The 57,042-nt window shown below is 55.3% G+C and carries 58 protein-coding genes, 1 tRNA gene, 1 pseudogene and 1 other annotated feature (1 of these 61 only partly in view); of the genes and pseudogenes, 37 read left to right on the top strand and 23 right to left on the bottom strand.

The features are described from left to right. From A6013_RS11975 to A6013_RS11965, 3 genes are all read right to left on the bottom strand, one after another. Positions 1-427: the 5' portion of a TetR family transcriptional regulator gene (locus A6013_RS11975; protein ID WP_028015420.1), read on the bottom strand. Its footprint begins 215 nt before the window's first position; 427 of the gene's 642 nt are visible here — the first part of the coding sequence; the start codon lies at positions 425-427; its stop codon lies off the left edge, out of view. 67 nt (positions 428-494) lie between these two features. Beyond that, positions 495-968: a threonine/serine exporter gene (locus A6013_RS11970; RefSeq protein WP_041911301.1), complete on the bottom strand. Its 474-nt coding sequence runs from the start codon at positions 966-968 to the stop codon at positions 495-497. Further along, positions 959-1,735, bottom strand: coding sequence for a threonine/serine exporter ThrE family protein (locus tag A6013_RS11965; protein ID WP_028015422.1), 777 nt, complete (start codon positions 1,733-1,735; stop codon positions 959-961). Before A6013_RS11965 ends, A6013_RS11970 begins: the two co-directional genes overlap by 10 nt. A 408-nt stretch (positions 1,736-2,143) precedes the next feature. Between A6013_RS11965 and A6013_RS11960 the strand changes: the two genes are divergently transcribed. Both A6013_RS11960 and bglJ read left to right on the top strand, forming a co-directional pair. Continuing rightward, positions 2,144-2,881 (top strand): LuxR C-terminal-related transcriptional regulator, encoded by a 738-nt coding sequence (locus A6013_RS11960; RefSeq protein WP_069733120.1) that lies wholly within the window; start codon positions 2,144-2,146, stop codon positions 2,879-2,881. Beyond that, entirely contained in the window at positions 2,878-3,513 is a 636-nt protein-coding gene (gene bglJ / locus A6013_RS11955) for a DNA-binding transcriptional activator BglJ (protein ID WP_041911299.1), read from the top strand. Before A6013_RS11960 ends, bglJ begins: the two co-directional genes overlap by 4 nt. A gap of 40 nt (positions 3,514-3,553) precedes the next feature. On the opposite strand, the gene A6013_RS11950 is transcribed toward bglJ, so the two are convergent. Continuing rightward, the gene (locus A6013_RS11950; RefSeq protein WP_023331967.1) at positions 3,554-4,012 is read right to left on the bottom strand and encodes a YbaK/EbsC family protein; all 459 of its coding nucleotides are present in this window, start codon (positions 4,010-4,012) and stop codon (positions 3,554-3,556) included. Between the two features lie 328 nt (positions 4,013-4,340). Between A6013_RS11950 and A6013_RS11945 the strand changes: the two genes are divergently transcribed. Beyond that, positions 4,341-5,687: a PTS sugar transporter subunit IIC gene (locus A6013_RS11945; protein WP_028015425.1), complete on the top strand. Its 1,347-nt coding sequence runs from the start codon at positions 4,341-4,343 to the stop codon at positions 5,685-5,687. A gap of 96 nt (positions 5,688-5,783) precedes the next feature. Here the strand turns inward: A6013_RS11945 and fhuF are convergent, their stop codons facing one another. Continuing rightward, complete coding sequence (gene fhuF, locus A6013_RS11940; protein WP_028015426.1) at positions 5,784-6,572, bottom strand: siderophore-iron reductase FhuF; 789 nt, start codon at positions 6,570-6,572, stop codon at positions 5,784-5,786. 94 nt (positions 6,573-6,666) lie between these two features. Next, the gene (locus A6013_RS11935) at positions 6,667-7,731 is read right to left on the bottom strand and encodes a GGDEF domain-containing protein (protein ID WP_048999318.1); all 1,065 of its coding nucleotides are present in this window, start codon (positions 7,729-7,731) and stop codon (positions 6,667-6,669) included. 215 nt (positions 7,732-7,946) lie between these two features. On the opposite strand from A6013_RS11935, the gene A6013_RS11930 reads away from it, so the two are divergent. After that, on the top strand, positions 7,947-8,216 hold the full coding sequence (locus tag A6013_RS11930; protein WP_032644970.1) for a DUF1435 domain-containing protein: 270 nt from the start codon (positions 7,947-7,949) through the stop codon (positions 8,214-8,216). A gap of 41 nt (positions 8,217-8,257) precedes the next feature. Here the strand turns inward: A6013_RS11930 and A6013_RS11925 are convergent. Together A6013_RS11925 and rsmC are read right to left on the bottom strand one after the other, a co-directional pair. Then, a tRNA-Leu gene (locus tag A6013_RS11925) sits at positions 8,258-8,344 on the bottom strand. 174 nt (positions 8,345-8,518) lie between these two features. Further along, the gene (gene rsmC, locus A6013_RS11920) at positions 8,519-9,547 is read right to left on the bottom strand and encodes a 16S rRNA (guanine(1207)-N(2))-methyltransferase RsmC (protein ID WP_069733119.1); all 1,029 of its coding nucleotides are present in this window, start codon (positions 9,545-9,547) and stop codon (positions 8,519-8,521) included. Positions 9,548-9,649: 102 nt separating this feature from the next. On the opposite strand from rsmC, the gene A6013_RS11915 reads away from it, so the two are divergent. From A6013_RS11915 to A6013_RS11880, 8 genes are all read left to right on the top strand, one after another. Continuing rightward, entirely contained in the window at positions 9,650-10,063 is a 414-nt protein-coding gene (locus A6013_RS11915; RefSeq protein WP_041911296.1) for a DNA polymerase III subunit psi, read from the top strand. Then, on the top strand, positions 10,032-10,475 hold the full coding sequence (gene rimI / locus A6013_RS11910) for a ribosomal protein S18-alanine N-acetyltransferase (protein WP_028015431.1): 444 nt from the start codon (positions 10,032-10,034) through the stop codon (positions 10,473-10,475). The genes A6013_RS11915 and rimI overlap by 32 nt, the downstream gene beginning before the upstream one ends. Positions 10,476-10,494: 19 nt before the next feature. Further along, complete coding sequence (gene yjjG / locus A6013_RS11905; protein WP_041911295.1) at positions 10,495-11,172, top strand: pyrimidine 5'-nucleotidase; 678 nt, start codon at positions 10,495-10,497, stop codon at positions 11,170-11,172. Between the two features lie 91 nt (positions 11,173-11,263). Then, positions 11,264-12,853 carry a peptide chain release factor 3 gene (gene prfC, locus A6013_RS11900; protein WP_028015433.1) on the top strand — a complete coding sequence of 530 codons (1,590 nt, stop codon included), beginning with the start codon at positions 11,264-11,266 and terminating at the stop codon, positions 12,851-12,853. 300 nt (positions 12,854-13,153) lie between these two features. Next, positions 13,154-13,771 carry a molecular chaperone OsmY gene (gene osmY / locus A6013_RS11895; RefSeq protein WP_069733118.1) on the top strand — a complete coding sequence of 206 codons (618 nt, stop codon included), beginning with the start codon at positions 13,154-13,156 and terminating at the stop codon, positions 13,769-13,771. 127 nt (positions 13,772-13,898) lie between these two features. Next, positions 13,899-14,060: a DUF1328 domain-containing protein gene (locus A6013_RS11890; protein WP_003856556.1), complete on the top strand. Its 162-nt coding sequence runs from the start codon at positions 13,899-13,901 to the stop codon at positions 14,058-14,060. 120 nt (positions 14,061-14,180) lie between these two features. Beyond that, on the top strand, positions 14,181-15,233 hold the full coding sequence (locus A6013_RS11885) for a patatin family protein (RefSeq protein WP_069733117.1): 1,053 nt from the start codon (positions 14,181-14,183) through the stop codon (positions 15,231-15,233). Next, a complete protein-coding gene (locus A6013_RS11880) occupies positions 15,230-16,012 on the top strand; it encodes a TatD family hydrolase (protein ID WP_049137689.1) in 783 nt (260 codons plus the stop codon). Before A6013_RS11885 ends, A6013_RS11880 begins: the two co-directional genes overlap by 4 nt. Here A6013_RS11880 and A6013_RS11875 read toward each other — a convergent pair. After that, the gene (locus tag A6013_RS11875; protein WP_045631117.1) at positions 16,007-16,867 is read right to left on the bottom strand and encodes a YjjW family glycine radical enzyme activase; all 861 of its coding nucleotides are present in this window, start codon (positions 16,865-16,867) and stop codon (positions 16,007-16,009) included. The genes A6013_RS11880 and A6013_RS11875 overlap by 6 nt on opposite strands. Then, positions 16,842-18,377 (bottom strand): YjjI family glycine radical enzyme, encoded by a 1,536-nt coding sequence (locus A6013_RS11870; RefSeq protein ID WP_069733116.1) that lies wholly within the window; start codon positions 18,375-18,377, stop codon positions 16,842-16,844. Before A6013_RS11870 ends, A6013_RS11875 begins: the two co-directional genes overlap by 26 nt. A 262-nt stretch (positions 18,378-18,639) precedes the next feature. On the opposite strand from A6013_RS11870, the gene deoC reads away from it, so the two are divergent. The 4 genes from deoC (at position 18,640) to deoD (ending at position 22,967) form a co-directional block, all read left to right on the top strand. Next, positions 18,640-19,419 carry a deoxyribose-phosphate aldolase gene (gene deoC / locus A6013_RS11865; protein ID WP_032644972.1) on the top strand — a complete coding sequence of 260 codons (780 nt, stop codon included), beginning with the start codon at positions 18,640-18,642 and terminating at the stop codon, positions 19,417-19,419. 103 nt (positions 19,420-19,522) lie between these two features. Further along, positions 19,523-20,845, top strand: coding sequence for a thymidine phosphorylase (deoA, locus tag A6013_RS11860; RefSeq protein ID WP_069733212.1), 1,323 nt, complete (start codon positions 19,523-19,525; stop codon positions 20,843-20,845). Between the two features lie 53 nt (positions 20,846-20,898). Next, entirely contained in the window at positions 20,899-22,122 is a 1,224-nt protein-coding gene (deoB, locus tag A6013_RS11855) for a phosphopentomutase (protein ID WP_025912138.1), read from the top strand. 125 nt (positions 22,123-22,247) lie between these two features. Continuing rightward, positions 22,248-22,967 (top strand): purine-nucleoside phosphorylase, encoded by a 720-nt coding sequence (gene deoD / locus A6013_RS11850; protein WP_003856538.1) that lies wholly within the window; start codon positions 22,248-22,250, stop codon positions 22,965-22,967. Between the two features lie 84 nt (positions 22,968-23,051). Here the strand turns inward: deoD and lplA are convergent, their stop codons facing one another. Next, positions 23,052-24,068 carry a lipoate--protein ligase LplA gene (gene lplA, locus A6013_RS11845; protein WP_028015442.1) on the bottom strand — a complete coding sequence of 339 codons (1,017 nt, stop codon included), beginning with the start codon at positions 24,066-24,068 and terminating at the stop codon, positions 23,052-23,054. Positions 24,069-24,107: 39 nt separating this feature from the next. Next, positions 24,108-24,752, bottom strand: coding sequence for a YtjB family periplasmic protein (locus tag A6013_RS11840; RefSeq protein WP_028015443.1), 645 nt, complete (start codon positions 24,750-24,752; stop codon positions 24,108-24,110). Between the two features lie 117 nt (positions 24,753-24,869). Between A6013_RS11840 and serB the strand changes: the two genes are divergently transcribed. Genes serB through nadR form a run of 3 tightly spaced genes read left to right on the top strand, consistent with a single transcriptional unit; the run spans position 24,870 to position 28,503 of the window. Continuing rightward, the gene (serB, locus tag A6013_RS11835) at positions 24,870-25,838 is read left to right on the top strand and encodes a phosphoserine phosphatase (protein ID WP_028015444.1); all 969 of its coding nucleotides are present in this window, start codon (positions 24,870-24,872) and stop codon (positions 25,836-25,838) included. A gap of 11 nt (positions 25,839-25,849) precedes the next feature. After that, entirely contained in the window at positions 25,850-27,235 is a 1,386-nt protein-coding gene (radA, locus tag A6013_RS11830) for a DNA repair protein RadA (protein WP_003856523.1), read from the top strand. 35 nt (positions 27,236-27,270) lie between these two features. Further along, a complete protein-coding gene (gene nadR / locus A6013_RS11825) occupies positions 27,271-28,503 on the top strand; it encodes a multifunctional transcriptional regulator/nicotinamide-nucleotide adenylyltransferase/ribosylnicotinamide kinase NadR (protein ID WP_015572616.1) in 1,233 nt (410 codons plus the stop codon). 40 nt (positions 28,504-28,543) lie between these two features. Here the strand turns inward: nadR and A6013_RS11820 are convergent, their stop codons facing one another. Next, entirely contained in the window at positions 28,544-29,545 is a 1,002-nt protein-coding gene (locus A6013_RS11820) for a zinc-binding alcohol dehydrogenase family protein (protein WP_049137695.1), read from the bottom strand. Between the two features lie 108 nt (positions 29,546-29,653). On the opposite strand from A6013_RS11820, the gene A6013_RS11815 reads away from it, so the two are divergent. Next, positions 29,654-30,553 (top strand): LysR family transcriptional regulator, encoded by a 900-nt coding sequence (locus A6013_RS11815; RefSeq protein WP_047367295.1) that lies wholly within the window; start codon positions 29,654-29,656, stop codon positions 30,551-30,553. Positions 30,554-30,616: 63 nt separating this feature from the next. Here A6013_RS11815 and ettA read toward each other — a convergent pair whose 3' ends face one another. Continuing rightward, on the bottom strand, positions 30,617-32,284 hold the full coding sequence (gene ettA, locus A6013_RS11810) for an energy-dependent translational throttle protein EttA (protein ID WP_003856515.1): 1,668 nt from the start codon (positions 32,282-32,284) through the stop codon (positions 30,617-30,619). A gap of 227 nt (positions 32,285-32,511) precedes the next feature. Here ettA and sltY point away from each other — a divergent pair, with 227 nt between their 5' ends. Then, positions 32,512-34,449, top strand: a complete 1,938-nt coding sequence (sltY, locus tag A6013_RS11805; protein ID WP_069733115.1) for a murein transglycosylase — start codon at positions 32,512-32,514, stop codon at positions 34,447-34,449. Positions 34,450-34,504: 55 nt separating this feature from the next. Continuing rightward, the gene (trpR, locus tag A6013_RS11800; RefSeq protein ID WP_024907404.1) at positions 34,505-34,834 is read left to right on the top strand and encodes a trp operon repressor; all 330 of its coding nucleotides are present in this window, start codon (positions 34,505-34,507) and stop codon (positions 34,832-34,834) included. Here trpR and yjjX read toward each other — a convergent pair. Beyond that, the gene (yjjX, locus tag A6013_RS11795; RefSeq protein ID WP_041911281.1) at positions 34,825-35,340 is read right to left on the bottom strand and encodes an inosine/xanthosine triphosphatase; all 516 of its coding nucleotides are present in this window, start codon (positions 35,338-35,340) and stop codon (positions 34,825-34,827) included. The genes trpR and yjjX overlap by 10 nt on opposite strands. 50 nt (positions 35,341-35,390) lie before the next feature. Here yjjX and gpmB point away from each other — a divergent pair, with 50 nt between their 5' ends. Continuing rightward, positions 35,391-36,038, top strand: a complete 648-nt coding sequence (gpmB, locus tag A6013_RS11790) for a 2,3-diphosphoglycerate-dependent phosphoglycerate mutase GpmB (RefSeq protein ID WP_008502057.1) — start codon at positions 35,391-35,393, stop codon at positions 36,036-36,038. Here gpmB and robA read toward each other — a convergent pair. Beyond that, a complete protein-coding gene (robA, locus tag A6013_RS11785; RefSeq protein WP_028015450.1) occupies positions 36,035-36,904 on the bottom strand; it encodes an MDR efflux pump AcrAB transcriptional activator RobA in 870 nt (289 codons plus the stop codon). The two genes, gpmB and robA, sit on opposite strands and share 4 nt — an antisense overlap. A 211-nt stretch (positions 36,905-37,115) precedes the next feature. Here robA and creA point away from each other — a divergent pair, with 211 nt between their 5' ends. From creA to creD, 4 genes are read left to right on the top strand one after another with little or no spacing between them, the layout of a single operon-like run. Next, positions 37,116-37,586, top strand: a complete 471-nt coding sequence (creA, locus tag A6013_RS11780; RefSeq protein ID WP_069733114.1) for a protein CreA — start codon at positions 37,116-37,118, stop codon at positions 37,584-37,586. A 14-nt stretch (positions 37,587-37,600) separates the two neighbouring features. After that, complete coding sequence (creB, locus tag A6013_RS11775) at positions 37,601-38,290, top strand: two-component system response regulator CreB (protein WP_069733113.1); 690 nt, start codon at positions 37,601-37,603, stop codon at positions 38,288-38,290. Beyond that, positions 38,290-39,714 (top strand): two-component system sensor histidine kinase CreC, encoded by a 1,425-nt coding sequence (gene creC / locus A6013_RS11770; protein ID WP_069733112.1) that lies wholly within the window; start codon positions 38,290-38,292, stop codon positions 39,712-39,714. Before creB ends, creC begins: the two co-directional genes overlap by 1 nt. Before the next feature lie 56 nt (positions 39,715-39,770). Further along, on the top strand, positions 39,771-41,123 hold the full coding sequence (gene creD / locus A6013_RS11765) for a cell envelope integrity protein CreD (protein ID WP_069733111.1): 1,353 nt from the start codon (positions 39,771-39,773) through the stop codon (positions 41,121-41,123). A 45-nt stretch (positions 41,124-41,168) separates the two neighbouring features. Here creD and arcA read toward each other — a convergent pair whose 3' ends face one another. After that, complete coding sequence (gene arcA / locus A6013_RS11760) at positions 41,169-41,885, bottom strand: two-component system response regulator ArcA (protein ID WP_003856501.1); 717 nt, start codon at positions 41,883-41,885, stop codon at positions 41,169-41,171. A gap of 95 nt (positions 41,886-41,980) precedes the next feature. Between arcA and yjjY the strand changes: the two genes are divergently transcribed. The 7 genes from yjjY to A6013_RS11735 all read left to right on the top strand — a co-directional run bounded on the left by yjjY (position 41,981) and on the right by A6013_RS11735 (position 48,793). Continuing rightward, complete coding sequence (gene yjjY / locus A6013_RS26805; protein WP_085928893.1) at positions 41,981-42,121, top strand: protein YjjY; 141 nt, start codon at positions 41,981-41,983, stop codon at positions 42,119-42,121. Between the two features lie 399 nt (positions 42,122-42,520). Then, entirely contained in the window at positions 42,521-43,207 is a 687-nt protein-coding gene (locus tag A6013_RS11755; RefSeq protein ID WP_069733110.1) for a tRNA/rRNA methyltransferase, read from the top strand. Positions 43,208-43,418: 211 nt separating this feature from the next. Next, on the top strand, positions 43,419-43,487 hold the full coding sequence (thrL, locus tag A6013_RS25220) for a thr operon leader peptide (protein WP_015572623.1): 69 nt from the start codon (positions 43,419-43,421) through the stop codon (positions 43,485-43,487). Then, positions 43,426-43,543, top strand: a sequence feature (Thr leader region). Its footprint overlaps the gene before it by 62 nt. 24 nt (positions 43,544-43,567) lie before the next feature. Continuing rightward, positions 43,568-46,030, top strand: coding sequence for a bifunctional aspartate kinase/homoserine dehydrogenase I (gene thrA / locus A6013_RS11750; protein WP_069733109.1), 2,463 nt, complete (start codon positions 43,568-43,570; stop codon positions 46,028-46,030). A gap of 1 nt (position 46,031) precedes the next feature. Then, positions 46,032-46,961, top strand: a complete 930-nt coding sequence (gene thrB, locus A6013_RS11745) for a homoserine kinase (RefSeq protein WP_041911275.1) — start codon at positions 46,032-46,034, stop codon at positions 46,959-46,961. 3 nt (positions 46,962-46,964) lie between these two features. Beyond that, the gene (thrC, locus tag A6013_RS11740; RefSeq protein ID WP_069733108.1) at positions 46,965-48,251 is read left to right on the top strand and encodes a threonine synthase; all 1,287 of its coding nucleotides are present in this window, start codon (positions 46,965-46,967) and stop codon (positions 48,249-48,251) included. Between the two features lie 248 nt (positions 48,252-48,499). Continuing rightward, positions 48,500-48,793 (top strand): DUF2502 domain-containing protein, encoded by a 294-nt coding sequence (locus A6013_RS11735; RefSeq protein ID WP_028015459.1) that lies wholly within the window; start codon positions 48,500-48,502, stop codon positions 48,791-48,793. Positions 48,794-48,825: 32 nt separating this feature from the next. Here A6013_RS11735 and yaaA read toward each other — a convergent pair whose 3' ends face one another. Together yaaA and A6013_RS11725 are read right to left on the bottom strand one after the other, a co-directional pair. Continuing rightward, positions 48,826-49,599, bottom strand: coding sequence for a peroxide stress protein YaaA (gene yaaA / locus A6013_RS11730; protein ID WP_028015460.1), 774 nt, complete (start codon positions 49,597-49,599; stop codon positions 48,826-48,828). Positions 49,600-49,665: 66 nt separating this feature from the next. Next, a complete protein-coding gene (locus A6013_RS11725; protein WP_047363408.1) occupies positions 49,666-51,096 on the bottom strand; it encodes a sodium:alanine symporter family protein in 1,431 nt (476 codons plus the stop codon). Positions 51,097-51,358: 262 nt separating this feature from the next. On the opposite strand from A6013_RS11725, the gene tal reads away from it, so the two are divergent. The 3 genes from tal (at position 51,359) to A6013_RS11710 (ending at position 54,455) form a co-directional block, all read left to right on the top strand. Then, the gene (tal, locus tag A6013_RS11720) at positions 51,359-52,312 is read left to right on the top strand and encodes a transaldolase (RefSeq protein WP_003856481.1); all 954 of its coding nucleotides are present in this window, start codon (positions 51,359-51,361) and stop codon (positions 52,310-52,312) included. Between the two features lie 110 nt (positions 52,313-52,422). Continuing rightward, a complete protein-coding gene (mog, locus tag A6013_RS11715) occupies positions 52,423-53,010 on the top strand; it encodes a molybdopterin adenylyltransferase (protein WP_069733107.1) in 588 nt (195 codons plus the stop codon). 122 nt (positions 53,011-53,132) lie between these two features. Then, a complete protein-coding gene (locus A6013_RS11710; RefSeq protein ID WP_069733106.1) occupies positions 53,133-54,455 on the top strand; it encodes an MFS transporter in 1,323 nt (440 codons plus the stop codon). Here A6013_RS11710 and satP read toward each other — a convergent pair. From satP to A6013_RS11695, 4 genes and pseudogenes are all read right to left on the bottom strand, one after another. After that, positions 54,432-54,998 (bottom strand): acetate uptake transporter, encoded by a 567-nt coding sequence (gene satP, locus A6013_RS11705; protein WP_041911269.1) that lies wholly within the window; start codon positions 54,996-54,998, stop codon positions 54,432-54,434. The genes A6013_RS11710 and satP overlap by 24 nt on opposite strands. Before the next feature lie 383 nt (positions 54,999-55,381). Beyond that, positions 55,382-55,728, bottom strand: a pseudogene (locus tag A6013_RS11700) (DUF4087 domain-containing protein). Between the two features lie 13 nt (positions 55,729-55,741). After that, positions 55,742-56,386, bottom strand: a complete 645-nt coding sequence (locus A6013_RS26800) for a hypothetical protein (RefSeq protein WP_139128227.1) — start codon at positions 56,384-56,386, stop codon at positions 55,742-55,744. Then, positions 56,361-57,042: glycoside hydrolase family 73 protein (locus A6013_RS11695; protein WP_175437386.1), on the bottom strand; the 682-nt coding region annotated here is incomplete at its 5' end. The genes A6013_RS26800 and A6013_RS11695, both read right to left, overlap by 26 nt.

Below are 57,042 nucleotides of genomic sequence, written 5' to 3'. Positions count from 1 at the left end.
CCAGCAGGTCGAGCGCGCTGCGGTTGACCTGCCGCAGATAGTTTGACTGCTGCATAAAACGGCCGCGCTGCATGTTTTCCATGCAGATAATGCGGATGTAATCCGGGTGGTCGGCATGATAGTCAAAGGTGGCTTCAACCAGATGGACCAGCGCTTCGACGGGAGGCATATCCGCCAGGCTAAGCGCCTTTTCACTGGCGCGAATTTGGGTGTAAACGTACTCCAGGACGAGCAGGTAGAGATTTTCTTTGTTTTTAAAATGGTAAACGACCATGCGTTTGGTGGTACCTGCTTTCTCCGCGATCTGCTCCATGCGGGCGCCATTCAGTCCAAATTCGGCAAACAGCGCGATAGCGCTCTGAAAAATTTTCTCTTTCAGGCTCGATTCTTCACTGTGATCGGGGTGTTCGCTGCCAGAGTTAGCCACATCCTTTCCTTATTTTTACCAAACGGACCAGAAAGATTATCTCCACGGCAGCGAAATAACACAAATATCAAACGCGCGGGCGTTTGCGGTAGAGCCATAGCCCGGGTATCGACAGCCCGATAGAGAGCGCACCGACGATGGAGGACGCCTTAAGAAAGTTGCTAAGGAGAAGAATCATCTGCGGCTCGGTGTAGCCAAAATGGCTGATTTTCACCGCGGAAATCATCGCCGTATAGGCAGATATGCCGGGGAACATCGGGATAACGGCGGCGACGGTGAACACTTTCGGATGCGCCAGATACCAGCGCGACCACTGAATACCGATGCTGCCGACCAGCATAGAGGCGATAAACGTCGACCATTCGATGTTAAAGCCCGCCGTCATCATCACCATTCGCGAGCCGTGGCCAATTGCGCCCAGCAGCGCACACCACGGCAGAGCGCGTTGCGGAACGTTAAATACCATCGCAAAGCCGACGGCAGGAATGGCCGCCAGGGCCATGTCCTGTGCCAGCGCCAGCAGAAAATCTATCACGCCCATCCTCGTAACCCCCATAGCGTCATCGCCATCACCACGCCGATGCAGGTCGCCAGCGTCAGCAGGCTGGCGATAGCCCAGCGTGCCAGCCCGGTATTGATGTGCCCTTTAAACATGTCGGCAACGGCGTTAATCAGCGGGAAGCCCGGCACCAGCAGAAGCACGCTGGCGGCCATCGCAATCGTCGGGGTAGCGGCAAACTGCGGCAGGCGCAGCAGCAGGCCAGACACCGTAGTGGCAACAAACGCGGTAATGCAGAAGTTAATTTGCGGGTGCAGCTGCCGGTGCGTCAGCAGCTGGCGCACGTACATGGCGATGCTGCTGGCGAAAAAGGTGACGATCGCGCCGTCCCAGCCACCTTTATTGAGCTTACAAAAACAGGCGCATGACAGCCCCACCATGAGCACGACCAGCCAGCGTGGATAACGTAATGGCTTGATTTGGTTAAAACGTTTTTCAATCTCCTTGAGATCGAGAAGCTTATGCTCAGCCAGGATGACGATGTGCTGGACCTCGGTTACAACGTGCATATTAATGCCGCGGTCGTGATTTTTACGGGTGGACGTAAGACACTGCCCGTCTTTAATGGTGGTCAGCACAATGGCGTTGGACGAGATAGCGCTCTCAACGCTGTCCATCCCCAGCGCCAGCCCCAGCCGGGTTGAGAGCTCCTCGACCAGCGCGCTTTCCGCGCCGTGCTGGAGCAGAAAAAGACCGCACTGAATACAGAGCCGCGTGATAGCACGCTGCGTTGACCGATCTGCCTGCATGTATTATCCCGAAGATAAGGTGAATAGTTGCCGGTTGGCCCGTAATGCCTACTTTTAGCACAAAGTGCAGTGGCTCTTGCTGTGGGTCAGATCAAGGTTTATGCAAACAGTTACCCCCCTCGTCACGACGACTTACAGGATTAATTTATTAATACGATGAATTAGTAATTTGAAATAATAAAATATTTGTATTTAGAAATTCTAATTTTATTTTGTAGTTATTTTAATGTCTGCACAATTAAATTGATTTGCGCTTTGTGAGATATTAGCGCTGTTTTAGGCATTTCCTAAACTAAGAACATATCTCATCTTCTGCTTGTATTAATCTTTTTATACTCAGGGAAGAAAATATTTATACCTTGGTGTGTTTTACATGACGCACCGAAGGAAAATGGACACGGAGGGTCTATGTTGTCGTTGCCTGGTAAGCATGGCGTTGTCATTAGCCGGATACCCGTCATGCAGAATGGGTTAGGGGACGTGATGGCACGTCATTTCCCCGATTTTGAATTGACCTACTGCCGCTCACTGCAGGAGTTAACCCTGCTTCAGTTGCGCCGCGCAGATGTGATTATCGCCGACGTTTCAGGCGAATACAGGAACCCACGGGGTACGCTCGAAGAGTATTACCGCTTACTGAACCAGTACCGGGAAATCCACTGGATCTTTTTGGTCTCCCGGCCGTTTTACCCTATTGCCGTTGAGCTGCTTATGCGGCCGGAAAGCACGCTTCTTTCTGATATGGAACCTATCGAAGGTGTCGTTAACGCTATCCGGGCAGGGAGTGAACGCGCAGAACGGATAAGCCAGACGTTATTAATCCCAGAACCTGAGGAAAGTGAGGATGACGAAGAACACTTTATTGCGCTCACGCACTCAGAACGTAAGGTGCTTCGCCTGTTAGGCAAAGGGTGGGGGATTAACCAAATCGCTACGTTGCTTAAAAAGAGCAATAAAACGATCAGTGCGCAGAAAAACAGTGCGATGCGAAGGCTCTCATTGCGGAGTAATGCCGATATGTACGCCTGGATCAACAGTACACAGGGAATGAGAGAGCTGAGTTTAATGTCAGCCTATGGAGAGTTCGAGGAATGGAAAAAACCGATTCAACAAGACATATCGCCATCATCGAAAATTGCTCGATGAGTGCGGTCGGGCTGCAGCATCTTTTTACGCAGCCTGAACTCAGCCAATATCAACTGCACCTGTTTAATGATTTTGATGGCTTTAAGAAAGCACTGCAACACGTGAATTTTTTCTCGCTGATCTATTCGCTTTCCGATGCGCGAGAAGAACGACGTAACTGCCTGGCGCATCTGCGGGATCTCGCGTTTACGCATAGCCATATTCAGCGCATTATCCTGGTCTCGGATGAGATGGAGGCGAGGTTGATTAGCCATCTTTCGCCTTCACGTCTTCACGGTGTGGTCAGTAAATCGGTGACCCTTGAACACCTGCTGAAGGAGTTAGTGGTATTGTTGAGCGAAACGCTGCGCATAAATGACAATATGCTTAACCACTGGTACTGCAGTCAGAACCGGATGTTAAGCCCAACGGAAAGAGCAATTTTACGTTATATGTCATGCGGATATTCCATTCCCGAAATCGCGGCGCAGCTTGAACGCAATATCAAGACTATTCGCGCGCATAAGTTTAATGCGATGGTGAAGCTAGGGGTGAATTCTGACGTAGGATTGCTTGATGCAGCGGATATTCTTACCCATCTTCCGGTTAGAGAACCGAGAACTGTGGGGCTAAGCAAACCGACATTTTTGTAACCTGTGCCTTTTGCGCGCCAGATATGCCCTGGCGCGTCATTCAGATGCACACATCAACCCACTTTGCTGAAGTCAGCTCTGCCATTCTGTCTGGAGAAATACGTACGGCGCTATGGATAGCGCCAGCGGCGGGAAGCACTTCAGCGTATTGTTTTAAAGAGATATCGCAGTAAACCGCAAGTGGGTTTTCAAGCCCAAACGGGCAGACGCCACCAACGGGATGACCCGTCACGGTAACCACTTCATCACTGCTGAGCATGCGTGCTTTCGCGCCAAACGTGTCTTTCAGTTTTTTGTTATCCAGACGCGCATCACCCTTCGCCACCACCAGAATCACCTCATTTTTAACCTTCAACGATAGGGTTTTGGCGATTTGTCCCGGCTCTACACGGTGGGCGGCAGCAGCCAGCGCAACGGTAGCCGTACTCTGGCTAAGTTCTATTACCTCTATTTCCGGCGCGTTGTCGGCAAAAAACTGCTGTACGGACTGCAAACTCATTGTTTCCTCCTGACAAATATCCTGCGTAATCTGTCATAAGAATTTATGCTCTGTAAATATCTCTTAAGTAACAAATATCCAGGATGGCTGATTTCTGGATCCTCTTCACAATCACAGAAACCGGTTACAGTAACCGGTTGCAGAGCGTGATGCGTAGATTAATACTGAGTATGTAACGTCCCCTGTATCCAATAATAAGAGCCAATTATGAAACCATTTCGTCTGAGCAGTACCGCTGGTACGCAAGCCAGCAAGGTTGTGAAGCTGATTTATGGAACAACGTGCGGCGCGAGCGCGCCTGTAATAAACGTCTGACAGGAGATCAACCATGTCTGCCAACCATGCTGCGTTTAATCTGATATTCCGTTTCGTTGAAAATTACGTGAGCCCGATTGCCGGGCGGATCTCGTCCCAGCGTCATGTCATGGCTATCCGTGATGGGTTCATCTCTGCGATGCCGTTCATGATTGTGGGTTCATTTTTATTAGTGTTTGCTTACCCGCCGTTTTCGCCTGATACCACCTGGGGTTTCGCGCGCGCCTGGCTGGATATGGCGAAGCAGTTTGAAGGCCAGATACTGACGCCGTTTGATATGACGATGGGCATTATGTCCATTTATATCTGCGCGGCCATCGCCTATAACCTTGGCAAACATTATGTCAAAACGCACCAGCTGGATCCGTTCATGTGCGCCATGCTGTCGCTGATGGCGTTTCTGCTGGTTGCCGCCCCGAAAACCAAAGGCACGCTTCCCGTCGACAGCCTGGGTGGAACGGGTATTTTTACCGCCATTCTGGTGGCGATTTACTGCGTTGAAATGATGCGTTTCCTGAAGGCGCATAACATCGGTATTCGCCTGCCGGACCAGGTGCCGCCGATGATCAAAAACTCCTTTGACCTGCTGATCCCGGTGCTGGTGGTGGTGTTAACGCTTTATCCGCTGAGCCTGGTGATTCAGTCTCAGTTTGACATGCTGATCCCGCAGGCAATTATGTCCATCTTCAAGCCCCTTGTTTCCGCGGCGGATTCACTGCCCGCGATCCTGCTGGCGGTGTTGATTGGTCATTTGCTGTGGTTCGCCGGGATCCACGGGGCGGCTATTGTCTCCGGGATGCTGCAGATGTTCTGGCTGACTAACCTCGGAGCGAACCAGACCGCGCTGGCTGCCGGCCATCCTCTGCCACATATTTTTATGGAAGCCTTCTGGACGTTCTTCATCGTGATTGGCGGGTCGGGCGCGACGATGGGTCTGGTGATTTGCTATCTGCGCAGCCGTTCAGCGCATTTACGCTCTATTGGCCGATTGAGCGTGGTGCCCAGCTTCTTCAACATCAATGAACCCGTTATCTTCGGTACGCCGATTGTAATGAACCCGGTGTTCTTTATTCCGTTCCTGCTAGCCCCGATGGTTAACGCCGTGCTGGCCTGGGCGGCGATGACGTTTGATCTGATTGGTCGTGTTATTTCAGTTGTTCCCTGGACGGCACCGGCACCGATAGGCGCAGCATGGGCCCTGGGCTGGGATTTCCGCGCGGCTATCCTGGTTGTGGTTCTGGCCTGCGTGTCGGCAATCATCTACTACCCGTTCTTCAAGGTGTACGAGAAGCAGCTGCTGGAGCAGGAAGCGGAAGAAGCACAGCGTAATGGGGAAGAGGACAATCAGCAGGTGGCTTAAAGACGTTGTGCCGGGTGGTGGCTGCGCCTTACCCGGCCTACGAGTCGAGGTTTTTGTAGGCCCGGTAAGCGAAGCGTCACCGGGCAATTCACTGCACTACTTTAGCGTGCAATCCCCGCACTGCTTAACGTCCGGCAGGCGATAGCGCTGGCAGCAGGTACGGCGTACCAGAAGTCCGTCACGGAGCACAACGGTACGGAATAACGGATTATCGCGACCATCGGAAAGCTGTTTGGCAAAGAAGCAGGACTGGCGCAGGGCCTCCACTTTCTCATCGCCAAGCAGCGGCTTCATTTCTGTTAAATACCAGTGAATTAAATACCCGGTATTACTCCAGATAAGCTTCCCGTTGATCTCGCCCGTTGCTTCAAGTGCCTCAACCACTGGGATCAGGGCCTGGATGACAAGCTGTTCCAGACGTTCCTGAGCAGAGAACTGCTCTGCGCCGCGATCTTCGTGCAGATCAATCCAGAAGCAGGCTGCTCGGCCGGTTTCGTGGAACTCGACATGAAAATGATCCGGGGAGAGCGCCAGCATGCTCTTTTGGGTTAATACCGCCAGCATGAGCGGGGGAACCATCAGCCCGATATACCACTGTGCCCACAGGGAAAGCAGAGGTTTATTTTCCCGCGTTAGGGTCGGCTGATTGCGATAGATATGGTCGGAATAGGTTGCAAGCAGCGACTGCAGCGTAGAGGGCTGCTGCCACTCAGCGAGCGTCATGGCGTGATGCGGGGGCGCTTCATCAAGCCTGATAAAGTCCAGCAGGTGGGCGCGCGTCTTAGCAATCTTGTCCCGTATGGCATCCGCAAGCGACGCATTCCCGCTGGTGAGGGGCGCTCGCCAGAGGAGTGGTTCAACGATGTGTGCGGTATGCGTAGCCATAGTTGAGATAGAAATCTAAATGATAATGATTGCCAATCCTAACTATTGCTCATACCAATGGCAAGACTTTTGTCCTGATTAACCGAAGACGCGCTTAAGCGGTTTGTAGCTCTTCACTCAGCAGAATGTTATTGCGACCTAAATGCTTTGCTTCATAGAGGGCTCTGTCCGCTCTCTCCAGAGCGCTTTCCACGTCCTCGTTTTCGAAAATGGCAATACCGATGCTGATGGTGACATTGGTGGCGACGCTTTCGTTGAACAGATGGGGGATTTTCAAATCATAGACTTTCTGACGGATCCGCTCTGCCGTATGGCGGGCGTGTTCAAGTGAAATATTCGTCAGCAGCACCATGAACTCTTCCCCACCGAAACGCGCCACAATATCGCGCGAACGGACGGCATCACGAATTGCCGCAGAGACGCGTTTCAGCGCCTGGTCACCCATCATATGGCCATAATGGTCGTTATAGGCTTTGAAGTGATCGATATCCATCAAAAGAACAAAATGTTCGCCGTTTTCAACCGCCGGCAGGTTCTCCAGACGGCTCTGCAGGCCGCGACGATTATAGAGCCCGGTTAGCGGGTCCATCATACTGAGATCGGTCAGAGTTTCCCGTTCTTCCAGCAGGCGAGAGAGCAGCTCTTGGGCGAAGCGATCGTTGCGCCGTTGCAAAATGTTATGAATAGCAATAGCCACCACAGGAAGTGCGAAAGAATAGGACATTCTTAGCCATATATCCTGGTCACTTAACCACAGGCAGACAATAAAGGCGGGGAGCGAGTGCAGCGTAAATGCTTTGATATTACTGGCGAAGGCCAGTGTTCCGATAAAAAGCACCGTGAGTAAAGCTATTATCAAATACATCGCCTGGTCATGGGTAATTAGCGAAAATTTCGAATCTATTTGCCAGGCCCACAAAATACCAAAGATTGCTGAAACGGCAGGAATATTTATCTTCCGCGCGCGCTTTTTCCAGTGCCAGATGAACAGGCCAGTACTGATCGCGAAAATAGCAATCAGAGGGGCAGAAAACACGCGTACAGAATAGAGCGGGTTTGTTACCGAGAACACGGCTGACGTTGCGTTCAGAAATAAAAATAAACGTAACGATAATTGATATTTTCTTTGAACCAAAGACCGCCAGGATTGTGATGTCATAGTCGTGCGTTTTTATTAAAACTTAATTAAAACAGATGAATAGGTGTGGTTTCGCACTTAATTATGCAAAAAACTCAAAGCGTAATTATAAGAAAAAGTTTATGTGTAGTTAACAGGTGAGCAATTTATCACCTTAGGAAATTTCTGTCATTCTACATAAGGAGAAAGGGCGATTTTTTTTGCTTCCTGCGCTGACAAATGATAATTTTTATCATATGATATTGTTTATCATTATCGTTATGAAAGGGCGATGTATGTTGAACAGGGCGCTGGGAAGTGCATGGGGAGTATTGCTGCCGGGCGTAATCCTTGGCGGTTTGATGTTTGCCGATCTCTCCATCGAAAGCTGGAAGGCCATCATTGTGTCAGGGCTGCTGATGACGTCAGGCATGATCTGGCATAAGCACCTTCGGCATTATGTGTTACTGCCATCATGCGTCGCATTAGTCAGCGCAATTCTGGTGATAATGATGAGTTTGAAATAACAGGGAAAATAAGAGGTATTACAGAAGGGAGATAAGATAATTGGTGCGAGGGGGGGGACTCGAACCCCCACATCCGTAAGGACACTAACACCTGAAGCTAGCGCGTCTACCAATTCCGCCACCTTCGCATACCATCGATACTGTAAAAGTATCGTAACCACGGAGGCGCATTCTAGATGTTTTCAGCTTTACGTCAACAGAAAAGTGCGCGCCTTTTATTGATTGCTGCAAAAATGGACGGAATTGCGACGCCTGCTTGCCGGATGGCGCTGGCGCTTATCCGGCCTGCATTGTATGGCGAATTATTTCTTTGCCTGACGCGTCATCACGGTGCGGTAGACCTTAAAGCGGCCCGTCTGGGCGATCACTTCGTGGAAGCCGAAGGTTTCGTCCAGCACTTTCGGGTACGCCAGGAAGGCGTTCGCCACGATGCGCAGCTCGCCGCCGCTGTTGAGGTGACGAGTCGCGCCACGGATCAGGGTTTGCGCAGCTTCGAGGCTGGTTTCCATCCCGTCGTGGAACGGCGGGTTAGAGATGATCATGTCAAAGCGGCCGGTGACGTCAGAGAAGACGTTGCTGGCAATCACGTCGCCTTCAATGCCGTTGGCCGCAAGCGTTGCACGGCTGGCTTCTACCGCCGGGGCGCTCACGTCACACAGGGTTAAACGCACTTTTGGTGAATGGCTGGCAAGCACCGTTGAAAGCACGCCCGCGCCGCAGCCCACGTCCAGCACTTTGCCTTTGGTGTGCGGCGTCAGGGTGGAGAGCAGCAGCTTGCTGCCCGTATCCAGCGCGTCACGGCTGAAGACACCCGGCAGGGTTTTGATGGTCAGACCGTCAAGCTGGTACTCGTCCCAGTATGCCTGCGCATCAAACGTTGTCTGTTTTTCCAGACGGCCATGATACAGACCGCAGCGACGTGCGCTGTCAACTTTGGTCAGCGGCGCGTAGGCTTCCAGCATCTGCTCGGCGCTACGGACACCGCTGCGGTTTTCACCGACCACGAAAATATCGCAGCCAACCGGCAGCAGGGAGAGCAGGTTCATCAGCTGGAACTGGGCTTCCGGCTTGTTCTTCGGCCAGTAGTAGATCAGCGTATCGCAGTCGGCAATATTGCTCTGCTCCGCCACCAGGCTGAAGCGTGCGCGCTCGCCCATCTGGCGGCTCAGCACCTGCCAGTGGTGGTAGTATTGGGTGTGGGCACGGCTTTCAGCACAGTCGAAACGCGCGGGCAGGTCATCCTGCATATCTCCGGCAAACAGAATACGGCTTTCTTCGAAATCATCACTGTGACGCAGCAAGACTTCACTTGCCGGGGTAAATGCAGACATGAATTGTTCCTCAATAAACTCAGGCGGGGATTATAGTAGGTAGATGGCGCACTTTCGACACATTTGCTATATTTGCGCGCCTGAGAGACAGGAGTTATCCCTATGACATCCCGACGAGACTGGCAGTTGCAGCAGCTGGGCATCACCCAGTGGGCTTTGCGTCGCCCGACGGCGTTGCAGGGCGAAATCGCCATCTCCATCCCCGCGCACGTTCGGCTGGTGATGGTGGCGGAAGAACTGCCTGCCCTGAATGAGCCCCTGATCGGTGATGTCCTTCGCAGCTTGAAGCTGACGCCCGACCAGGTCTTACAGCTGACGCCGGAACGGGTTGCCATGCTTCCTCCTGATAGCCGCTGTAACAGCTGGCGCATCGGAGAGACAAACGACATCTCTCTTCAGGGGAGCCAAATCAGCTCACCAGCGCTGGACGAGCTGAAAGCCAATCCAAAGGCGCGCAGCGCGCTATGGCAACAAATCTGCGAATATGAACACGATTTCTTCCCTCACGACGCCTGACCTGACCGCAGCGTTCGCGATTGAAACACGCGCCCACGCCTTTCCGTGGAGCGAAAAAACGTTTGCCAGCAATCAGGGCGAGCGCTATCTGAACTACCGTCTGGACGTTGACGGCACCCTGGCCGCGTTTGCCATCACGCAGGTGGTTCTTGACGAGGCGACGCTGTTTAACATCGCCGTCGACCCGGCGTTTCAGCGCCGTGGGCTGGGCAGAGAACTGCTTGAGCATCTCATTCGTGAGCTCGAAACCCGCGACGTTTTCACCCTGTGGCTGGAGGTGCGCGCGTCGAATGTCGCCGCCATCGCGCTCTATGAAAGCTTAGGCTTTAACGAGGCGACAGTCCGACGTAACTACTACCCCACCGCAGAGGGACGTGAAGACGCCATTATCATGGCTCTGCCAATTGGATAACGAATATAAGGTTGTAACGATGAAATGGGACTGGATTTTCTTTGATGCTGACGAAACGCTGTTTACGTTTGACTCGTTCGGCGGCCTACAGCGGATGTTTCTCGACTATAGCGTGACCTTCACCGCCGAAGATTTTCAGGACTATCAGGCGGTGAACAAGCCGCTGTGGGTGGATTACCAGAACGGTGCCATCACTGCGTTACAACTTCAGCACCAGCGATTTGACGTCTGGGCGGAGCGCTTAAAGGTCAGTCCGGGGACGCTGAACGAGGCTTTCCTTAACGCCATGGCCGATATCTGTGCGCCCCTGCCGGGCGCGGTTTCCCTGCTGAATGCGTTGAAAGGCAAGGTGAAACTGGGGATCATCACCAACGGTTTTACCGCCCTGCAGCAGATCCGCCTTGAGCGCACCGGCCTGCGCGATCATTTCGATGCGCTGGTGATCTCCGAAGAGGTTGGGGTGCCGAAACCGGATCCGCGAATTTTCGATTATGCGCTGGCGCAGGCCGGTAATCCCGACCGCGATCGCGTGCTGATGGTGGGTGATACCGCAGAGTCTGATATTCTTGGCGGTATGAAGTCAGGTTTGTCGACCGTCTGGCTGAATGCGCATGGCCGCGTGAAGCCTGAAGGCATCGAGCCAACCTGGACCGTCACGTCATTGACCGAACTGGAGCAACTCCTGTGTAAACAATGATTGCCTGCCCCCCGTTGATGGGTAAAATAGCCGCAATTTTGTATTCCATGATGCGTGGCGTGCTGCCGCGCTTATAAAAGAAGATTTAATTATGACGTTGTCTCCTTATCTGCAAGAGGTGGCCAAGCGCCGTACTTTTGCCATTATCTCGCACCCGGATGCCGGTAAAACGACCATCACCGAGAAGGTGTTGCTGTTCGGACAGGCGATCCAGACTGCGGGTACCGTTAAAGGCCGTGGCTCCAGCCAGCATGCAAAATCTGACTGGATGGAAATGGAAAAGCAGCGTGGTATTTCGATTACCACCTCTGTGATGCAGTTCCCGTATCACGACTGCCTGGTGAACCTGCTGGACACCCCGGGGCACGAAGACTTCTCCGAAGATACTTACCGTACCCTGACGGCGGTGGACTGCTGTCTGATGGTGATCGACGCCGCGAAGGGTGTAGAAGATCGTACCCGCAAGCTGATGGAAGTTACCCGTCTGCGCGATACGCCGATCCTCACCTTTATGAACAAACTCGACCGTGACATCCGTGACCCGATGGAGCTGATGGATGAAGTGGAAAACGAGCTGAAGATCGCCTGTGCGCCAATCACCTGGCCAATTGGCTGCGGTAAGCTGTTCAAAGGGGTTTATCACCTCTATAAAGACGAAACTTACCTGTATCAGACCGGTAAAGGCCACACCATTCAGGAAGTGCGCATTGTGAAAGGTCTGGACAACCCGGATCTCGATGCCGCCGTTGGCGAAGAGCTGGCCGCGCAGCTGCGCGACGAGCTGGAGCTGGTGAAGGGTGCGTCTCACGAGTTCGACAAAGAGCTGTTCCTGAGCGGCGAAATTACCCCGGTCTTCTTCGGTACCGCGCTGGGTAACTTCGGCGTTGACCACATGCTGGACGGTCTGGTGGAGTGGGCACCTCAGCCGATGCCGCGTAAAACCGACACCCGCGAAGTGGAAGCGAAAGAAGAGAAGTTCACCGGCTTCGTCTTTAAAATTCAGGCCAACATGGACCCGAAACACCGCGACCGCGTGGCCTTCATGCGCGTGGTGTCCGGTAAGTATGAGAAGGGCATGAAGCTGCGCCAGGTGCGCATCGGTAAAGATGTCGTGATTTCCGACGCGCTGACCTTTATGGCGGGCGACCGTTCGCACGTTGAAGAGGCGTATCCGGGCGACATCATCGGTCTGCACAACCACGGTACGATCCAGATCGGCGATACCTTCACCCAGGGCGAGATGATGAAGTTCACGGGTATTCCGAACTTCGCACCGGAGCTGTTCCGTCGCATTCGTCTGCGCGATCCGCTGAAGCAGAAACAGCTGCTGAAAGGCCTTGTTCAGCTCTCTGAAGAGGGCGCCGTGCAGGTGTTCCGTCCAATCGCCAACAACGATCTGATTGTTGGCGCGGTCGGCGTGCTGCAGTTCGACGTGGTGGTTGCGCGCCTGAAGAGCGAGTACAACGTGGAAGCGATTTACGAATCGGTCAACGTGGCGACCGCGCGCTGGGTTGAGTGTTCTGACGTGAAGAAATTCGAAGAATTTAAGCGTAAGAACGAAATTCAGCTGGCGCTCGATGGCGGCGACAACCTGACCTATATCGCGCCAACGATGGTCAACCTGAACCTGACGCAGGAACGTTATCCAGACGTTCAGTTCCGCAAAACGCGCGAACACTAATCCCCTCCCGGAGCACGGCAATCGCCGTGCTCTTCTTTTATTCCTGTCTTATTAGTCCCTTGCGGAATGTTCTTAATTCACCGCAAATTCACGCTATTCGCGCGTTTTTTACGCAATTCTGAAAGCGGCATTGTGAGAGTGATCTATATTTAACTCAGTGTTTAGCACCGGGCATGGATGAATTAACTGTTCAATGCATGTCGATTGGTTCTCCATTTCACCCGTGTGTTTATTCGCGATATATAAAACTACTAAGGAAGTATTTAGCCCGAATAACGGGTAAAACACAGGAATACATCGATGAATATGACAAGACTGAAGATTTCTAAAACTCTGCTGGCTGTAACACTGGGTAGCGTTCTGGTTAGCGGTTCCGCCCTGGCGGAAAGCAGCACCATGGATAAAGCACAGTCCACGGCCGATACCGCAGGGCAAAAAATCGATAGCTCTATGAATAAAGTCGGTAATTTCATGGACGACAGCTCTATCACAGCAAAAGTGAAAGCCGCACTGGTGGATGATGAAGCCATCAAGAGCACCGATATTTCCGTTAAGACCGACAAAAAGGTCGTTACCCTGAGTGGCTTTGTTGAAAGCCAGGCCCAGGCCGAACAGGCTGTGAAGGTGGCGAAGGGTGTCGAAGGTGTTGCATCCGTGAGCGATAAACTGCACATTCGCGACGGTAAAAACGCCTCGGTGAAAGGTTATGCCGGTGATGCCGCTACTACCAGCGAAATCAAAGCTAAACTGTTAGCAGATGACATCGTGCCGTCTCGTAAGGTGAAAGTGGAAACCACCGATGGCGTGGTTCAGCTTTCCGGTACGGTTGATTCACAGGCGCAAAGTGAACGCGCCGAGTCAATTGCGAAAGCCATTGATGGTGTTAAAAGCGTTAAAAACGATTTGAAAACGAAGTAATTCTGGACCATTCGCCCGTAAGGTTTAACCCTGCGGGCGAAATAAGAACGACTCTGGAAAAACGCCGGTGAGTGACCTGAGCGCTCACGTTTAGCGGCCGACATTAACTATGGTAAAGGAGAAGCTTATGTTTCGTTGGGGCATTATATTTCTGGTTATCGCGTTAATTGCCGCCGCATTGGGCTTTGGTGGTCTGGCAGGTACAGCGGCATGGGCAGCTAAAATTGTCTTCGTCGTCGGTATTATTCTGTTCCTGGTCAGCCTGTTTACGGGTCGTAGACGTCCGTAGCAAACGCAATATTCCTTCAACAAAATAAAGCCAGTCACTGCGACTGGCTTTTTCTTATTTGCGTTACAGGTCGGGTGCGTTACTGTGGAGTGATAAAATAATCAAAACAGGAAAGCAGAGGTGGGGCAACGAATTCCCGTTACGCTCGGCAATATTGCGCCGCTGACGTTAAAACCGTTTAGGGCGGGTCAACTCGCACTGGTCTGCGAGGGGGGAGGACAGCGCGGCATTTTCACCGCCGGCGTGCTGGATGAATTTATGCGCGCGCAGTTCAACCCGTTTGACCTCTACTTCGGCACGTCCGCTGGGGCGCAGAATCTCTCTGCGTATGTCTGTAACCAGCCCGGCTACGCGCGAAAAGTGATCATGCGCTTCACCACGGCGAAAGAATTTTTTAACCCGGTGCGCTTCGTGCGCGGCGGCAACCTGATCGATCTCGACTGGCTGCTGGAGTCGACCTCCAGTCAGATGCCGCTGGCCATGGATACCGCCGCGCGCCTGTTTGATAGCGGCAAAGAATTCTGGATGTGCGCCAGCCGGGGGGATGACTATTCGCCGGGCTATTTCTCACCGCAGAAGGAGAACTGGCTCGACATCATCCGCGCCTCCAGCGCCATTCCCGGTTTTTATCGTACCGGCGCGCTGCTGGATGGCATCAGCTATCTGGACGGCGGCATCAGCGACGCGGTACCGGTGCAGGAAGCCGCGCGACGCGGGGCGAAAACCATCGTGGTGATCCGTACCGTTCCGTCGCAAATGTATTACACCCCTCAGTGGTTTAAGCGGATGGAGCGCTGGCTGGGCGACAGCAGCCTGCAGCCGCTGGTGAACATCGCGAAGCAGCATGAAACCACCTACGGCGCGATGCAGCGCTTTATTGAAAAACCCCCGGGCAAGCTGCGCATCTTTGAAATTTATCCGCCTAAGCCGCTGCTGAGCATGGCGTTGGGCAGCCGGTTGCCTGCGTTGCGTATGGATTACAAAACGGGGCGGCTGTGTGGGCGTTACTTCCTGGCGACCGTCGGAAAAATGCTGGCCGCGCAACCGCCTCTGCATCGCCATAAACGCATTATTACGCCACCTGCAATTGTCGCCAATGACGCCCTGACCATGCCGCTGGTGGACATTCCGCAGGCGAATGACGCTTTATTAGATAACGAGGATCTGGCGTGACGCACCGCTTTGTTGATACCCATTGCCACTTTGATTTCCCGCCGTTTACGGGGAATGAAGCGCAAAGCATTGCGAAAGCTGCCGAAGCCGGCGTGCAGGCCATCATTGTGCCGTCGGTTGAAGCCGCCTATTTTACCCGCGTGCTGGAGCTTTCCGCGCGATACTCCGCGCTTTATGCCGCGCTCGGCCTGCATCCGATTGTGATTGAGCGCCATCGTGATGAGCATCTTGAAGAGCTGGATCGGGTGCTGCAACGTGCAGGAGAGAAACTTGTCGCCATTGGCGAGATCGGCCTCGATCTCTATCGCGAAGATCCGCAGTTTGAACGCCAGCAGACGATCCTCGACGCGCAGCTTCGGCTGGCAAAACGTCACGATCTGCCGGTGATCCTCCACTCCCGACGCACTCATGACAAACTGGCGATGCACCTGAAGCGCATCGACCTGCCGCGACGAGGCGTAGTGCATGGTTTTTCCGGCAGCCTGCAGCAGGCGCAGCGTTTTATTGAACTGGGCTATAAAATTGGCGTCGGTGGCACCATTACCTATCCGCGCGCCAGTAAAACCCGTGACGTAATGGCGCAGCTGCCTCTCTCTGCGCTGTTACTGGAAACGGATGCCCCCGATATGCCGCTGAATGGTTTTCAGGGGCAGCCGAATCGCCCGGAACAGGCGGCGCGGGTATTTGACGTGCTGTGCGAATTGCGTCAGGAACCTGAAGAGGTCATTGCCAGCGCGCTGCTCGAAAATACCCGTTCGGTTTTTGGCATCACGCTATAGATAAAGCGCCGGACGAATCACCGTTATCTTCTGTTTTTCCAGCGCCCGCGCCAGCGGTTCAATATCCTCCTGCGTGGCGCTACGCCATGACGCCGCCTCGCCGTAAACTCCGTGTGCATGAAACGCGTTAATACGCACCGGAACATTCCCCAGCCCGTGGATGAACGCGATCAACGGTTTGATATGTTCCAGATAATCACACTGTTCCGGGATGACCAGCAAGCGGAGCTCCGTCAAACGGTGACGGTCTGCCAGCCAGCGAATGCTCTCCTTAATCTGCGGGTTTTCGCGTCCGGTCAGGAAGCGGTGATGTTCATTCCCCCACGCTTTGAGATCCAGCATTGCGCCATCCAGCACCGGCAGCAGTTTTTGCCAGCCGGTTTCGCTTAGCAGACCGTTGCTGTCTACCAGGCAGGTTAAATGATGTAGCTCAGGATCGGTTTTGATCGCGGTAAACAGGGCGATCAAAAACGGCAGTTGGGTTGTGGCTTCGCCGCCGCTCACGGTGATCCCTTCGATAAAGGGCGCGGATTTACGGACCTGAACGAGGATCTCGTCGACGCTCAGGCGGTGCGCCATGGGCGTGGCCTGCTGCTGGCACAGGCGCAGGCAAGTGTCGCACTGCTGGCAATGACTCTCCTGCCACCAGACGCGTCCGGCCTGAATGGTCAGCGCGTCGTGCGGGCAGTGGGGCACGCAGTCCCCGCAGTCATTGCAGCGCCCGATGGTCCACGGGTTGTGGCAGGTTTTGCAGCGCAGGTTACAGCCCTGCAGGAACAGCGCCAGGCGGCTGCCCGGCCCGTCCACGCAGGAGAAGGGGATGACCTGACTAACTAAAGCGCATCTGCTGTTCATGGCTTATAACGCGCGGCTGACGTTCCAGAATACGGGTATTGCGTGCGGCCTCTTCCCCCAGCCACGTGGTGTTCGTTCTTGAACCCGCTTCCCGGTATTTCTCCAGATCCGACAAGTGAACCATATAGCCGGTCACGCGTACCAGATCGTTACCGGCCACATTCGCGGTGAACTCACGCATACCGGCCCTGAACGCCCCCAGGCAAAGCTGAACCACCGCCTGCGGATTGCGTTTTACCGTCTCATCCAGCGTTAAAATATCGCTGATGCCGGAATGATAGTGTTTATGGTGCGGCGCTACGGCCAGCAGATGACTGACAGGATCCGGCTCGTCACCGTACGGCAGACGCGCCCCCGGCGTGGTGCCCGAATCGGAGCTGATGCCTGACTGGGCGTGCAGCATCGCGCGATGCTTCCAGCCGTGCTTCACCGGCGTATTTTCAACAAACGCCGCAAGCTGTTCGCTGATGCGATAACCCACCGCGTTGGCCTGCTCGTCTTTCCCGTAACGCCCCGCCATGCCTGCTTTCTCACACAGTACGTTCACCGCTTCGGCAAGACCGTACATGCCAAACATCGGCACAAACCGATCGGCATCAATCAGCCCCTCTTTCACCAGGAAGCTATTCTCAAAGAAGCCGGATTGCCCGTACAGAAAATCGCAGCGCGCATCGATGATGGCGATTTGCTGCTGGCAGTAGTGCGGAAGCGTGCGGGTGAAGAAGTCGTCAATGGATGTGCTGTGTTCGGCGATTGTCTTGAGGTTAAGGCGCACCAGGGTGCTGCCACCGCCCGCCAGCGGCAGAGAGTTGTAACAGCTCACCACGCCAAAACGGCCTTTTGTGAAAATTTTATCATTCACCGGGCCGTTTGAAATATGCGGTTTGCTGCATTCACAAATGTTTTTTGCCACCTCAAGCAGTAAATCGTCTGGGGTGATCTCAGGATCGTAGATAAAGGTCAGATTGGGCGCAACCTGCTTCAGTTCAGCATCTGCACGCAGAATGGCACGGGTGACAGGGCCGTCGGCGGGCCCGATGTTGGCGTGCATAAACGCATCGGGCAGCGTTCTGTCGAGATAGCGCCAGAAACGTTTTATTCGGCTATCGATTTCTTCTTGTGTTAGAATTCTAACATACGGATTCAGTAGCGCATCAAGCTGCCCCAGATAGACCGGCATTGATGTGACGGAAGGAACATGGTGATAGAGAATAGTTAACAGAGAGAGGGCGTCATCAAGATCTTTCGCGCCCTCCAGCTCCAGCCATTCCGAACCGTTAGCCAGGAATTTTTCATAATCCGGCAGCACGTAGCGCGGTTTGTAGGGGGCATGACCTTCGTACATGTCGCAGATAAACCCCTCGTCCAGCGCGGCGCGGGCGGCCGGAGATAGCGTCGGGTAGGGCAGATAATTTTCCGCTTCCAGCGCCAGAAAATGACGTTTTTGCTCCGGGGTTAACACCGGGCTTGTCACAATGTGCTGGCAACGTTGTTGCAGGGCGTCGGGCATGTTCACTTCCTTGAATGTTCTGCGGATGATGAACGGATTGTAGGAAGCCAGCCTGCCGGCGCTTTTGATCCAACAAGGGGTATCGCTGCTTTAGTCAGCAATTTGCACGCTAAAGTTTGAAGAAGATCTCATTACAGTAATGCAAATTTGTACGCAGTTTTCATTAACTGTGATGAATGTCGAAGTGTGGATGCGGGTGAATGTTAGAATACTCACAGACCCGCAAGGTAAAATTTATACGGCACTGCCGTTGGAGAATGTTATGACCGATTTAACTGCAAGCAGCCTGCGCGCGTTGAAGCTGATGGACCTGACCACCCTGAACGATGACGACACCAATGAAAAAGTCATCGCCCTGTGCCATCAGGCAAAAACGCCAGTGGGTAACACCGCCGCCGTCTGTATCTACCCGCGCTTTATCCCGATTGCCCGCAAAACGCTGAAAGAGCAGGGCACGCCGGACGTGCGCATTGCAACCGTGACTAACTTCCCGCACGGCAATGACGACATTGAGATTGCGCTGGCGGAAACCCGCGCGGCAATTGCCTACGGCGCAGACGAAGTTGACGTGGTGTTCCCGTACCGCGCGCTGATTGCCGGCAACGAGCAGGTCGGTTTTGACCTGGTGAAAGCCTGTAAAGACGCGTGTGCGGCGGCAAACGTGCTGCTCAAAGTGATCATCGAAACCGGCGAGCTGAAAGAAGAGGCGCTGATTCGTAAGGCGTCAGAAATCTCCATCAAAGCTGGCGCAGATTTCATTAAAACGTCTACCGGTAAAGTGCCGGTCAATGCGACCCCGGAAAGCGCGCGCATCATGATGGAAGTTATCCGCGATATGGGCGTGTCCAAAACCGTTGGCTTCAAGCCTGCGGGCGGCGTACGTACCGCGGAAGACGCGCAGCAGTTCCTGGCGATTGCCGACGAACTGTTTGGCGCTGAGTGGGCTGACTCCCGCCACTACCGCTTCGGCGCGTCCAGCCTGCTGGCCAGCCTGCTGAAGGCGCTGGGTCACGGCGACGGTAAGAGCGCAAGCAGCTACTGATTGCCAGACAATGCCGGATGGCGCTTCGCTTATCCGGCCTACAGGATCGCAGGGCGGGTAAGCGTACCCGCCGCCATTCACCCGATTCCGCATGGGGGTTACCGTGTTTCTCGCACAAGAAATTATTCGTAAAAAACGTGATGGTCTTGCTTTAAGCGACGAAGAAATTCGCTTCTTCATCAACGGCATTCGTGACAACACCGTCTCAGAAGGGCAGATTGCGGCTCTGGCGATGACCATTTTCTTCCACGATATGTCGATGCCTGAGCGCGTGTCGCTGACCATGGCGATGCGAGATTCAGGAACCGTTCTGGACTGGAAAAGCCTCAACCTTAACGGCCCGATTGTGGACAAACACTCCACCGGCGGCGTGGGCGATGTGACTTCGCTGATGCTCGGCCCTATGGTGGCAGCCTGCGGCGGTTACGTTCCCATGATCTCCGGGCGCGGCCTGGGCCACACCGGCGGTACGCTCGACAAACTGGAAGCCATTCCGGGCTTCGATATCTTCCCGGATGACAATCGCTTCCGCGATATTATTAAAGACGTTGGCGTGGCGATTATCGGCCAGACCAGCTCTCTTGCTCCGGCAGACAAGCGTTTTTACGCGACGCGTGATATTACCGCCACCGTAGACTCCATCCCGCTGATCACCGCCTCTATCCTCGCCAAAAAACTGGCGGAAGGGCTGGACGCGCTGGTGATGGACGTGAAGGTGGGCAGCGGCGCGTTTATGCCGACCTATGAACTCTCTGCTCAGCTTGCCGAAGCGATCGTTGGCGTCTCCAACGGCGCGGGCGTGCGCACCACCGCGCTGCTGACCGACATGAACCAGGTGCTGGCCTCCAGCGCCGGTAACGCGGTTGAAGTCCGCGAAGCCGTGCAGTTCCTCACAGGTGAATACCGTAACCCGCGCCTGTTCGATGTCACCATGGCGCTGTGCGTTGAGATGCTCATCTCCGGCAAGCTGGCCAAAGACGACGCGGAAGCCCGCGCGAAGCTTCAGGCGGTGCTGGACAACGGCAAAGCGGCGGAGATCTTTGGCCGCATGGTGGCGGCGCAGAAAGGCCCGACCGATTTCGTCGAAAACTACGCGAAATATCTGCCAACCGCGATGCTCAGCAAAGCTGTTTATGCGGATGGCGAAGGTTTTGTCTCCGCCATGGACACCCGCGCGCTTGGCATGGCTGTTGTATCTATGGGCGGCGGTCGTCGTCAGGCATCGGACACCATTGATTACAGCGTCGGCTTTACCAACATGGCCCGTCTGGGCGACAGCGTTGACGGCCAACGTCCGCTGGCAGTGATCCACGCGAAAGACGAAGCCAGCTGGCAGGACGCGGCGAAAGCGGTGAAAGCGGCAATATCTCTTGACGATAAAGCACCGGAAACCACACCGACGGTCTATCGTCGTATCACTGAATAGCGGTATACTGATCTGATCGCATTTTTATGAAGCACTAAGTACGGAGAACAATTATGAAACGTGCATTTATTATGGTGCTGGACTCATTCGGCATCGGCGCAACCGAAGATGCAGAACGTTTTGGTGACGTGGGTTCCGATACCATGGGTCACATCGCGGAAGCCTGTGCAAAAGGCGAAGCGGACAACGGTCGTAAAGGCCCTCTGACTCTACCTAACCTGACCCGCCTCGGGCTGGTAAAAGCGCATGAAGGCTCTACCGGTAAAATCGCAGCCGGTATGGACGGCAACGCGGAAGTGGTGGGCGCCTACGCCTGGGCGCACGAGCTCTCTTCCGGGAAAGATACCCCGTCAGGGCACTGGGAAATCGCCGGCGTGCCGGTGCTGTTCGACTGGGGCTACTTCTCCGATCACGAGAACAGCTTCCCGCAGGAGCTGCTTGATAAGCTGGTGAAGCGTGCCAACCTGCCGGGCTACCTCGGTAACTGCCACTCTTCCGGCACCGTGATTCTGGATCAGCTCGGCGAAGAGCACATGAAAACCGGCAAGCCGATTTTCTACACCTCTGCTGACTCCGTGTTCCAGATTGCCTGCCACGAAGAGACGTTTGGCCTGGATAAACTCTACGAGCTGTGCGAAATCGCCCGTGAAGAGCTGACCGAAGGCGGCTACAACATTGGCCGCGTTATCGCACGTCCGTTTATCGGCGACAAAGCGGGTAACTTCCAGCGTACCGGTAACCGTCACGACCTGGCCGTTGAGCCACCGGCGCCAACCGTGCTGCAGAAGCTGGTTGACGAGAAGGGCGGTCACGTGGTGTCCGTGGGCAAAATAGCGGATATCTACGCCAACTGCGGTATCACCAAAAAAGTGAAAGCGACCGGTCTGGATGCGCTGTTCGATGCCACTATCAAAGAGATGAAAGAAGCGGGCGATAAGACCATTGTCTTCACCAACTTCGTGGACTTCGACTCCTCCTGGGGCCACCGTCGCGATGTAGCCGGTTATGCTGCGGGCCTGGAGCTGTTTGACCGCCGTCTGCCGGAGCTGATGGAGCTGGTGGGGGAAGATGACATTCTGATCCTGACCGCAGACCACGGCTGTGACCCAACCTGGACCGGTACCGACCACACCCGTGAGCACATTCCGGTACTGGTGTACGGCCCGAAAGTGAAGCCGGGCTCGCTGGGTCACCGTGAAACCTTCGCGGACATCGGCCAGACCCTGGCGAAATACTTTGGTACGTCTGACATGGAATATGGCAAGGCCATGTTCTAAACGGATTGGGTGCGGCCTGATGCCCTCACCCCGGCCCTCTCCCACAGGGAGAGGGAGAACAGAATGTAGGCCGGGTAAGGCGTAGCCGCCACCCGGCAAAAACAACAATGTACAAGGAACTGAAGATGGCAACTCCTCACATTAATGCAGAAATGGGTGATTTCGCTGACGTCGTATTGATGCCGGGCGACCCGCTGCGCGCGAAGCACATTGCAGAAACCTTCCTCGAAGACGTGCGTGAAGTGAACAACGTTCGCGGCATGCTGGGCTTCACCGGTACCTATAAAGGCCGCAAAATCTCTGTTATGGGCCACGGCATGGGTATCCCATCCTGCTCCATCTACACCAAAGAGCTGATCACCGATTTCGGCGTGAAGAAAATCATCCGCGTAGGCTCCTGCGGTGCGGTGCGTATGGACGTTAAGCTGCGTGACGTGGTGATCGGCATGGGCGCGTGTACCGACTCTAAAGTTAACCGCATCCGCTTTAAGGATCATGACTTTGCGGCAATCGCTGACTTTGACATGGTGCGTAACGCGGTTGACGCGGCAAAAGCGCTGGGCGTTGACGCACGCGTGGGCAACCTGTTCTCTGCCGATCTGTTCTACTCGCCAGAAGGCGACATGTTCGACGTGATGGAAAAATACGGCATCCTGGGCGTGGAAATGGAAGCGGCGGGTATCTACGGCGTGGCGGCTGAGTTTGGTGCGAAAGCGCTGACCATCTGCACCGTGTCTGACCACATCCGTACCCACGAGCAGACCACCGCTGCCGAGCGTCAGACCACCTTCAATGACATGATCAAAATCGCGCTGGAATCCGTTCTGCTGGGCGATAAAGAGTAAGAGCTGTTGTGCCGGGTGGCGGCGTCGCCTGACCCGGCCTACGGTTTTCCAGCCCGCTAAGCGCAGCGCCAGCGGGCTTTTTTACTAGCGTACTGCCTGCGCAATCCATGCCGATAAGTCCCGCAACTCTTGTTCCTGCTCCGGGAAATCCCCCATTAACGCGTCGCACTCCTGCTGCAGCATATCCGCCCGATACAAACAGCCCTGCAAGCGGGCCGCCAGCGCTTCCAGCGGTGCCGGGTTGAGGCTGTCCGTAAACACCTGCGTACGGGTAATGTGGCCTTTCTCCACGTCAAAGTGCAGCTCCACGCCGCCCCAGGTAAAACGTTCGTCCAGCAGGTGTGAAAACGCCGGGGCCTGGCCGAAGTTCCATTCCCAGCTGCTCTGGCGTGCAAAGGTTTCGGCGAAGTTGGGCAGATCCGGGGTCTTATCCGGCGAAATCACTTCCGCATCCACGCGCTCGCCGTAATGTTCAAAGAACGCTTCACGGATCGCGTCGCAAATCTGCTCGTGCGTAATCCCCGGCAGCAGCTCCACCAGATTCGCCACGCGTCCTCGCACGGAGGTAATGCCCTTAGCCTGGAGCTTTTTCTTATCAGGATTAAGGTAGTTCGCCAGACGGCTCAGGTCGGCGTTCAGCAGCAGGGTGCCGTGGTGGAACCCGCGATCCATCGTTTCGCGGTAGGCGGAGCCGGAGATCTTGCGGTCGCCCTCTGGCGTTTTGACCACGAGATCGTTCCGCCCCGAGGCTTCAGCCGTCACGCCGAGCGCATTGAGCGCGTTGAGCACAATAGACGTAGAGATAGTTTTGTCGTATTCCGGTTTTCCCGCCATAAAGGTAAAGCAGGTATTGCCCAGATCGTGAAACACCGCGCCGCCGCCGCTGCTCCTGCGTGCGAGACGGACGTTGTCCTCTTCCATACGCCGGGTGTTGCACTCTTTCCACGGGTTTTGCGCGCGGCCGATGACCACCGTATCGGCGTTACGCCAGAGAAACAGGACGCGCTGGGTGGCGGGCATCTGGCGGAAGATGCACTCTTCAACCGCGAGATTAAACCAGGGATCGTGAGAGTCAGAGATAAGCAGGCGTAACGTCGTCATGGCAGAGTTCCTTTTCCATATCTTTCGCCTACTTTATCACTATTCCTTCTTCTCGCTCTCTTCGTCTTCGGGAACCGACCTGCTGGCGGTCAGCAGGAACGGCGACTGCTGCCAGCGGGTACGCTTGCCCTGAAGCAACGTGCGCGCCAGCACGACGCCAATCGCCAGCGAGAGTAACAGCATCAGGCGCAGAATATTGGTGGTGTTATCCACCTGCTTAGCTTCTGTTGGCAGGGTGTGGGTATCCAGCGTCAGGCGCAGATACCCCAGCGGGCCATTTTTACCCTGAACGGGTTCGACAATCTGCTGGTTGAAATAGCCTCCGGCTTTTTTGCCGTCCAGCGCCAGCCTGTCGCGCACGTCGACGTGCTCACCGGCGCGGGCAATCAGGTCGCCTTTTTCATCGTACACGCCCGCATCCAGAATGCGGCTGTTTTCCGTGAGCTGACGCAAGACCTGGCCTATCCGCTTATCGTCCGGCGTTTCATTGCGCATCAGGGGCGCAACGTTGAGCGTCACTTGACGCGCCAGGGTACGGGCCAGCTCTTCAAACTGCGGGTTGCGCTGCCGCTGATGATTCTGGCTAAACCACGATGCCCCTTGCATCAATGCGACTAACAGTGCGAGACAGATCAGGACAATCACGGCGCGATGAAGCCGGAATTTCAGTTTTGCGCGAGCCATATTCCACCTGCTGAAAATTTAGGGCTTAATGTTGCCAGAAGTGATGGTTACAGGGTAGCCTCATGCGTTATTTTCCCTCTGGAACCTTCCGGCGCGAACAAAATTACAGGAGCTTTAATGCCGAACATTACCTGGTGTGACCTGCCAACGGATGTCTCTTTATGGCCAGGATTGCCGCTCTCGTTAAGTGGCGATGAGGTGATGCCTCTGGATTACCACGCTGGCCGTAGCGGCTGGCTCCTCTATGGACGCGGTCTGGATAAGCAACGCCTGACCCAGTATCAAACCAAACTGGGCGCGGCGATGGTCATTGTTGCCGCCTGGTGCGTGGAAGATTACCAGGTCATTCGCCTCGCGGGTTCCCTGACGCAGCGCGCCACGCGTCTGGCGCATGACGCCGGGCTGGACGTAGCGCCTCTCGGCAAAATTCCGCACCTGAAAACGCCGGGTCTGCTGGTGATGGACATGGACTCTACCGCTATTCAGATCGAATGTATTGACGAGATTGCTAAACTGGCAGGCAGTGGCGAGCTGGTGGCGGAAGTCACCGAGCGTGCGATGCGCGGCGAGCTGGACTTCACCGCCAGCCTGCGCCAGCGCGTGGCGACCCTGAAAGGGGCCGATGCTAACATCCTGCGCCAGGTGCGCGACGTGCTGCCGCTGATGCCGGGGCTGACGCAGCTGGTGCTGAAGCTCCAGTCCCTCGGCTGGAAAGTGGCGATCGCCTCCGGTGGTTTTACCTTCTTTGCGGATTATCTACGCGAGAAACTGCATCTGACCACGGTGGTCGCTAACGAGCTGGAAATCATGGACGGCAAGCTGACCGGCCAGGTGATCGGCGATATCGTGGATGCCCAGTACAAAGCCAATACCCTGACGCGCCTGGCAGAAAAGTATGAGATTCCGGTCGAGCAGACCGTCGGCATTGGCGACGGCGCGAACGATCTGCCAATGATCAAAGTGGCTGGCCTTGGCATTGCCTACCATGCCAAACCAAAAGTAAATGAAAAGACGGAAGTCACTATCCGTCACGCTGACCTGATGGGGGTGTTCTGCATTCTCTCCGGCAGCCTTAATCAGAAATAACGAGGTAAACCGTGGCGAAAGCTCCAAAACGCGCATTTGTCTGTAATGAATGTGGTGCGGATTATCCGCGCTGGCAGGGGCAATGCAGCGCCTGTCATGCCTGGAACACCATCACCGAAGTGCGTGGTGTGGCGGCTTCGCCGAGCGTGGCCCGCAATGAGCGCCTGAGCGGCTATGCGGGCAATGCAGGCGTGTCGAAGGTGCAAAAGCTTTCTGATATCAGCCTGGAAGCGCTGCCGCGCTTTTCCACCGGCTTCAAAGAGTTTGACCGCGTGCTCGGCGGCGGCGTGGTGCCGGGCAGCGCGATTCTGATCGGCGGTAACCCGGGGGCGGGGAAATCGACCCTGCTGCTGCAAACGCTCTGCAAGCTCGCCGAACAGATGAAAACCCTGTACGTGACGGGTGAAGAATCCCTCCAGCAGGTGGCGATGCGCGCTCACCGTCTCGGCTTGCCGACCGGTAACCTGAACATGCTGTCGGAAACCAGCATCGAGCAGATCTGCATGATCGCCGAAGAAGAGCAGCCGAAGCTGATGGTGATCGACTCCATCCAGGTAATGCATATGGCGGACATTCAGTCCTCGCCGGGCAGCGTGGCGCAGGTGCGTGAGACCGCCGCTTACCTGACGCGCTTTGCCAAAACGCGCGGCGTGGCGATTGTGATGGTCGGCCATGTGACCAAAGATGGCTCTCTGGCGGGTCCGAAGGTGCTCGAACACTGTATCGACTGCTCGGTGATGCTCGACGGCGACGCGGATTCCCGCTTCCGCACCCTGCGCAGCCACAAGAACCGCTTCGGCGCGGTGAATGAGCTGGGCGTGTTTGCTATGACCGAGCAGGGGCTGCGCGAGGTCAGCAACCCGTCGGCCATCTTCCTGAGCCGCGGCGATGAGATCACCTCCGGCAGTTCGGTAATGGTGCTGTGGGAAGGGACGCGCCCGCTGTTGGTTGAAATTCAGGCGCTGGTGGATCACTCGATGATGGGTAACCCGCGGCGCGTGGCGGTCGGTCTGGAGCAGAACCGCCTGGCGATCCTGCTGGCGGTGCTGCACCGTCACGGCGGGCTGCAGATGGCGGATCAGGATGTGTTCGTCAACGTGGTTGGCGGGGTGAAAGTCACTGAGACCAGCGCAGATCTGGCGCTGCTGCTGGCGATGGTCTCCAGCCTGCGCGACAGACCGCTGCCGCAGGATCTGGTCGTCTTCGGTGAAGTAGGGCTGGCCGGCGAAATCCGTCCGGTGCCGAGCGGCCAGGAGCGTATCTCCGAGGCGGCAAAGCACGGCTTCCGTCGGGCGATCGTTCCCGCCGCCAACGTGCCGAAAAAAATCCCGGAAGGGATGCAGGTCTTTGGCGTTAAGAAACTCGCAGATGCGTTAAATGTCTTTGACGACTTATAATTACGTATTCGATTTTGCAGGAGGCACCGTAATTTATGTCATCATTTGACTACATCAAGACCGCGATCCGCCAGAAGGGCTGCACGCTGCAGCAGGTGGCGGACGCCAGCGGCATGACCAAAGGCTACCTGAGCCAGTTGCTGAACGCCAAAATCAAAAGCCCCAGTGCGCAGAAGCTTGAAGCGCTGCACCGCTTTCTGGGGCTGGAGTTCCCGCGAATGCAAAAGAACATCGGCGTGGTGTTCGGCAAGTTTTATCCGCTGCATACCGGGCATATCTATCTGATCCAGCGCGCCTGTAGCCAGGTTGACGAGCTGCACATCATCATGGGCTACGACGAAACGCGCGATCGCCAGCTCTTTGAAGACAGCGCCATGTCGCAGCAGCCCACCGTGCCTGACCGTCTGCGCTGGCTGCTTCAGACCTTTAAATACCAGAAAAACATTCGCATTCATGCCTTTAACGAAGAGGGCATGGAGCCGTACCCGCACGGCTGGGACGTGTGGAGCAACGGCATCAAAGCGTTTATGGAAGAGAAGGGCATTGCACCTAACTGGATCTACACCTCTGAAGAGTCCGACGCGCCGCAGTTCCGCGAGCATCTGGGCATCGAGACGGTGCTGATCGACCCGAAACGCACCTTTATGAACATCAGCGGGGCGCAGATCCGCGAGAACCCGTTCCGCTACTGGGATTATATTCCGACCGAAGTGAAGCCGTTCTTCGTGCGTACGGTGGCTATTCTGGGCGGCGAGTCGAGCGGTAAATCAACGCTGGTCAACAAGCTGGCGAACATCTTCAACACCACCAGCGCGTGGGAGTATGGACGCGATTACGTCTTCTCTCACCTCGGCGGCGACGAGATGGCACTGCAGTATTCCGACTACGATAAAATCGCGCTCGGGCACGCCCAGTACATTGATTTCGCGGTGAAATACGCTAACAAAGTGGCGTTTATTGATACCGATTTCGTCACCACGCAGGCGTTCTGTAAAAAGTACGAGGGGCGCGAGCACCCGTTCGTGCAGGCGCTGATTGACGAATACCGCTTTGACCTGGTGATCCTGCTGGAAAACAACACCCCGTGGGTGGCCGACGGCATGCGCAGCCTCGGCAGCTCGGTGGACAGGCGCGAGTTCCAGACCATGCTGGTGGAGATGCTCAACGAGAACAACGTTGAGTTTGTGCACGTTGAAGAGTCAGACTACGACTCCCGTTTCCTGCGATGCGTCGAGCTGGTGAAGGAGATGATGGGGGAGCAGGGGTAATAACTTCCCCCTCGCCCTTTTGGGGTGAGGGGGGAATACCTCAGAACTCAACCACCACCTTCCCGCGCATATGCCCCTCCAGCACCTTACGGTGCGCTTCGGTAATGCTTTCCACGCTCAGCCCGTGCAGCGTTTCGCTGAGCGAGCTTTCCACCACGCCGTTATCTACCAGCTTCGCCACCTCATTTAAGATCTCACCCTGACGCGCCATATCAGCCGTCTTGTACATGCTGCGAGTGTACATAAACTCCCAGTGCAGGGCGGCGGATTTGGACTTCAGCTTGTCCTGGTTCAGCGGATGTTCATTCTCAACGATGGAACAAATATGCCCCTGCGGCGCAATCAGTTCACTGACCGCATCCCAATGCCCGTCGGTGTCGTTGAGGATGAAAATATAATCCACGAAGGTAAGCCCCTGCTTCGCCAGCTCGCCTTTTAGATCGCGGTAGTTGACCACTACGTCAGCACCGCGATCGCGGCACCATTGGGCGGAATCTTCTCGTGAAGCGGTTGCGATAATCTTCACCTTGCTGTTGTGCTTCGCAAACGGGATCGCCAGCGATCCCACGCCGCCCGCGCCGCCGATGATCAGCAGGGTTTTGTCCGCTTCGGCGTCCTGAATATTCAGCCGTTCAAACAGACCTTCCCACGCGGTGAGCGCAGTTAAGGGTAGCGCAGCGGCTGCCGCCCAGCCGAGGCTGGCAGGCTTGTGGCCGACAATGCGCGCATCTATCAGCTGATGAGTGGTATTGCTGCCCGGGCGGGTGATGTCGCCCGCGTACCACACCTCATCACCTGGTTTGAAGCCGGTGACGCCAGCTCCAGCGGCTTTGACGACCCCGCTGGCATCCCACCCCAGAATTCGCGGCTCGTTCAGCCCATTTTTGGCGATGCCTGCATGCACTTTGGTATCAACCGGGTTAATCGATACGGCTTTCACCTCTACCAGCAGATCGTGTTCGCCGGGCGTCGGCATTGGCGGGGTGATTTCAATGAAGGTGGACGGATTTTCTGGGTTAACGGCAATGGCTTTCACTGACATGGTGTGCTCCTCAATGGAATGCGTTTTGTTGAGGCTAGTCTATTAAGTGGCCAGTCGCATGATAAGATGGACAATCATGAACTCAGCGTTCGTACAGGGTGAACAATCATGTTTAAACAGCTGCAGGATATGGCGCTGTTTGCGCTGGTGGCGGAGATGGGCAGTTTTACCGCGGCGGCGCAGAAAGCCGAACTGCCGAAATCCAGCGTCAGCCAGCGGATCAGCCAGCTGGAGCAGCAGGTGGGGATCCGTCTGCTTAACCGCACCACACGCAGGATCAGCCTGACGTTCGCGGGCGAGCACTATCTGGTGCACTGTCGCGAGATGCTGGCGGCCAGCGAGCGGGCGGAGTACGCCATTCAGCGCCTGCGTGAAAACCCCAGCGGCCGGCTGCGTATTACCTGTCCGGCGGGGATTGGCGCGACCCTGCTGGCGCATATGAATGCCGAGTTTCAGCTTCGCTATCCTGACGTGTCGCTCGATGTATCGATCTCTGACGACGTGGTGGACCTGGTCGAGTCCGGTTTTGACGTGGCGCTGCGCACCGGCAAGCCGCAGGACTCCTCTCTGATAGGCAGAATGATCGGGCACTGCCCGCGTTACATGCTGGCCTCGCCGGATTATCTGGCACGCCGGGAGCCGTTAATCCATCCCCGACAGCTGGTGGAGCACCGCTGTATTACGCACCGGGCGTGGTCGGAGTGGCTGCTGCGAAGCGAGGGTGAGGATTACCGCTACCTGCCGGACAACGGCCACATGACCGATAATCTGGTGTACGCCCGCGAATGCGCGATTGCCGGGGCGGGGATCACGCTGTTACCCGCATTTCTGCTGGAAGATAAGATCGAAAAGGGGGCGTTGGTTCAGGTGCTGCCGGAATGGCGCGTTGAAGGTAACGATCTCTGGCTGGCCTATCCGAGCCGGAAGCTGAATTCGCCCGCGCTGATGAGCTATATCGAGTTTGCGATGCAGTTTGATGAGGTGAAGCGGTATTACGTGGGTGGGTGATGTTGTGCGGCCTGATGCCCTCACCCTGAATAAAAAACGGCAACCGAGGTTGCCGTTTTGCTTTTATTTCGCAATACGCTTGTACTTAATACGCTTCGGCTCCAGCGCGTCTGCGCCCAGCGTGCGTTTTTTGTACTCTTCGTATTCGGTGAAGTTACCTTCGAAGAACTCCACTTTACCTTCGTCCTGGTAGTCCAGGATGTGGGTCGCGATACGGTCCAGGAACCAGCGGTCGTGCGAGATAACCATGGCGCAGCCCGGGAACTCCAGCAGGGCGTTTTCCAGTGCGCGCAGGGTTTCGATATCCAGGTCGTTGGTCGGTTCATCGAGTAACAGAACGTTACCGCCCACCTGCAGCAGCTTCGCCAGGTGCAGACGTCCGCGCTCACCGCCTGACAGCTCGCCCACGCGTTTGCCCTGGTCGGTGCCCTTAAAGTTAAAGCGGCCAACGTAGGCGCGGCTTGGCATCTCGGTGTTGCCGATACGCATGATATCCAGCCCGCCGGAGACTTCTTCCCACACGGTTTTGCTGTTATCCATCGCGTCACGGAACTGGTCTACGGAGGCCAGCTTCACGGTTTCACCCAGGGTGATTGAGCCGCTGTCTGGCTGTTCCTGACCGGACATCATACGGAACAGGGTCGATTTACCCGCGCCGTTCGGACCGATGATGCCAACGATAGCGCCTTTCGGTACGGAGAAGGTCAGATCGTCGATCAGCACGCGGTCACCGTAGGACTTACGCAGGTTGGTCACTTCAACCACTTTATCCCCCAGACGTGCTCCAGGTGGAATAAACAGTTCGTTGGTTTCGTTACGTTTCTGGTATTCGGTGTTGTTCAGCTCTTCAAAGCGTGCCAGACGGGCTTTGCCCTTAGACTGACGGCCTTTCGCGCCCTGACGAACCCACTCCAGCTCTTTCTCGATAGACTTGCGACGGGCCGCTTCCTGAGACGCTTCCTGCGCCAGACGTTGATCTTTCTGCTCCAGCCAGGAAGAGTAGTTGCCTTCCCACGGAATACCTTCACCGCGGTCCAGCTCCAGGATCCAGCCGGCGACGTTGTCGAGGAAGTAACGGTCGTGGGTAATTGCCACCACGGTGCCTTCGAAGTCGTGCAGGAAGCGCTCCAGCCACGCCACGGATTCCGCATCCAGGTGGTTGGTCGGTTCGTCGAGCAGCAGCATGTCTGGTTTTTCCAGCAGCAGGCGGCACAGCGCCACGCGGCGGCGTTCACCACCGGAGAGATTCGCGATTTTCGCATCCCAGTCCGGCAGACGCAGGGCATCGGCCGCGCGCTCCAGCTGCACGTTCAGGTTGTGACCGTCGTGCGCCTGGATGATCTCTTCATATTTGCCCTGCTGAGCGGCCAGTTTGTCGAAGTCCGCATCCGGCTCGGCGTATTTGGCATACACTTCATCCAGACCTTTCAGCGCGTTAACCACTTCGGATACCGCTTCTTCAACGGATTCACGTACGGTGTGTTCCGGGTTCAGCTGAGGTTCCTGCGGCAGGTAGCCGATCTTGATGCCTGGCTGCGGACGGGCTTCACCTTCGATGTCTGTATCGATGCCGGCCATGATGCGCAGCAGGGTGGACTTACCGGCACCGTTGAGACCCAGCACACCAATTTTTGCGCCCGGGAAGAAGCTCAGCGAGATATTTTTAAGAATATGACGTTTCGGCGGGACAACTTTGCCGACACGATGCATGGTATAAACGAATTGAGCCACGTGGACTTCGCCTCTTTTATCGTAAATGAGAAGGAATTTCAGCCTCGAAGTGTAGCCTTTTTCACGCCCTAATCCCAGCCAGGAACGTCGGGAGTGTTAAAACGCGCAAGAAAGGTAAAAAAGTGTCCATGACGTGGCGCGTTGCTGGATGCCTGGTTAGCATAAGTTGTTGTGACTTTGACGTGGCAAGACGCTGCAATTGACGAAAAAACAATGAGGAAGAGCTTGTGGAAAAAGCCAAACGGGTGGTCTGGCGTCTGCTGGCTGCCAGCGTATGCGTAATGGCGGTAAGCCAGGCGGTGCATGCCGATTCACTGGATGAACAACGTAACCGCTACGCCCAGATTAAACAGGCGTGGGACAACAAGCAGATGGATACCGTGCAGGCGCTGATGCCGACGCTCAAGGATTATCCGCTGTATCCGTATCTGGAGTATCGCCAGATTACCGACGATCTGATGAACCAGCCGACCGTCACCGTGAATAATTTCATTCAGGCGAACCCGACCCTGCCGCCTGCCCGAAATCTCCAGTCTCGTTTTGTGAATGAGCTGGCGCGTCGTGAAGACTGGCGCGGCCTGCTGGCGTTTAGCCCTGACAAGCCGAATACCACCGAAGCGCAGTGTAATTACTACTATGCGAAATGGGCGACCGGGCAGCAGGAAGAGGCCTGGGCCGGTGCGAAAGATCTGTGGCTGACCGGCAAAAGCCAGCCGAACGCCTGTGATTCCCTGTTCGGCGCATGGCGCGCTTCCGGCAAGCAGGATCCGCTGGCCTACCTTGAGCGCATCCGCCTGGCGATGAAAGCCGGCAACACGCGTCTGGTAACCGCACTGGCAGGGCAGATGCCGTCCGATTACCAGACGATCTCCTCGGCGGTTATCGCGCTGGCAAACGATCCGAACAGCGTCCTGACCTTTGCCCGCAGCACGGGCTCGACCGATTTTACCCGCCAGATGGCGGCGGTAGCTTTTGCCAGCGTGGCGCGTGACGATGTCGAAAACGCGCGGCTGATGATCCCGCAGCTGGTGCAGGCGCAGCAGCTGAATGAAGATCAAACCCAGGAGCTGCGCGACATCGTGGCCTGGCGACTGATGGGCACGGACGTGACCGACGAACAGGCGCGCTGGCGTGACGATGCGATCATGCGCTCAAACTCGACCTCGCTTGTCGAGCGCCGCGTGCGCATGGCGCTGGGCACCGGCGACCGCCGTGGCCTCAACACCTGGCTCGCGCGTTTGCCGATGGAAGCCAAAGAGAAGGACGAATGGCGCTACTGGCAGGCCGATCTGCTGATGGAGCGCGGTCGTGAAGACGAAGCCAAAGAGATTCTTCACTCGCTGATGCAGCAGCGCGGGTTCTACCCGATGGCGGCGGCGCAACGGCTGGGCGAGGAGTACACGCTTAAGATCGACAAAGCGCCCGCTAACGCGAACCCCGCTCTGACGCAGGGGCCAGAGATGGCGCGCGTGCGCGAGCTGATGTACTGGAACATGGATAACACCGCGCGCAGCGAGTGGGCCAACCTGGTAACCAGCCGCACCACGGATGAAAAAGCGCAGCTTGCCCGCTATGCGTTTGATAATCGCTGGTGGGATCTGAGCGTGCAGGCGACGATTTCAGGCAAGCTGTGGGACCATCTCGAAGAGCGTTTCCCGCTGGCGTATAAAGATCTGTTTGACCGCTACACCAGCGGCAAAGATATCCCGCAAAGCTACGCCATGGCGATTGCCCGTCAGGAGAGCGCATGGAACCCGAAAGTTCGTTCACCGGTGGGTGCCAGCGGGCTGATGCAAATTATGCCGGGGACGGCGTCGCATACGGTGAAGATGTTCAACATTCCAGGTTATAGCAGCCCGTCACAGCTTCTCGATCCGGATACCAACATCAACATCGGCACCAGCTATTTGCAGTATGTCTATCAGCAGTTTGACAATAACCGCATCTTCGCGTCGGCGGCGTATAACGCCGGTCCGGGCCGCGTGCGCACCTGGCTTGGCAACAGTGCAGGACGCATTGACGCAGTGGCGTTCGTGGAGAGCATTCCGTTCTCGGAAACGCGCGGCTACGTGAAGAACGTGCTGGCCTATGACGCCTACTATCGCTACTTCATGGGGCAGAAAGATACCCTGATGAGCGATGCCGAGTGGCAGAGACGTTACTGATCGGCATGGGTTGTGTTATGCTGTACTCGCTAAAGAGTACAAGAGGCAGCATAACATGACCCAGCATTCCCCGTATTCCTCGGCAATGGCCGAACAGCGTCACCAGGAGTGGCTTCGTTTTGTGGAGCTGCTTCGCCAGTCTTACGAGCAGGATTTGCACCTACCCCTCATGCAACTGATGCTTACGCCGGACGAGCGTGAGGCGCTGGGCACGCGCGTGCGGATTATTGAAGAGCTATTGCGCGGTGAGATGAGCCAGCGCGAGCTGAAAAACGAGCTGGGCGCGGGCATCGCGACGATCACCCGTGGATCGAACAGCCTGAAGTCTGCGCCGGTTGAGCTGCGCCAGTGGCTCGAGTCGGTCTTATTGAGCGATCAACGATAAATGGCGTTATGAAACGGGCTCAGCGCCAGGATCACCGCCTGATGGTAAACCCCTGAACGCGTGAGCTTACCCGCCGTAAAGACGCCAATCGCCCCTTCTTTACGCCCAATCTCATCAATGCCGGTGTACTGTGACATCACCGGCCCGAGCGCTTCACCTGCACGGACTTTTTCCAGAATGATCTCCGGCAGCGGCAGGGTGGCTGAGCGCGCTTCGCCGCGCTGCTCACGGCTTTCAATCACCACCCAGCTAAAGGTTGCGCCTTCGTCGATGCCTGCTTCAATGGCGACCCAGAAGTCAGCCTTCGGGGCCGCGGCTTTTGCATTTGCCACGCGATTTCGTGCGCCAGCGCGCGTTTCCTCGCTGCCAAACGGCTGTTCAGGTACGCCACTCTCGACGCCGATGGCCTCAATATGGCAGGATCCTTCGCCGAAAATCTCTTCAAAAGCCTTTAGAATTGCCTGAATTTTGGCAGGATTGGTGGTAGCAGAGACAACATGGTGCATAATTAAGCTCGATTCAAAAAAAACTCATCGCAGTATAACGGAAAAAAAGCATGTTACAGGTATACCTTGTTCGCCACGGTGAAACGCAGTGGAACGCCGAGCGACGTATTCAAGGCCAGTCAGACAGTCCTCTCACCGAGAAGGGTGTGCAGCAAGCGTGGCAGGTGGCGGAACGCGCCAGAACGCTGGGCATTACCCACGTTATTACCAGCGATTTAGGTCGCACACAGCAGACGGCGCGCATCATTGCCGACGCCTGCGGCTGCGATGTGATGCTTGAGCCGCGCCTGCGCGAGCTGGATATGGGCGTGCTGGAAAAGCGCCATATTGATACGCTGACGGAAACGGAAGAGGGCTGGCGCCGCACGCTGGTGAACGGTACCGAAGATGGTCGTATTCCTGAAGGGGAATCCATGCAGGAGCTGAGCGTGCGTATGCATGCCGCGCTGGCGGAATGCCTCAAGCTTCCGGCAGGAAGCCGTCCGCTGCTGGTGAGTCACGGTATCGCGCTCGGCTGCCTGGTGAGCACCATTCTGGGGTTACCGGCTTACGCTGAGCGTCGGTTACGCCTGCGTAACTGCTCCATTTCCCGGATTGATTATCAGGAAAGCGCGTGGCTGGCGTCGGGCTGGGTCGTGGAGATGGCAGGGGACATTTCGCATCTCGATGCCCCTGCGCTTGATGAACTGCAGCGTTAACGACGGACAGGAATCAAGAATTCCATACGCAGATTGATTGGGCCTTCTTCCGGTTTGGCATCCTGCGCCGGGTAGTAGCGCTCGATATCCTGACCTTTACGGCGATTCAGATTCAGCATTGGCATGCAGGTCCCGTAAACGGTCAGGATAAACTCCTGGACGCCCGTACCCAGTCCTTCATACGAGAACATCACGTACTCGCCGCCTTCCAGCACGACCGGCTTCGAACCCTGAATGTAGCCATTCGCCAGCTCCGGCGTCAGCGCGGTGGTGTAAAACACCTCCTGCTCGTCGTCTTTTTCCTGGCTTGGGTGCGTTTCGTTGAGGCCATACAGGATCGGCGGAATGGCCGGCGCATGGCTCAGGAAATCGCGCCAGAACTGGACGCGCATCTGATGGCGGAACTCAGAAATCTGCTCCAGAGAGCACGAGTAGCTCTGGGTTGTACCGATCAGATGGGTTTCCGGCAGAGTGACCATTTCGTATTTCGGCATCGCGAACTCGCCCAGACGCAGCGGCGGACGCATGCCAAACGAGCTCCAGTCAGGCGAGCGGCGATAGAGCGCTGGCGTCAACGAGAACTGTTTTTTAAAGGCACGGGTGAAGGTCTGCTGCGAATCAAAACGGTACTGCAGGGCAATATCCAGAATTGGCCGCGCGGTCAGGCGCAATGCCACCGCAGATTTCGATAAACGACGTGCGCGAATATAGGCACCGATAGCATGACCGGTGACATCCTTGAACATCCTTTGCAGATGCCACTTGGAATAGCCCGCTTTAGCCGCCACATTATCCAGTGACAAAGGCTGGTCGAGATGACCTTCCAGCCAGGTGAGCAGGTCGCGAATAATTCCAGCCTGATCCATATACTATCCTCATCCTTAAAACAGCAGGTGCCTGATAACAGGTTAGCGGATAATAGCATTTTTTGATGTTTTAGCATTCAGTGTTTTTTTTGCGCATTAATGCCTTTTCTCTCTCATTTTGGGTGAATATATTCTAATCCTGTGATCTTGCTACATTTTTGACTAACGTGTTGAATAATCGCTCAATGCAATTTTAAAGAATGGTAACAATATGAAATACAAGACTTTGCTTCTTACTTCCCTGTTGCTGGTAGCGGGCCGTGCGGCGCAGGCGGAACAGATTGGTTCTGTCGATACCGTGTTCAAAATGTTCGGTCCGGACCACAAAATTGTGGTGGAGGCGTTTGACGATCCGGACGTGAAAAACGTCACCTGCTACGTCAGCCGCGCGAAGACGGGCGGTATTAAAGGCGGCCTGGGGCTGGCGGAAGACACTTCCGATGCGGCGATCTCCTGTCAGCAGGTGGGGCCGGTTGAGCTGAGCGATAAAATCAAAAACGGCAAAGCGCAGGGCGATGTGGTGTTCCAGAAACGGACCTCGCTGGTGTTTAAAAAGCTGCAGGTGGTGCGTTTCTATGATGCAAAACGCAACACCCTGGCCTACCTGGCGTATTCCGATAAAGTGGTGGAAGGGTCACCGAAAAACGCCATTAGTGCGGTGCCGATTATGCCGTGGCATTAATTCAGGGATGAACCATGCAACAACCTGTAGTCTGGCTGGTTGAAGACGAAACCAGTATCGCCGATACGCTTATCTACATGCTTCAGCAGGAAGGATTTGCAGTAAAAGCGTTTGAGCGCGGTTTACCGGTGCTGGAGGCGGCGTGCCAGCAGGCTCCGGCGCTCGCCATTCTTGACGTCGGGCTGCCGGACATCAGCGGCTTTGAGCTCTGTCGCCAGCTTCTGGCGCAGCATCCGTCACTGCCCGTGCTGTTTCTGACGGCACGCAGTGACGAAGTGGATAAACTCCTCGGCCTGGAAATGGGCGCAGACGACTACGTCGCCAAGCCTTTCTCCCCGCGTGAGGTGTGCGCCCGGGTAAGGACCATTTTACGGCGGATGCAAAAATCCGCCGCGCCAGCGGAGACGGTGCGTATTGGACAATTTGAGCTGAACGAAGCTGCCGCGCGAATTAGCTGGTGCGGTGAAGCATTACCGCTCACGCGCTATGAGTTTTTGCTGCTTAAAACCTTACTACAGGCTCCGGGACGGGTTTTCTCTCGGCAACAGTTAATGGACAAGGTGTGGGGCGAAGACGGCGACAGTTACGATCGTACCGTGGACACTCACATCAAGACCCTGCGCGCCAAACTGCGGGCAGTGAATGAGGAACTGTCACCCATCAGCACCCATCGCGGTATGGGCTATAGCCTGGGGCTTTATTAATGCGCATCGGAATGCGTTTGCTGCTGGGGTACTTCCTGATCGTCGCCATCGCCGCATGGTTTGTGCTGTCGATCTTTGTTCAGGAAGTGAAGCCCGGCGTGCGCAGGGCAACCGAGGGCACGTTGATCGATACCGCGACCTTGCTCGCCGAAGTTGGGCGTGAGGATCTTCTTTCGGGCAATGCGCAGCAGGGCAGACTGGCGCAGGCCTTTTTACAGCTCCATCAGCGGCCTTTCCGCGCCAATATCGGCGGCATTCATAAGGTGCGCAACGAGTATCACGTCTACATGACCGATGCGCAGGGCCGCGTCGTGTTTGATTCTGCCGGCCTGGCCGTGGGGCAAGATTACTCTCGCTGGAACGATGTCTGGCTGACGCTTCGCGGCCAATACGGCGCGCGCAGTACCCAGAGCCATCCCGACGATCCGGAGAGCACGGTGATGTATGTTGCCGCACCGGTTGTTGAGCAGGGCAAGATTATCGGCGTGCTGTCGGTGGGGAAACCTAACAGCGCGATGGCGCCGGTGATTCACCGCAGCGAGAGGCGGATTCTGTGGGCTGGCGGGGCGCTGCTTGGCATTGCTTTACTGATCGGTTTTCTCGTCGCCTGGTGGATCAATCGTTCCATCAGTACGTTATCGCGCTATGCCGACTCGGTGACCACTGATACGCCTCTCCCGCTGCCTAATCCAGGCAGTAGCGAACTGCACAAGCTGGCTCAGGCGCTGGAAAATATGCGTATTCGCCTTGAAGGGAAAAATTACATTGAACATTATGTCCATGCGCTGACCCACGAGCTGAAAAGCCCAATAGCCGCCATACGCGGCGCGGCAGAAATTCTCACCGAGCAGCCGCCGCCGCAGGTGGCCGCGCGGTTTATCGATAATATTCTGGTGCAAAACGCGAGTATGCAGTCGCTGGTTGAAAAACTGCTGACTCAGGCGCGGCTTGAAAATCGGGTCGAGATTACGCTCCAGGCCGTCCGCGTCGACCTGCTGTTTACACGGCTTGCCGACGCGCGTTCGGCGCTATTGGCGGCAAAAGAGATTGCGCTGACCCTCCAGCCCGCTTCGCTTCTTGTTGAAGGCGATCCCGACCTGCTCGAACAGGCGCTTGGTAATTTACTGGACAATGCTATCGATTTTACCCCACAGGGCGGTGCCATTGAACTGGCGGCCCGGGAAGAACAGGGGCAGATACGGCTGAGCGTCACCGACAGCGGAAGCGGGATCCCGGATTATGCGCTGGAGCGTATTTTTGAACGCTTTTATTCCCTGCCGCGCGAGAACGGGTTGAAAAGTAGCGGACTCGGGCTGGCGTTTGTTCAGGAGGTGGCGCGTTTGCACCACGGAGAAATTACATTGCGTAATCGTGATGAAGGTGGCGTGATAGCCACGCTGACACTTCACCGTCCCTTCACATAACTTCAAACTGGCCCCACACAGCCTGGTTACGCTCTCCACATCACAAAGGAGACGTAATGATGAAATCCCCCCTGTTCTGGAAAGTAAGCACCCTGCTGGGGTGCATCCTGCTGTTGTTAGTCCCACTGTTTATGGTGAGTAACCTCATTTCAGAGCGTGAAAGCTACCGCAACGATGTCGAAAATACGCTTCGCCAGAGCACCAGCGGGCCGCAAAAATTGGTCGGCCCGCTGATTGCGATCCCGGTAACCGAGGTTTTTTACAAGTTAGAGGATGAGAAAAAAGTCGAGTACAAGAAAAGCTATATGCATTTTATCCTGCCGGAGTCTCTGCGCGTTGAGGGTAACCAGCGCGTTGAGTCGCGAAATATCGGCATCTATGACGGACAGATCTGGAATACCGACCTCAACATAAAAGCCCGGTTCAACACGGAAAAAATGACGCAGCTGAAAGGGGAGTCGATGACCCTGGGGCAGCCGTTTATCGTTGTTGGCGTGGGCGATGCTCGAGGCATTGGCACGGTGAACGTCTCCAGTATCAACGGCGAGACGCTAAGTGTGGAGCCGGGTACAGGCGTGTATGGCGCGCTTCCCGGTATCCATATCCCGCTGACTGACAAGGCGCTGGAATTAAAAACGTTTGCTATGGATATTTCGCTGAATCTGACGGGAACAGGAAGTTTTGCCGTGGTACCTGTAGGACGTAGCAGTGAAATGGCGCTGAACAGCAACTGGCCGCATCCTGGCTTTATGGGTAATTATCTGCCGGTGAAGCATAAAATTGGTGACACCGGGTTTCAGGCGAACTGGCAGAGCAGCTGGTTTGCGAACAATCTTGAGAGCTGGTTCAATGGAAGCGAGTCGCCGTCATGGGAGTCGATCCCCGCCTTCAGCGTTACGGTAGCCACGCCCGCCGATCAGTATCAGCTGACTGACCGGGCGATCAAGTACGCCATTTTGCTGATTGCGCTGACGTTTATGGCCTTCTTTGTTTTCGAGACCTTAACCGGGCTGCGCCTGCACCCGATGCAGTATCTGCTGATGGGGCTGTCCCTGGTGCTGTTCTATCTGGTGCTATTGGCGCTATCAGAACATGTCGGGTTTACGCCAGCCTGGATAGTTGCAAGTTTGGTTGGTGCGGCGATGAACGGAATGTACCTGCAGGCCGTGCTGAAAAGCTGGAAGCGCAGCGGGTTGTTTGTGCTGGCTTTGCTGGGGCTGGACGTGGTGATGTGGTTCCTGCTGCGCTCGGAGGATAGCGCACTGCTGTTGGGGGCTGCGGTTCTCGCGCTGGCGCTGTTCGCCGTCATGTACCTGACTCGTCATTTCGACTGGTATTCGCTTTCACAGCCGAAGCGACCTGCGCCGCCCGCAGAGCCTGATAACGACACAATGCGGATCTGGAAATAAAAAAAACGGCGCAAATGCGCCGTTTTTCATGCGTTAACTGCGGGATTATTCCTGCAGATCACCGCAGAAACGGTACCCTTCGCCGTGGATGGTGGCGATGATTTCCGGCGTATCAGGCGTCGATTCGAAATGCTTACGAATACGACGGATGGTCACGTCTACGGTACGGTCATGAGGCTTCAGCTCACGACCGGTCATTTTCTTCAGCAGTTCTGCACGGGACTGAATTTTGCCCGGATTTTCGCAGAAGTGCAGCATCGCGCGGAATTCGCTGCGCGGCAGCTTATACTGCTCACCGTTCGGGCTAATCAGCGAACGGCTATTGATATCAAGTTCCCAGCCGTTGAATTTGTAGCTGTCGACGCTACGACGCTCTTCGCTGACCGTGCCCAGGTTCATGGTGCGGGACAGCAGATTGCGTGCACGAATGGTTAACTCGCGAGGGTTGAACGGTTTGGTGATGTAGTCATCCGCACCGATCTCCAGGCCAAGAATTTTATCAACTTCGTTATCACGGCCCGTCAGGAACATTAACGCGACGTTCGCCTGTTCACGCAGTTCGCGCGCCAGCAGAAGACCGTTTTTGCCCGGCAGGTTGATATCCATGATCACCAGGTTGATATCATTTTCAGAAAGGATCTGATGCATCTCTGCGCCATCGGTCGCTTCAAAGACATCGTAGCCTTCTGCTTCGAAAATGCTCTTTAACGTGTTGCGTGTTACCAACTCGTCTTCAACGATAAGAATGTGCGGGGTCTGCATGTTTGCTACCTAAATTGCCAACTAAATCGAAACAGGAAGTACAAAAGTCCCTGACCTGCCTGATACATGTCGCAAATTAACATGATCGGCTTAACGTGACTAAAGTACGTAATTGCGTTCTTGATGCACTTTCCATCAACGTCAACAACATCATTAGCTTGGTCTTGGGTACTTTCCCTTTGGACCCGACAGTGTCAAAAACGGCTGTCATCCTAACCATTTTAACAGCAACATAACAGGCTAAGTGACACCAGACACCCAATAAAACTACGCTTCGTTGACATATATCAAGTTCAATTGTAGCACGTTAACAGTTTGATGAAATCATCGTAGCCGAATGCTAGCCTTTGTCACAATTTTTCAATAAACCAACTAGTTGCGGAGATTGATTTATAAACAAAGCGAATCCAATCAGAACAGGGTATTCACGTTGCCATTATCATTATAAAACATAGGGATAATAGGCTTCTGTTAACATTCTAACTGATTGTTCAGACACAAAATAGTTTAGCGTCTTTAATTTGTTATGAAACGCTATTTCGGTGATTTGTGTTGCAAATTTGTAAATTCGTGCTGCGTAATATGTTGAAGTGCATCACACTTTTCTCCGCTAACTGATTAAAAAGAGAGCATAAATGCATCTGTCGATTGTACTGGTCGCTCCAGCCAGAGCCGAAAATATAGGCGCTGCGGCGCGTGCCATGAAGACCATGGGTTTTACCGATTTACGTATTGTGGACAGCACTGCGCACCTGGAGCCTGCCGCCCGCTGGGTGGCGCACGGTTCGGGGGATATTCTCGATAATATAACGACTTACGTTACGCTTGCCGACGCGCTGCATGACATTTCATTTACCGTTGCCACCACAGCACGCAGCCGGGCGAAGTTCCACTACTACGCCACGCCTGCTGAACTGGTGCCCATGCTGGAAGAGAAAAGCCAGTGGCTTGAGAAAGCCGCGCTGGTATTTGGTCGTGAAGATTCCGGGCTCACCAACGAAGAGCTTGAGCTGGCGGACGTTCTCACCGGTGCGCCGATGGTAGCCGATTATCCTTCCCTGAATTTAGGCCAGGCGGTAATGGTCTATTGCTATCAATTAGCTTCCCTAATGCAAATCCCTCAATCCCAGACAGAAGCCGCCAATGAAAATCAGCTGGCCGCGCTTCGTGCTCGCGTAGAGCGTCTTTTATCGAGCCTTGGCGTTGCGGACGATCAAAAAATGGCCGACTGGCTACAGCAGCGCCTTGGACGTCTTGAGCAGCGGGACACCGCCATGTTGCACCGTTTGCTACACGATATTGAAAAAAAATTGGCCGAGTAAAATGCTGTCATAAGTTTTTACTATGGCGAAATGGTCTGTCGTGGAGGGTTGCGGCTGGGGGATTCGGATGAAAATAAAACGTCACGCAGCGTGACGTGAACGTCCGCGGAATTGTGATCAAATTAAAAATTCATTGACTTAAGGTGCTCGATCCTTTAACCCTAAAAGAATACAGCACAGACAGATAATAATGACAGAGTACACAACATCCATGAAACGCATCAGCATCACCACCATTACCACAACCATCATCATTACCACAGGTAACGATGCGGGCTGACGCGTACAGGAAAAACAGAAAAAAGCCCGCACCTGAACAGTGCGGGCTTTTTTTTCGGCTAAAGGAAACGAGGTAGAACCATGCGAGTGTTGAAGTTCGGCGGTACATCAGTGGCAAATGCAGAACGTTTTCTGCGTGTTGCCGATATCCTGGAGAGCAACGCCAGGCAGGGGCAGGTTGCGACCGTGCTCTCTGCCCCGGCAAAAATCACAAACCATCTGGTGGCGATGATTGAAAAGACCATCGGTGGCCAGGATGCACTCCCGAACATCAGCGATGCCGAGCGTATCTTCGCCGAGCTGCTGCAGGGGCTGGCAGAGGAACAGCCTGGTTTCCCGCTCGCGCAGCTGAAGTCTTTCGTTGAGCAGGAGTTTGCTCAGATCAAACATGTGCTGCACGGCATCAGCCTGCTGGGCCAGTGCCCGGACAGCGTCAACGCGGCGCTGATCTGCCGGGGCGAAAAACTCTCCATCGCCATAATGGCGGGCGTGCTGGAAGCGCGCGGCCACAACGTTACCGTGATCAATCCGGTTGAGAAATTGCTGGCAGCGGGCCACTACCTCGAATCTACCGTTGATATTGCCGAATCAACCCGCCGTATTGCCGCGAGCAAAATCCCCTCTGACCATATGATCCTGATGGCGGGCTTTACCGCAGGAAATGAGAAGGGTGAACTGGTAGTGCTGGGCCGTAACGGATCCGACTACTCCGCCGCCGTGCTGGCCGCCTGTTTACGCGCTGACTGCTGTGAGATCTGGACTGACGTCGACGGCGTCTATACCTGCGATCCGCGCCAGGTGCCGGACGCCAGGCTGCTGAAGTCGATGTCCTACCAGGAAGCGATGGAGCTTTCCTACTTCGGCGCCAAAGTGCTTCACCCGCGTACCATCTCCCCCATTGCCCAGTTCCAGATCCCATGCCTGATTAAAAACACCGGTAACCCGCAGGCGCCAGGCACGTTGATTGGTGCCAGCAGCGATGAAGATGGTCTGCCGGTGAAAGGCATTTCCAACCTGAATAATATGGCAATGTTCAGCGTCTCCGGTCCGGGGATGAAGGGGATGGTCGGCATGGCGGCGCGCGTTTTTGCGGCCATGTCACGCAACGGTATCTCGGTGGTGCTGATCACCCAGTCCTCTTCCGAATACAGCATCAGCTTCTGCGTGCCTCAGGTCGACTGTCTGCGCGCCCGCCGCGCGCTGGAAGAAGAGTTCTATCTGGAGCTGAAAGAGGAACTGCTGGAGCCGCTCTCCATTCAGGAGCGCCTGGCGGTGATTTCCGTGGTTGGCGACGGTATGCGCACGCTGCGCGGTATCTCCGCCAAATTCTTTGCCGCGCTGGCGCGGGCCAATATCAACATCGTGGCGATTGCCCAGGGCTCGTCCGAGCGTTCAATCTCCGTGGTGGTGGATAACGATGACGCCACCACCGGCGTGCGCGTGGTTCACCAGATGCTGTTCAACACCGATCAGGTTATCGAGCTGTTCCTGATTGGCGTGGGCGGCGTCGGCGGTGCGCTGCTGGAGCAGGTGAAGCGCCAGCAGGAGTGGCTTAAGAAAAAGCACATCGATCTGCGCGTCTGCGGAATTGCGAACTCGAAAGCGCTGCTTACTAACGTTCACGGTCTGAACCTGGAGAACTGGCAGGCGGAGCTGGAAGAGGCGAAAGAGCCGTTCAACCTGGGGCGCCTGATCCGTCTGGTGAAAGAGTATCACCTGCTTAACCCGGTTATCGTTGACTGTACCTCGAACCAGGCGGTGGCCGACCAGTACGCCGACTTCCTGCGCGAAGGCTTCCACGTGGTGACGCCGAACAAAAAGGCCAACACCTCGTCGATGGATTACTATCACCAGCTGCGCCTGGCGGCGAGCAAGTCGCGCCGCAAGTTCCTGTACGACACCAATGTCGGCGCCGGCCTGCCGGTCATCGAGAACCTGCAAAACCTGCTTAACGCGGGCGACGAACTGCAGCGTTTCTCCGGCATCCTCTCCGGCTCCCTGTCGTTTATCTTCGGCAAGCTGGATGAAGGGATGAGCCTGTCGGAAGCCACCCGTGCCGCGCGCGAGCTGGGCTACACCGAGCCAGATCCGCGCGACGATCTCTCCGGGATGGACGTGGCGCGCAAGCTGCTGATCCTGGTGCGCGAAACGGGCCGCGAGCTGGAGCTTTCGGATATCGTGATTGAACCGGTGCTGCCAGCCGAGTTTGACACCAGCGGCGATGTCAGCACCTTTATGGCGAATTTACCTCAGCTTGACGATGCCTTTGCCGCACGCGTTGCGAAAGCCCGTGATGAAGGTAAGGTATTGCGCTATGTTGGCAACATTGAAGAGGACGGCGTATGCCGGGTGAAGATTGCCGAAGTGGATGGTAACGACCCGCTGTACAAAGTCAAAAACGGCGAAAACGCCCTCGCGTTTTACAGCCACTATTATCAGCCATTGCCGCTGGTGCTTCGCGGCTATGGCGCAGGGAATGATGTGACGGCGGCGGGCGTGTTTGCCGACCTGCTGCGTACCCTGTCATGGAAGTTAGGAGTTTAAGATGGTTAAAGTATATGCCCCGGCTTCCAGCGCCAATATGAGCGTCGGATTTGACGTGCTGGGTGCGGCGGTGACGCCGGTGGATGGTTCGCTGCTGGGCGATACGGTAACGGTTGAGGCGGCAGAAAGCTTCAGCCTGAATAACGTCGGCCGTTTCGCCAGTAAGCTGCCGCCTGAACCACGCGAGAATATCGTTTATCAGTGCTGGGAGCGCTTCTGTCAGGAGATCGGCAAAAACGTGCCGGTCGCCATGACGCTGGAAAAAAGCATGCCGATTGGTTCGGGTCTGGGCTCCAGCGCGTGTTCGGTAGTCGCCGCGCTGGTGGCGATGAACGAGCACTGCGGCAAGCCGCTGAATAATAGCCGTCTGCTGGCGCTGATGGGCGAGCTGGAAGGGCGCATCTCCGGCAGTATTCATTACGATAACGTGGCGCCGTGCTTCCTCGGCGGCATGCAGCTGATGATTGAAGAAAATGGCATCATCAGCCAGCAGGTGCCAGGGTTTGATGAATGGCTGTGGGTGCTGGCGTATCCGGGCATCAAGGTCTCTACCGCGGAAGCGCGTGCGATCCTGCCTGCGCAGTATCGTCGCCAGGACTGTATCGCCCACGGGCGTCACCTGGCGGGCTTTATTCACGCCTGCTACACCCGCCAGCCGCAGCTGGCGGCGAAGCTGATGAAAGACGTCATTGCCGAGCCGTACCGTACGAAGCTGCTACCCGGCTTTAACGAGGCGCGACAGGCTTCAATGGATATCGGCGCGCAGGCGTGCGGCATCTCCGGCTCCGGCCCGACGCTGTTCGCCCTGTGCGATAAGCCAGACACCGCGCAGCGCGTGGCGGACTGGCTCTCTAAACACTACCTGCAAAATCAGGAAGGCTTTGTTCATATTTGCCGTCTGGACACGGCTGGCGCACGAGTACTGGGATAACGAATGAAACTCTACAACCTTAAAGATCATAACGAGCAGGTCAGCTTCGCGCAGGCGGTGACTCAGGGGCTGGGCAAAAATCAGGGGCTGTTTTTCCCGCACGACCTGCCGGAATTTCAGCTGACCGAAATCGATGAGCTGCTGAAGCTGGGCTTTGTCACCCGCAGCACCAAAATTCTGTCTGCGTTTATTGGCGATGAAATCCCGCAGGAGCTGCTGGAAGAGCGCGTGCGTGCGGCGTTTGCTTTCCCGGCTCCGGTTAAGCAGGTTGAGCCTGACGTCGGTTGTCTGGAGCTGTTCCACGGCCCGACCCTGGCGTTTAAAGACTTCGGCGGCCGCTTTATGGCGCAGATGCTGACCCACATCAGCGGCGACAAGCCGGTGACCATCCTGACCGCCACCTCCGGTGATACCGGTGCGGCGGTGGCACACGCGTTCTACGGCCTGAAAAACGTCCGCGTGGTGATCCTCTATCCGAAAGGCAAGATCAGCCCGTTGCAGGAAAAACTGTTCTGCACCCTCGGCGGCAACATTGAAACCGTGGCGATCGACGGCGATTTCGATGCCTGCCAGGCGCTGGTCAAGCAAGCGTTCGATGATGAAGAGCTGAAGGCCGCGCTGGGGCTGAACTCGGCGAACTCCATCAACATCAGCCGCCTGCTGGCGCAGATCTGCTACTACTTCGAAGCGGTGGCTCAGCTGCCGCAGGAAGCGCGCAATCAGCTGGTAGTTTCCGTACCAAGCGGCAACTTCGGCGACCTGACGGCGGGGCTGCTGGCGAAATCTCTCGGTCTGCCGGTGAAACGCTTTATCGCTGCCACCAACGCCAACGATACCGTGCCACGCTTCCTGAAAGACGGCAAATGGGCGCCTAACGCCACGCAGGCGACGCTCTCCAATGCCATGGACGTGTCGCAGCCGAACAACTGGCCGCGCGTGGAAGAGCTGTTCCGCCGCAAGGTGTGGCGTCTGGGTGACCTGGGCTACGCTGCGGTGACGGACGAAACCACCAAAGCCACCATGCGCGAGCTGAAAGCGGTGGGCTACACCTCTGAGCCGCACGCGGCAATTGCATACCGCGCGCTGCGCGACCAGCTTAACCCGGGTGAATATGGCCTGTTCCTGGGCACCGCGCATCCGGCGAAGTTCAAAGAGAGCGTGGAAGATATTCTGGGCGAAACGCTGCCGCTGCCAAAAGAGCTGGCCGAGCGCGCCGACCTGCCGCTGCTGTCTCATGAGCTGCCGGCGGATTTTGCGGCACTGCGGAATCTGATGATGACGCGCGCGTGATTTTGTTGCCCGGTGGCGCTACGCCTTACCGGGCCTACAACGACGAGATGGCCGTAGGCCGGGTAAGCGCAGCGCCACCCGGCTTTTTTTATGAAGAAATTAAGGAGAAAAATTGCAGGAAAAAAGCAGAAATTCCCAATAAATGCGGTCACTTAGCGTTTAGGATTGCAGAGAATAACATCCACCGTTCCCCTCGCGTACTCTCCTTACATCGGCCCACGTTGGGCAAGAAGAATAAGGAGTCACCTGTGTCTACACTAAAACCTGCACTCATCGCGCTTTCTCTGGTGCTGGTCGCCCCCATGGCGGTACAAGCATCTGAAATTACTCTCGTACCTGCGGTAAAACTGCAGATTGGCGATCGGGACAATAGCGGGCATTACTGGGATGGCGGCCGCTGGCGCGACCACGACTGGTGGAAGGCGCATTATGACTGGCGCGATAACCATTGGCGTCCGCATGACGAGCATCGCGATCGTGATGACCGACACGACCATCATCACGACGACCACCGTCCGGGCCCGGACTGGAAGCACCATTAACGCAAAACCCCGCCAGATGGCGGGGTTTAGTTTTACTGCTCGTGGCGCTTAAATACCAGCTCACCTTTCCCTGACGACGCCTCGTCAAAGAAATAGCCGTCGGTGTTGAATCCCGTTAACTGCTCCGGCTTCGTCAGGCGGTTCTGAATGATGTAGCGGCTCATCAGGCCACGCGCTTTTTTCGCATAGAAGCTGATGACCTTGAACTTGCCGTTCTTCTCATCAAGGAAGACCGGCTTAACGATCTCCGCGTTCAGCTTTTTAGGCTTCACCGACTTGTAGTACTCATCGGATGCCAGGTTAACCACCACGTTATCACCCTGAGCATGCAGCGCCGCGTTCAGCTTGTCGGTGATGATGTCGCCCCAGAAATGGTAAAGGTCTTTGCCTTTGGCGTTTTCCAGGCGAATCCCCATCTCCAGACGATATGGCTGCATCAGATCCAGCGGGCGCAGTACGCCATACAGGCCCGACAGCATGCGCAGATGCTGCTGGGCAAAATCAAAGTCGGCTTCGCTAAAATCTTCCGCCTGCAGGCCGGTGTAAACATCGCCCTTAAACGCCAGGATCGCCTGGCGCGCGTTGGCGGGGGTGAAATCCGGGTGCCACTCGTGGAACCGGGTCGCGTTCAGGTCTGCCAGCTTGTCGCTGATGCTCATCAGCGAGGCGATTTGCGGCGCAGAGAGCTTGCGCGCTTCGCGGATCAGCTGTTGCGAATAGTCCAGCAGTTCTGGCTGGGTATAACGCTCGGTGGCGAGCGGGCTCTGGTAGTCGAGCGTTTTTGCAGGTGAAATCAGAATCAGCATATCCAGTCCTTGCAGGAAATTTAGAGCGACTTTAACAAAAAATCGCCCTGAATTGATCGATAGCTGTTATCGCCGGGGCAAATCATCCCAGGTGCCGGGGGCAAGCTGTGACTGAATTTCGGGATAGCGTGCGGCATCAAATACCGGGGGAACGCCCAGCTTGCGCTGGCGAAGATAATCCCTGGCAATAAGGTTCACAACGGGCGAGAGCAGCAGGATCGCCGTCAGGTTAGTGATTGCCATTAGCGCCATAATGACATCCGCCAGCTGCCAGACCAGCGGCATATTCAGAAGGGAGCCCGCGATCACCATCAGTACTACGCCCAGGCGAAGCAGGAGGATGGCCGGACGAGAGTCGTATTTCAGGAAGATAAGGTTATTTTCGGCATACAGGTAATTCACCACAATCGAACTGAAGGCGAACAGCATCAGAATGAGCGAGACAAATCCCGAACCCCAGCCGCCGGTCAGGTTCACCAGCGCCTGCTGAAGAAGCTGTATTCCGTCGATATCCGAGTCATGCGCGACAGGACCGGCCAGCAGGAGGATCATGGCGCTGGCGGAACAGATAATAACGGTATCCATAAACACGCCTATCATCTGCACGATACCCTGCGCTGCCGGGTGCGGCGGCCAGGAAGAGGCGGCCGCGGCGGCGTTGGGAGTGGAGCCCATCCCGGCTTCATTGGAGAACATGCCTCGCTGAAAACCTGCCATCAGCGCCTGGCTCAGGGTGTAACCCAGCGCGCCTGAGGCCACCTCACGCCAGCCAAAGGCGCTTTTAAAGATGGTCGCAATCACGCCCGGAACCTGGTCGGCATGCAGCGCAGCGACGACCAGGCTCGCGGCAACCCAAAGCAACGCCATGATGGGAACCAGCCACTGCATCAGGCGGGCAACGCCTTTCAGGCCGGCAGAAATGGTGAGCAAAACAAAGAGGGCTAAACCGATGCCGGTGATCCACTCCGGGCAGGAGAAGGTATAGCGCAGGGCATGGGCGACGGAGTTTGACTGCACGGTATTAAAAATAAGACCGTACGCGAGCAGTAAAAAAAGCGAGAACAGAACGCCCATCCAGCGCATTCCTAAGCCACGCGCCATATACCAGGCCGGACCGCCGCGAAACTGCCCGTTTCTGTCTTTCTCTTTGTAGAGCTGCGCCAGCGAACTTTCGGCAAAAGAGGTAGCCATTCCGAGAAGCGCCGTGACCCACATCCAGAACACCGCGCCTGGCCCACCGGCGCTGATGGCCAGCGCAACGCCCGCCAGGTTTCCGCTACCGAGGCGGGCAGCCAGGCTGGTACACAGCGCCTGGAACGATGTTAATCCGCCCGGCTGGGGCGTGACGCTGTTTTTCAGACTTCTGCCAAACTTGCGAATATAGCGAAACTGGATAAACCCACTGCGTAGCGTAAACCAGATACCTGCTCCCAGAAGCAGGTAGATCATTATCGAACCCCAGAGGACTTCGTTAATAAAGAAAAGGAAATCAGGCATTAACGTCCCTCTTGTTGATGCCAACGTGAATATGTAAGCGCTACCACTGATTGGGCATGCTGTTGCTTAGCAGCCTGTTAATATTTTGAGTTTATCATACTCTGCCTAAGCGCACTGTCTGCGGTTGCGCTACCCCTCCGTCGTGTTATCATCAGGGCAGACCGGTTACATCCCCCTAACAAGTAAACCTGTCATTTTTCCGCTGCAGGCATGCTGTCGGTAGCGTGAATTATCCAGGGCACGTTAAAAGAGAAACACTATCATGACGGATAAATTGACCTCCCTTCGTCAGTTCACCACTGTCGTAGCTGACACCGGAGATATCGCGGCAATGAAGCTGTACCAGCCGCAGGATGCCACAACTAACCCTTCTCTGATCCTTAACGCCGCACAGATCCCTGAGTATCGCAAACTGATCGACGAGGCTGTGACCTGGGCGAAAGCACAGAGCAATGACCGTGCGCAGCAGGTTGTGGATGCTACCGATAAACTGGCAGTGAACATCGGTCTGGAAATCCTGAAGCTGGTTCCGGGCCGTATCTCTACCGAAGTGGATGCACGTCTCTCCTACGACACCGAAGCGTCAATCGCGAAAGCAAAACGCCTGATCAAACTGTACAACGACGCGGGCATTAGCAACGACCGTATCCTGATCAAACTGGCGTCGACCTGGCAGGGCATTCGCGCTGCCGAGCAGCTGGAAAAAGAAGGCATCAACTGTAACCTGACCCTGCTGTTCTCCTTCGCGCAGGCGCGTGCATGTGCGGAAGCAGGCGTGTACCTCATTTCTCCGTTCGTGGGCCGTATTCTGGACTGGTACAAAGCCAACACCGACAAGAAAGAGTACGCAGCGTCTGAAGATCCAGGCGTGATTTCCGTGACTGAAATCTACGAATACTACAAACAGCATGGCTATGAGACCGTGGTTATGGGGGCAAGCTTCCGTAACGTGGGCGAAATCATTGAGCTGGCTGGCTGTGACCGTCTGACCATCGCCCCTGCGCTGCTGAAAGAGCTGGCAGAAAGCGAAGGTGCTATCGAGCGTAAGCTGTCTTACACCGGCGAAGTGAAGGCGCGCCCGGAGCGCATCACCGAATCCGAGTTCCTGTGGCAGCACAACCAGGATCCAATGGCTGTAGACAAACTGGCGGACGGTATCCGCAAGTTTGCTATCGACCAAGAAAAACTGGAAAAAATGATCGGCGACCTGCTGTAATCATTCTGCGTGACCGGGCTCCCGGTCACGCGTCTTCTCCTGTCCTCTGTCTGAATTTTCCCTCTGCGTGTATCATTCCCTTTAATCAGTACTTTTTGAATGGAATGAATATGAATACCTTACGCATCGGCTTAGTGTCGATTTCTGACCGCGCCTCCAGCGGCGTTTACCAGGATAAAGGCATCCCCGCTCTGAAAGAGTGGCTGGCAAGCGCGCTGACCACCCCGTTTGAGATCCAGACTCGCCTTATCCCCGACGAACAGCCGATCATTGAGCAGACCCTGTGCGAGCTGGTGGATGAGATGAGCTGTCACCTTGTGCTAACCACGGGTGGAACCGGCCCCGCGCGTCGTGATGTGACGCCGGACGCGACGCTGGCTATCGCCGACCGTGAAATGCCGGGCTTCGGCGAACAGATGCGCCAGATCAGTCTACACTTTGTCCCGACGGCAATCCTTTCCCGCCAGGTGGGGGTGATCCGCAAACAGGCGCTGATACTGAACCTGCCGGGGCAGCCAAAGTCGATCAAAGAGACGCTTGAAGGATTAAAAGCCGAGGACGGTCGCGTCATCGTGCACGGCATATTTGCAAGTGTACCGTATTGTATACAACTGCTTGACGGGCCGTACGTGGAAACTGACGACAAAGTGGTAGCAGCATTTCGTCCTAAAAGCGCACGCCGCGAGACAATCTCCTGAAATTTACTAAAATGTGACATTAGCGCCAGCCGCAGTAGCGTGTAAATGGATTTACGATATAGTAATTTTTTCTTTACGATTGCTGTAAAAAATAATCCACAACACATGCACAATGGTTCGCTATGTCACATAACACCCGACCTCTGAATCGACAGGACTACAAAACGCTTACGCTCGCCGCCTTAGGTGGCGCGCTGGAGTTTTACGACTTCATTATCTTTGTCTTCTTCGCCGCCGTGGTGGGGGCGCTCTTCTTCCCGGCGGATATTCCAGAATGGCTGCGTCAGGTGCAAACCTTCGGCATCTTTGCTGCCGGGTATCTGGCACGTCCGCTGGGCGGCATCGTCATGGCCCACTTTGGCGATATTGTCGGGCGTAAGAAGATGTTTACCCTGAGCATCCTGCTGATGGCGGTGCCGACGCTGGCGATCGGCCTGCTGCCCACCTATGCCTCCATGGGCATTCTCGCCCCGCTATTGCTGCTGCTGATGCGCATTCTTCAGGGCGCGGCCATCGGCGGGGAAGTGCCGGGGGCCTGGGTGTTTGTGGCGGAGCACGTTCCTGCCCGCCGCATCGGGATCGCCTGCGGAACGTTAACGGCGGGGCTGACCGTCGGGATCCTGTTGGGGTCGGTGGTGGCGACGATAGTCAACACCAGCATGACGCAGCAGGCCGTGCACGACTGGGGCTGGCGTATTCCGTTCCTGCTGGGCGGGGCGTTTGGCCTGGTGGCAATGTACCTGCGCCGCTGGCTGCAGGAGACGCCGATTTTCCTCGAAATGCAGCAGCGTAAAGCGCTGGCGCAGGAGTTGCCGGTCAAAGCCGTTGTGGTGCGTCATAAAAAAGCGGTGGTGGTGTCGATGCTGCTCACCTGGCTGCTGTCGGCGGGCATCGTGGTGGTGATTTTGATGTCGCCGGTGTGGCTGCAGAAACAGTACGGTTTTGCCCCTGCCGTGACCTTACAGGCAAACAGTATTGCGACAATTATGCTCTGCTTTGGCTGTCTGGCCGCCGGACTGGCGGCGGATCGTTTCGGTGCCAGCCTGACCTTTATTGTCGGCAGCCTGCTGCTGGCCGCGTCGAGCTGGGCGTTTTACCATCTTGCGGGCAGTCATCCTGAACAGCTGTTCCTGCTGTACGGCGTGGTCGGACTGTGCGTGGGCGTCGTGGGGGCTGTGCCTTACGTCATGGTGCGCGCCTTCCCGCCGGAGGTTCGCTTCACCGGGATATCGTTCTCTTATAACGTCGCGTATGCCATTTTCGGCGGGCTGACGCCGATAGTGGTCACGGTGATGATGGGGGTGTCGCCGATGGCGCCTGCCTGGTATGTACTCGCGCTCTCGCTGATGGGGCTGGGATTAGGGGTTTGGCTTCGTCAGGCGGGGGAATATCGTGCCCGCGAGGCGGGCACGACAGAGGGATCAGTGTTTTTCACCAATAGGTAAAATGGTGCGGTCAAACTGTTCGTTCAGCACTTCACCCATTGCCAGGTAGATAGCGCTTGCGCCGCACACCAGGCCAATCCAGCCTGCTACGTGAACGATGCCTTCGTTATCCGCCAGGTGGCCAATCGCCAGCAGGGCGAACAGCACGGTCAGACTCAGGAAGACGAACTGCAGCGCGCGGTTGCCTTTCAGGGTGCCGAAGAACATGAACAGGGTAAAGACCCCCCACAGGCCCAGATAGACGCCCAGGAAGTGGGCGTTTGCCGCGTCTGCCAGGCCCATTTTAGGCATCAGCAGGATGGCGACCAGGGTCAGCCAGAACGAGCCGTAAGAGGTGAATGCAGTTAAGCCGAAGGTGTTGCCTTTCTTATATTCCAGCAGGCCCGCGAAGATTTGCGCGATACCGCCGTAAAAAATGCCCATCGCCAGGATTACGCCGTCCATCGGGAACATCCCGATGTTGTGCAGGTTCAGCAGAATGGTGGTCATGCCAAAACCCATCAGGCCCAGCGGAGCCGGATTAGCCAACTTAGTGTTGCCCATAAGTCCTCAAAAAAATCATCATTAAAATGGTGAAATGGTTAAACCCGCGTCAGTTCTCCCTGACGCGGCCTGGCATCATAATGGGCGCGAGATGCTGCGTCTATGATCTGGATTGGGTGAAATAAAAAATTTTTTACTTGGTAAGTAATACAATTTCTCAAGTTATTCCTTAGTTTTTGTGATTGTATGTTAAAAACCTTCGCCGCCTAACCAGACTGGACGTCATGATGGCCCCGAACCTTTTCATATGTTTGTTAAAGCTAGGTTTGGCAATCTTAAAATCATCAGGCTTTCGTTAGTAAGCGACGGATGCTTGGAAGGGGCGGTTTTAAGCGGAAAAAATAATACTCGCGGAGGGAATGCCTCCGCGTATGCTTAAATGTTTAGGGAAGGGGGAGTTTTTTATCTGACTGACAGCGCTCAAGTGGGAGTACTTTGGAACTGTATATTTGAGTGATTTTTTTCTCCTTGGTGTTCACATCACCCCTGATACAGGCGCTTCCATATCCGTAATTTCCATTAGTTCTAACATATTGATCGTCAGAAATTCTTTTAGATTTTCTACTCCTGATGAAGAATTACCACCTTGCAAGGAAATATCCCATGTACCGTCTCGATCGGTGAGCCACTGATTGGCTGGACTGGGGTTTTGTAACCAGCCGCATCTTAACTTACTGGCTAAGGCACGATTGCTTAAGATCAGTAAGACCAATGGGAAATATTTTCTCATTATCACTCCTTCGTTACGGCTTTTTTGGACCAATACCTGCCCTTGTGGGTTTTAGGGTGTCTGAATGAATCCAACCGGACACAGGATCGCCATTTTTTGTGAAATACATGATTGAGGAAAAACCATTATAATCGGCATAAACGTTGACTAAGTCCCCTTGCACTAAAAAGAGATCTTTAATCTTACAGCTTTCATCAGGTGCACTATAAAAATATGTTCTCCCAGCATTGTGAATGACATAACCTGAATTGTCAGACGGTATTTTTTTCTGCATTGCAGCCGCTATTCTATTAGCGCCACTGCATTTTGAATTCGGAGCAGGCAATGTTCTAAAATCATCTGGATCACTTCCTTGGTTTGTGTAAATACGACCATCAGATTTCCTTATGCGTAGGTCAAATAATTTTGCTGATGTTCCAGTATCGCCGCCGCATTGTGGCTTTGAATGATTCTCGCGAACAGGGATTAGAATATAACCATCATTATTATCATCAACATCAAATGCTAGGCATTCATCCTTGACTGACGTTAGACGGTTATCATGGATAGCATCATATGCCTTTAGCACCATTTCATCGTTTTCCGAGCCAAGCGCAGAGAGGCAGTAACAAACTGAAGATATAAAAAATATTTTATTTATCAAATTCATATAAATCATATCGCTCCATAAGACGGATAAGTTTTGGTGCATAATCAGGATCAGTTGCATAGCCAGCTTTAGCTATTTCAGTGATGAATTGGTTTGGCTCAGTCGTGTGAATGAATGCGGGTTTATATCGTTTGTTTTCGTTCAAAAAACGACCGTAATCATCAGCCGACTCCGCGTAATCTGCGTATGCACGAAAAGTATCTTTAATATGAATTACCTTGCCGTTGATGACTTCTGTTGTGCCAAATGACGTACTGTTTCCAGTTGGTGATTTGCCTTTAATGCCAAAGTATGCATTATTTTTGACATGTTTCCCCCAGCCGGATTCCAAAGCTGATTGTGCGAGTAACACGGAAGCTGGTACTCCCCATTTAGCAGCGGCTTGTTCTGCTGAATCCGAAGCCATGTCCAGAAAATCTTGGACATTTCGGGGTCTGATTACACCTCTTCGAGACTGCATTTTTAGCGCATCAAGAAATACCACCGGATGCATATGCCACAGAGCTTCACTGCTACGGATCTCTGGTACATCCTTCATCCACACCAGTTTATTGATGAAGTCACGGTTGAATAGTGCCAGATCAGGATATTTCTTCGCCTGTTCATCAAGCGCTGCCTGCCAAAGAGCTGATGTACCGTCTTTAAGCCATTCGCTGTGATGCTTC

The organism is Enterobacter sp. IF2SW-B1, assembly GCF_001743375.1.
Classification (GTDB): Bacteria; Pseudomonadota; Gammaproteobacteria; order Enterobacterales; family Enterobacteriaceae; genus Enterobacter; species Enterobacter bugandensis.
Note: the sequence above shows the minus strand (reverse complement) of the source record. Positions and strands in the feature narration are given on the sequence as shown.

Coding starts and splice junctions, on each gene's coding strand:
- A6013_RS11970 (WP_041911301.1), bottom strand. CDS start 968: ATGGGCGTGATAGATTTTCTGCTGGCGCTGGCACAGGACATGGCCCTG.
- A6013_RS11965 (WP_028015422.1), bottom strand. CDS start 1,735: ATGCAGGCAGATCGGTCAACGCAGCGTGCTATCACGCGGCTCTGTATT.
- A6013_RS11960 (WP_069733120.1), top strand. CDS start 2,144: ATGTTGTCGTTGCCTGGTAAGCATGGCGTTGTCATTAGCCGGATACCC.
- bglJ (WP_041911299.1), top strand. CDS start 2,878: ATGAGTGCGGTCGGGCTGCAGCATCTTTTTACGCAGCCTGAACTCAGC.
- A6013_RS11950 (WP_023331967.1), bottom strand. CDS start 4,012: ATGAGTTTGCAGTCCGTACAGCAGTTTTTTGCCGACAACGCGCCGGAA.
- A6013_RS11945 (WP_028015425.1), top strand. CDS start 4,341: ATGTCTGCCAACCATGCTGCGTTTAATCTGATATTCCGTTTCGTTGAA.
- fhuF (WP_028015426.1), bottom strand. CDS start 6,572: ATGGCTACGCATACCGCACACATCGTTGAACCACTCCTCTGGCGAGCG.
- A6013_RS11935 (WP_048999318.1), bottom strand. CDS start 7,731: ATGACATCACAATCCTGGCGGTCTTTGGTTCAAAGAAAATATCAATTA.
- A6013_RS11930 (WP_032644970.1), top strand. CDS start 7,947: ATGATATTGTTTATCATTATCGTTATGAAAGGGCGATGTATGTTGAAC.
- rsmC (WP_069733119.1), bottom strand. CDS start 9,547: ATGTCTGCATTTACCCCGGCAAGTGAAGTCTTGCTGCGTCACAGTGAT.
- A6013_RS11915 (WP_041911296.1), top strand. CDS start 9,650: ATGACATCCCGACGAGACTGGCAGTTGCAGCAGCTGGGCATCACCCAG.
- rimI (WP_028015431.1), top strand. CDS start 10,032: ATGAACACGATTTCTTCCCTCACGACGCCTGACCTGACCGCAGCGTTC.
- yjjG (WP_041911295.1), top strand. CDS start 10,495: ATGAAATGGGACTGGATTTTCTTTGATGCTGACGAAACGCTGTTTACG.
- prfC (WP_028015433.1), top strand. CDS start 11,264: ATGACGTTGTCTCCTTATCTGCAAGAGGTGGCCAAGCGCCGTACTTTT.
- osmY (WP_069733118.1), top strand. CDS start 13,154: ATGAATATGACAAGACTGAAGATTTCTAAAACTCTGCTGGCTGTAACA.
- A6013_RS11890 (WP_003856556.1), top strand. CDS start 13,899: ATGTTTCGTTGGGGCATTATATTTCTGGTTATCGCGTTAATTGCCGCC.
- A6013_RS11875 (WP_045631117.1), bottom strand. CDS start 16,867: ATGAACAGCAGATGCGCTTTAGTTAGTCAGGTCATCCCCTTCTCCTGC.
- A6013_RS11870 (WP_069733116.1), bottom strand. CDS start 18,377: ATGCCCGACGCCCTGCAACAACGTTGCCAGCACATTGTGACAAGCCCG.
- deoC (WP_032644972.1), top strand. CDS start 18,640: ATGACCGATTTAACTGCAAGCAGCCTGCGCGCGTTGAAGCTGATGGAC.
- deoB (WP_025912138.1), top strand. CDS start 20,899: ATGAAACGTGCATTTATTATGGTGCTGGACTCATTCGGCATCGGCGCA.
- deoD (WP_003856538.1), top strand. CDS start 22,248: ATGGCAACTCCTCACATTAATGCAGAAATGGGTGATTTCGCTGACGTC.
- lplA (WP_028015442.1), bottom strand. CDS start 24,068: ATGACGACGTTACGCCTGCTTATCTCTGACTCTCACGATCCCTGGTTT.
- A6013_RS11840 (WP_028015443.1), bottom strand. CDS start 24,752: ATGGCTCGCGCAAAACTGAAATTCCGGCTTCATCGCGCCGTGATTGTC.
- serB (WP_028015444.1), top strand. CDS start 24,870: ATGCCGAACATTACCTGGTGTGACCTGCCAACGGATGTCTCTTTATGG.
- nadR (WP_015572616.1), top strand. CDS start 27,271: ATGTCATCATTTGACTACATCAAGACCGCGATCCGCCAGAAGGGCTGC.
- A6013_RS11820 (WP_049137695.1), bottom strand. CDS start 29,545: ATGTCAGTGAAAGCCATTGCCGTTAACCCAGAAAATCCGTCCACCTTC.
- A6013_RS11815 (WP_047367295.1), top strand. CDS start 29,654: ATGTTTAAACAGCTGCAGGATATGGCGCTGTTTGCGCTGGTGGCGGAG.
- trpR (WP_024907404.1), top strand. CDS start 34,505: ATGACCCAGCATTCCCCGTATTCCTCGGCAATGGCCGAACAGCGTCAC.
- yjjX (WP_041911281.1), bottom strand. CDS start 35,340: ATGCACCATGTTGTCTCTGCTACCACCAATCCTGCCAAAATTCAGGCA.
- gpmB (WP_008502057.1), top strand. CDS start 35,391: ATGTTACAGGTATACCTTGTTCGCCACGGTGAAACGCAGTGGAACGCC.
- robA (WP_028015450.1), bottom strand. CDS start 36,904: ATGGATCAGGCTGGAATTATTCGCGACCTGCTCACCTGGCTGGAAGGT.
- creA (WP_069733114.1), top strand. CDS start 37,116: ATGAAATACAAGACTTTGCTTCTTACTTCCCTGTTGCTGGTAGCGGGC.
- creB (WP_069733113.1), top strand. CDS start 37,601: ATGCAACAACCTGTAGTCTGGCTGGTTGAAGACGAAACCAGTATCGCC.
- creC (WP_069733112.1), top strand. CDS start 38,290: ATGCGCATCGGAATGCGTTTGCTGCTGGGGTACTTCCTGATCGTCGCC.
- creD (WP_069733111.1), top strand. CDS start 39,771: ATGATGAAATCCCCCCTGTTCTGGAAAGTAAGCACCCTGCTGGGGTGC.
- arcA (WP_003856501.1), bottom strand. CDS start 41,885: ATGCAGACCCCGCACATTCTTATCGTTGAAGACGAGTTGGTAACACGC.
- A6013_RS11755 (WP_069733110.1), top strand. CDS start 42,521: ATGCATCTGTCGATTGTACTGGTCGCTCCAGCCAGAGCCGAAAATATA.
- thrA (WP_069733109.1), top strand. CDS start 43,568: ATGCGAGTGTTGAAGTTCGGCGGTACATCAGTGGCAAATGCAGAACGT.
- thrB (WP_041911275.1), top strand. CDS start 46,032: ATGGTTAAAGTATATGCCCCGGCTTCCAGCGCCAATATGAGCGTCGGA.
- thrC (WP_069733108.1), top strand. CDS start 46,965: ATGAAACTCTACAACCTTAAAGATCATAACGAGCAGGTCAGCTTCGCG.
- yaaA (WP_028015460.1), bottom strand. CDS start 49,599: ATGCTGATTCTGATTTCACCTGCAAAAACGCTCGACTACCAGAGCCCG.
- A6013_RS11725 (WP_047363408.1), bottom strand. CDS start 51,096: ATGCCTGATTTCCTTTTCTTTATTAACGAAGTCCTCTGGGGTTCGATA.
- tal (WP_003856481.1), top strand. CDS start 51,359: ATGACGGATAAATTGACCTCCCTTCGTCAGTTCACCACTGTCGTAGCT.
- mog (WP_069733107.1), top strand. CDS start 52,423: ATGAATACCTTACGCATCGGCTTAGTGTCGATTTCTGACCGCGCCTCC.
- A6013_RS11710 (WP_069733106.1), top strand. CDS start 53,133: ATGTCACATAACACCCGACCTCTGAATCGACAGGACTACAAAACGCTT.
- satP (WP_041911269.1), bottom strand. CDS start 54,998: ATGGGCAACACTAAGTTGGCTAATCCGGCTCCGCTGGGCCTGATGGGT.
- A6013_RS26800 (WP_139128227.1), bottom strand. CDS start 56,386: ATGATTTATATGAATTTGATAAATAAAATATTTTTTATATCTTCAGTT.